Genomic DNA, 57671 nt, shown 5'->3' on the forward strand with positions numbered 1-57671 from the left:
CGAGAAGACCCCTGCCGCTCCCGCCATGCCCGGCGGCGGCGACATGGACTTCTAGGTCGAAGTTCTCGTCCATCCCCTGGATGGACGGCACACTCAAGAGCGACCCGAGCCGGTTCTCCGGCTCGGGTCGCTCTGATTTCGCGACAGTCCGCGACCAGATCATTCTTTGTTACGGCCAGCCTGGTTCAGCCACCCCCCGCACGGATCTCAGAGTCTCTTTTACGGCCAGCCTGGTTCAGCCACCCACCGCACGGGGTTGCGGGCCTCCAGGGAAACGGCCGCTGACCGGACGGTGGCCGGCCGCCGTTACGCGAGCCCATACTTGCCCGTCTGCCAGGTGACGCGTGAGCCCTGCGCTCATCAGGCAACACGTCGCCTCGTCATGGCCGACCCGTGTTCTTCGTCAGCCTCTGGTCGCGTCGCCGCCTGCAGCTGTGAAGGCAGCCTTGCGGATGGCCTCCAGAGCCTCCCGCCTCTCGTCTCGCACCTCGACCACCAGCGCCCCCCGGCCTTCAGAACCTCAAGCCGGCAGAACCTCAAGCCTTCAGGATCTTGGGCCTTTAGGACCTCAAGCCTTCAGCGCCTTGAGTCTCCGGTGCCTTCAGGCTCCGGTGCCTTCAGGCTCCAACGCCTCTGATCTCTAGGCTTCCGGCCATCGTGGACCTCCGGCGTGGCGCGGATTTGGGTCATGCAGCGCCACGAGCTGGGTGGAAGGCGTGTGGGGAGCGTGTGTGAGGAGCGTGCTCGGAGGGGGAGCCGGATGACAATTCGCTTGGCGGATGGGCAAGTATGGGCTCGCGTAACGGCGGCCGGCCACCGTCCGGTCAGCGGCCGTTTCCCTGGAGGCCCGCAACCCCGTGCGGCGGGGGGTTGAACCAGGCTGGCCGTAAAAAAGGAGACTCTGAGATCGGTGCGGCGGGTGGTTGAACCAGGCTGGCCGTAAAAGAGACTCTGATCCGTGCGGTGATTGAAGCGGGCTGGCCGTAAAGGAGATGCGGGTGTTGCTGAGGGGTCAGATTTCTCGGGGGAGGAGCTTCACCCAGCGGGACCACTCCGGCTGGGGGGAGTAGCCGGCGGCGGTCCAGGCCGGGTGGGCGAGGGTGTTGTCGTGGAGGACCATGGCGTCGGCGCGGAAGGCGCCGAAAGTGGTGAAGCGTGCCTCCGCGGCCGACAGCAGGCGCGTGGCGATGCCCTTGCGGCGGTGGGCCGGGTGGACGGCGAGGCGGTAGAGGTGGGCCCGCCAGCCGTCCCAGCCGGCGATGAGGGTGCCGACGAGCTCGCCGGTCAGCTCGGCGATCAGCAGCGCCTCCGGGTCGCGTTCGATCAGCGCGATCACCTTGTCGGCGGAGTCGCGGCGGTCGGTGCCTTCGGCGGCCTGGACCCAGAAGTCCAGGATGGGGTCCACGTCGTCCAGGCCGCCGGCACGGATGTCGATCCCGGGAGCGCTCATGGCCGCTGAACCTAGCAGCTCAAGGATCGGCGCCCTCCCGGGAGGGCGCGACATCGAGTCAGATGCCGTAGTGGGCGACGATGTGGCCTCGGGCCAGGGTGTTGGCGGTGATGTTGAAGCCGACCACCGCCGGGCTGGTGTCGCTGTCCACACCCAGCCTGTCCACCGACAGGGCGTGCACGGTGTAGACGTAGCGGTGCGGGTCGCCGGGCGGGGGCGCGGCGCCGCCGTACTCCTTGGTGCCGTAGTCGTTGCGGGCGTGGGTGGCGCCCTGCGGCAGGCCCTTGAACTCGGGGCCGGTGCCCGCTCTGGTGGGCAGCTCGGTGACGTCGGCGGGGATGTCGAACAGCACCCAGTGCCAGAACCCGCTGCCGGTGGGGGCGTCGGGGTCGAAGCAGGTCACGGCGTAGCCGCGGGTCTCCGCGGGGGCGCCGGACCAGCGGAGGGCGGGGGACAGGTTCTGGCCCGTCATGCCCCAGTCGTTGAAGACGTGGAGGTCGTTCAGCCTCTCGCCGTCCGTCACGTCGTCGCTCTCGACCACGAGCGCGGGAACTGACGGCAGGTATTCGTGTGGCAGCGGTGCCGGCACGGCATCCTCCTCGGTTGAGAGCTTCCTGTCGTCATCTTAGGAGCCGCGGTCGCGGCCGCCTGCGCACCCGGCGCGGCCCGGGAGTGGGCCGCGCCGGGGGCGTCAGGCGGTGAGCTGGGCGGGCAGGGGCTTGTGGTGCAGGACCGTGAGGGAGGTGACGGCCCGGGTCAGCACCACATACAGGCGGGCCAGGCCCCGGGGCTCCGCCTCGACGATGTCCGCCGGCTCCACCACGATCACGTGGTCGTACTCCAGACCCTTGGCCAGCGTCGCGGGGACGATCAGCAGCCGGTGCTCGTCGGTGGAGTCCGGCCCGAGCACGGCGTGGGGAGTGCCCGCCAGCGAGGCGGAGACCTCGGCGGTCATGGCGTCGGGCACGATGACGCCGATCGAGCCCTCTCGGGAGAGTGCGTCGGCGACGGCCTGACCGAGCTCGCCGCCCGGCCGTACGGACAGTGAGCCCGCGCCGGGGCGCAGCGAGCGGGGGGCGGCGAGGTCGGGGGCGATGGAGGGAAGCAGGCGGGCGGCGTAGTCGAGGACCTCGCGCGGCACGCGGAAGCCGAGCGTCAGCTCGGTGACCTCGCCCTCCTGGCCGAGATGCTTGAGCACCGACTGCCAGGAGCTGGTCGACCAGGGGGTGGTGCCCTGGGCGAGGTCGCCGAGCACGGTGGCGGAGCCGTTGCGGCAGCGGCGGCCGAGGGCGCGCAGCTGCATCTCCGACAGGTCCTGCGCCTCGTCGACGACGAGGTGGCCGATCGAGGAGGTGCGCTCGATGAGGTCGCCGAGCTCGTCCAGGAGCGCGGCGTCGGCCGCCGACCACTTCGCGGACTTCCAGCCCCGGTACGGCTTCCGCCATAGAAGCATTTGCTGCTCGTCGGGCGACAAGTCGGATTTGGTGGCTCTGGTGAGGAACTCCTCGTCCGACAGGAGGCGGAAGAGGACCTGTTCGGGGGTCAGTTTCGGCCAGATCGCGTCCACGAGCTGCTTGACCGGCTTGGAGCGGGCCACCGCGTCCTGCACCCGGTCGTCGGGCGACTCGCCGCGCTGCTCCATCCGGACGAGGACCTGGTGCGCCAGGCGCTGCGCCAGGGCCGCGCGGCCGGGGCCGTAGCGGGTGGTGCCGCGCAGGGAGGCCACGATCTCGCGTACCTCGTAATCGGCCACCCGGTGGCGGTAGGCGCCCTTGCTGAAGACCAGGCCCTCCTCCGGCTTCACGATGTGCAGCCAGAGGGCTCGCCGCAGCACCTCGGCCATGCGGGCGTCGCCCTTGACGGCCGAGACCATCGGGTCCTCCGGCGTCGCGTGCTCGCCGAGCAGGCCGGCCACGGTGGTCTGGTCGACCTTGATCTCGCCCAGCGCGGGCAGCACGGAGGAGATGTAGGAGAGGAACGCGCGGTTCGGGCCGACGATCATCACGCCTGACCTGGCGAGCCGCTCGCGGTGGGTGAAGAGCAGGTAGGCGGCCCGGTGGAGGCCGACCGCGGTCTTGCCGGTGCCGGGAGCCCCCTGCACGCACACGGTCTGGGCCAGCGTGGCGCGGACGATCTCGTCCTGGTCGGGCTGGATGGTGGCGACGATGTCGCGCATCGGGCCGGTGCGCGGGCGTTCGATCTCGTCGGTGAGGATCTGGGACGGGCCGACCTCGGCGCCCTCGCCCAGTGGCTCGTCCTCGAACGCGGTCAGCGCGCCGCCGTGATAGCCGAAGCGCCGCCTCAGCGCCACGCCCATCGGGTCGGTGGGGCTGGCCTGGTAGAAGGCGCGAGACACCGGGGCGCGCCAGTCGATCACCAGAGGGCGGCTGGTGCCGTCGTGCACGTGACGGCGGCCCACGTAGATGGTGGGCGGCAGGTCGTCGTCGGCGGAGCGGTCGAGCCGGCCGAAGAACAGCGGCGTGTCCGGGTGGTCCGCCAGCGCGGCGACCCGCTGGTCGAGCAGCGACTGCAGGATCTGCTGCGAGACCCAGTCGCCGGCCGCGTCGGCCGACAGTGACTGCGCGTGCGTGCGCATGGCCTGCAGCGCGGCCCTGGACCGGGCGAGGTGTGCCTGCTCGTCGGCGAGCACGTCGGAGGGTATGTCGGGGGCCAATTGGTGTGCGGGCATGCGAAAGTGCCTCCCGGTCGTGATCGGAGGTGGTCATCAAGGCAGCGAATCCGCCAGTTTAGTGCTCGCGCTGGCGGACCTCCAAAGCATTTAGCCGGGCCCGCCGCAGGGTAGGAATCCGGCGTGGCGCGCGTCCGGATCGGCATCTCGCCGATCATTCCCACCATCGCGAGCTTCCTGCTGGCGGCGCTCTGGGCCCTGTCGGTGTTCGCGGGCTGGGGGTTGGAGGCGTTCTGTGCGGGCGGCGAGTCGTCGCCGGCCTGCTCGCAGCGGCTTGCTACGGTCTCCACGGTGTCGGGGCTGTTCGCGGCCGTCGCCGCGTGCTGCACCGCGGCGGCCTGGCTGATCCCGTCGTCCAGGCGCGATCCGCGGACGTTCAGCAGGTTCATGGGGGTCGCCGTCGTGGCGTGGATCGCCGCCGAAGGGGTGCTGTTCTTCGGCGGCATGCTGGCGAGGTGACCGATCTCGCGAGGGCCACGGCGATGTAACGAACCTTGGAAATACCGAAAAATCCGGGCATACCAGGTGGGATTGTCGGATCATCAGGGTATGTCGCTGCCGGATCCGGCAGCGACGTTGAGAGGACGCAGTGAGGGGGGTGGTTCGATTGTCGACGGCCCGCGGAGTCTCGTGGACGTAAGGCTGTAGTGCCTGGCCGCTCTTGACGGGCGGCCGGGCTCACGGCCCGGCCTCGCGCCCCAGTGTCACACTCTCGGTCTCACACCCCGCCGAGCACGTCGTCGGCGTCGATGATCTGATAGGCGTAACCCTGCTCGGCCAGGAACCGCTGGCGATGCGCCGCGAACTCCTGGTCCACGGTGTCCCTGCTCACCACCGTGTAGAAGCGCGCCCCGCCACCGTCGGCCTTGGGCCGCAGCACCCGGCCGAGCCGCTGTGCCTCCTCCTGCCGGGAGCCGAACGTCCCCGACACCTGGATCGCCACGGCGGCCTCGGGCAGGTCGATGGAGAAGTTCGCCACCTTCGACACCACCAGGACCTGGATCTCCTTGTCGCGGAACGCCTGATAGAGCCGCTCGCGCTCCTTGATCCGGGTCTCGCCCTTGATGACCGGCGCGTTCAGGTGCTCGCCCAGCTCGTCGAGCTGGTCGATGTACTGGCCGATGACCAGCACCTGCTCGCCCAGGTGGCGGCGGACCAGCGCCTCCGTCACGTGCGTCTTGGACGGCGTGGTGGCGCAGAAGCGGTAGCGCTCCTCCGCCTCGGCCATCGCGTACGCCAGCCGCTCCTCGTCGGTCAGCGTGACGCGGACCTCGACGCAGTCGGCCGGTGCGATCCAGCCCTGGTGCTCCATCTCCTTCCAGGGCGCGTCGTAGCGCTTGGGACCGATCAGGGAGAACACGTCACCCTCACGGCCGTCCTCGCGCACCAGCGTCGCCGTCAGCCCGACGCGCCTGCGGGCCTGCAGGTCGGCGGTCATCCGGAAGATCGGCGCGGGCAGCAGGTGCACCTCGTCGTACACGATCAGACCCCAGTCGCGCGCGTCGAACAGCTCCAGATGGCTGTAGACGCCCTTACGCCTGGTGGTCATCACCTGGTAGGTGGCGATGGTGACCGGGCGGATCTCCTTCTTGGAGCCGGAGTATTCGCCGATCTCGTCCTCGGTCAGCGAGGTGCGCTTGAGCAGCTCCTGCTTCCACTGGTGGGCCGAGACCGTGTTGGTGACCATGATGAGCGTGGTCGCCTGGGCGTGCGCCATCGCGGCCGCGCCGACGATCGTCTTGCCGGCGCCGCAGGGCAGCACCACCACGCCGGAGCCGCCGTGCCAGAACGCGTCGGCCGCGTCCTGCTGGTAGGGCCGCAGCGTCCAGCCGTCCTGGAGGAGCTTGATCGAGTGGTGCTCGCCGTCGACGTAACCGGCGAGGTCCTCGGCGGGCCAGCCGAGCTTGAGCAGCGCCTGCTTGACGTTGCCCCGGTCGCTCGGATGCACCGCGACCGAGTCGGGGCCGAGGCGCTCGCCCAGCATCGGCTGGATCTTCTTCGAGCGCAGCACCTCTTCGAGCACGGCCCTGTCGGTGGAGGTCAGCACCAGGCCGTTGGCCGGGTCCTTCTCCAGCCTGAGCCGGCCGTAGCGGGCCATGGTCTCGGCGATGTCGACGAGCAGCGCGTGCGGCACCGGGTAGCGGCTGTGACCGATCAGCGCGTCGATGACCTGCTCGGCGTCGTGCCCGGCGGCACGCGCGTTCCACAGCGCCAGCGGCGTGACGCGGTAGGTGTGCACGTGCTCGGGCGCGCGCTCGAGCTCGGCGAACGGCGCGATCGCCTTGCGGCACTCGGCGGCCTTCTCGTGGTCGACCTCGAGCAGCAGCGTCTTGTCCGATTGGACGATGAGCGGGCCGTCGTTCACGCAGACATCCCTTCTAGGTTGACGCCTATCCAACACGCGCGGCGGCCGAATCAGTCCCCGAACCTGACTAGTCGTCGAGATAGCCGTTGACGCCGAGGAAGATGAAGGTGGAGATGGTCAGCACGAAGCCCAGCCCGAACAGGACCCAGCTCCAGATCACCATGCTGCGGGCCTTGTCGGGGTCGGTGCCGGACCTGAGGGACAGGCCCGCGAGGATCGCGCCCGGGATGGCCAGGATGTTGCAGCAGCTGACGATGGCGATCAGGTTGAGGACGAGCGAGACGATCGCGTTGGCGCTCGGGCCTGTGGGGCGTGGCGGCGGTGGATATCCGTAGCCATACTGCGGGGGTGGCTGCTGGCCGTACGGCGCGCCGTAGGGCTGGTAGGGATATCCGCCTGGGGGCTCTTCCTGGCTCATGCCACCTCCTGTCAGGTCAACATTTATCACGGATTAGACACGCGCCTGACCTGGTTGTGCGGCACCGTCATGGATCCCGGCACGCCCAGGACCACGACCTTCGTCGTGGTGCCCTCGAACAGCCGGCCTATGCGTTCCTGAGCCTGGCCCGTAGAGCCTTGCGGTCGAGCTTGAGCACGCTCGTGACGGGGATCGAGTCGACGAAGACGACCTCGCGCGGGTACTTCACCCGGCCCACCCGGTCACGGGACCAGGTCATCAGCTCCTCCGCGGTGGCGGTGCCGCCCGCTCTGAGCTGGACGAAGGCGACGACCTCCTCGCCGAGACGCGGGTCGGGGCGGCCCACGACGCCCGACATCACCACGTCCGGGTGCTCGTTCAGCGCGTCCTCCACGTCGCGCGGGAACACGTTGAAGCCGCCCCGGATGATCAGATCCTTCTTCCTGTCCACGACATGGAGGTAGCCGTCGTCGTCCAGACAGCCGATGTCGCCGGTGCGCAGCTCGCCTTCCACCAGCGCGGTGCCCTCGGGGTCGGGCTCGTGCTCGCCCCAGTAGCCGCGCATCAGCGACTCGCCCGACACGCAGATCTCGCCGACGTCACCGGTTTCCACGGCTTCTCCCCAGGAGTCGCGGATCGTGATCGTGTAGCCGGGGAGCGGCAGGCCGACGCTGCCCACCTTGCGCCTGCCCGGCGGGTTGAACGTGGTCACGGCGCTGGTCTCGGTCAGGCCGTAGCCTTCGAGGATCTGCGTGCCCGGCATCCGCCGCTCGAACTCCTCCAGCACGTCCCTGCCGAGCGGGGCCGCTCCGCACGTGAGGAAGGCCAGGTCGGGCAGCGGGTGTGACTCCAGCGGCTCGGCCAGGAGCATCTGGAGCATGGCCGGGACCACGGTGCCGTACCGCACGTGCTGCTCGGCCGCCAGGTGGAGGAACGCCTTGGGTTCGAACCAGCGCATGAGCACGGCCTGCGGCGGCTCGGTGGCGTGCAGGCCGGCGACGGTGACGATCAGGCCGTACGCATGGGAGAGGGGGACCGGCACGATCGCGCGGTTGATGCCCTCTTGGTGGGACGTTTCGTAGGAGGCCTTGGCGACCTGCCAGAGGCCCGCGTGGCTGAGCATGACGCCCTTGGCCTTGCCCGTGGTGCCGCCCGTGTACATCAGCGCGGCCAGGTCCGCCGGGTCCCTCGGCACCGGCCCGTGCTCCGGTGCCCGTTCGAGGTCGGCGGTGTCGACGTACACCGGCACGTCCACCCCGGTGGCCTCCACGGTGGCGACGAGCTCCGGCGAGGTGACGACGGCGGAGGCGCCGCTGTCGAGCAGGATGTGCCGCAGCTCCTCGGCCCCCACCAGGAACACCACGGGCGTCACCACCGCGCCGGCCGCCCACAGCGCCTGGTAGATGAGCGGCACCTCCGGCGAGGTGGCCATCATCATCACCACCCGGTCTCCCGGCCGGATCCCCGCCTCGATGAATCCGCCGCAGGTCCGGCGGGCGCGTTCGGCCAGGGTGTGGCTGCGGTGCCAGACCCCCTCGTAGAACACCGAGTCGTAGTCCTCGAACCTGGTCCACGACTCTTCGGCCAACCGGCTCAGCGTTTGCTCGGTCACATGCCCTAACTTGATGCGGTTCGCGGGGTGGCGTCAACCCTCGGTGTCGTGGCTCAGAGGGAGATTCGGGGCCTGACTAGTCATTGTGGAGGGTGGATCACCGCCCATTAAATAGGCATAAATCCGCCTTCGGGGTGATTCCTGTTTCTCCTGAGGCCAGGTCAAGTAACTGTGTGAGTTCTGAGGCCGATGTTGCCATGGAAACTCAACTCCGGCCTTGTCCCTGGATGACAAGAACGAGCAAATGGGGAGCATGATCGCTATGTCCGCTTGTGTACGACCTGCCAGAGACCTCCGGGAAAAGACCTGGTCAGAAGGGTTGAAAGGTGACAGTCGAGAATCCTTACGAAGGAAGAAAGAATCCGTTGGACCGGAATTGTGGTTGAAGAATATTTCCAGCCGTATCCGCGAGTGGACTTACGGTGATATTTCCACCGTCACCCTTTACGGTGACCGTTCCGAGGTGGCCCGTGGACCACGCGACTGAGCCGCAGCGGGAGCGCCCCTGCCACGGCCCGTTCAGCGGCGAGGAAACGCTCGACGGCGGGCCCGTCGCCGGAGAGGTCCCGCCGGCCGTCATCGCGGACCTCGGCCCGTACGACGTCGACCGCCTCCTGCGCACCTACCTGGAGCCGCCCTGCTTCGCCGGAGCGGTGCGCAGGCTGGCCGAGAGCCACCTGCTCGTCCTGACGGGCGCCGAGTCGACAGGCAAGCGGCTGGGCGCCATAGCCCTGCTCTCGCGGATGTCGCTCGCCGACGGCGGCATCGTGGTGCTCTCCCCGGCGGCGACGGTGGCCGAGCCGGCCTCACGTACGGAGTTCGAGCCGGGCCGCGCCTACCTGCTGCATGACTGGATCGGGGGAGGCGACGACCGGTACGACCTCATCAAGCTGGCCGGCGAGCTCGCCGAAGTGGGCTGCTTCCTGGTCATGACCAGGAACGGCGCGCCCACGGCGGCGGTGGAGGTCGAACAGTCCTGGGAGCCGCCCGCCCCCGACGAGCTGTTCGACCTGTGCGTGGCCGCCTTCGGAGGCACGGCGCACCGCAGCCGCCACGAGCTGGCCGAGGCCAGGGCGTACGCGGCCACCCTGCCCTCGCCGGCCAGGGTCGTGGCCCTGGCCGGCCAGGTGGTCCGTCTCGACACGCCGATGGCGAGCCCGGGTGACGCGTGAGAGTGTCCCCGCGCCGGCTCCGGATCAGATCCCTGAGACGCCGGTGATGCGGTGAAGGGCGAAGCGGTGGACGGCGGCCCTGGTCTCGTCGTACGCGGTCAGATAGCCGCCCTCCATCCTGGCGGGCTCCAGGATGCGGGAGGTGGCGTTGCCCTGCGAGTCGAGGTAGCCGATCCACACCCGCACCCCCTGCCTGATCGCGTCCTGCAGGACGGAGATCGTCGCGGTGGCGGGACTGCGCGGGATCTGGCCGCCGGGGGCGTCGACGGGCTCGCGGCGGGCCAGGTGCGCGGCGTCGCCGGCCCGCAGCGCGCGTACGGCGGCTGTCGTCACCTGCGGGTCGAGGCCGTTGGACGAGGTGACCGGCCGGGCCGGCGCCAGCCCCTCGGTCCGCCTGCTTTCGAGCTGGGAGAGGATCACGTCGCCGTCCAGCGACTCGGGGACGGGGGCGTACCCCATGGCGCGCAGCGAGTCGACCAGCGCGGCCCTGGACGATCGTGAGGCGATGACCGTGGGCGCCAGCCTGCGCAGGCGTAGCGAGGCCGCGCGGCGGTCGGCGGTGAGCTGGTCGAGCAGCGCCGGGTCGTCGCAGCGGATGTAGGCGCCGGCGGTGCCCACGCGCATCCGGCCGTGCCGGCGGCCGACGTCGGCGACCAGGTAGGACAGCGCCTGCGGCATGGGCGTGGCCGAGTGGCGCTCCAGCATGGCGAGCAGCTCCTCGACGCCCTGCCCGGCGTCGAGTGCGCGCCGGATGGAGCCCTCGCCGAACCGGTAGACCGTCGCGCCGCCCTTGGACTCGACGTCGGCGGCCAGCGTCATCCAGCGGTTCAGCTCGCTGGTCAGCGGCCCCGGCGCGACGGCTGTGAGGTCGGCCTGCAGCAGCACGTGGTCGACGGGCTCGGGCAGCAGCGGCGCGAGCGCCGAGGCGGCGTCCTCGCCCGCGAGCAGGGCGCGCCCGTGGCCGGACAGCGCGCCGAGCCCGGCGAGGCCGAGTTGCTCGGCCTCGCGCAGCGCGAACTCGGTGAGCTGCTCGCGAAGCGGGCCGCGGCGGCGGGGCTGCTCCCATTCGAGCCGTCGCAGGACGCTGTCGCGCGTGGGCGCGAGGCCGGGCGCGGCGGCGAGCACGCTCAGCGTCGCGGCCCGCACCACGGGCGCGGACGAGCGGCGCAGGTCGGGGTGGAGCGCGTTGAGCGGCCGGTCACGGTCGTCGCGCTCGCCGACCAGGCCGGGCACCCGGTCCATGTGCAGCCAGGTCACGGCCAGCGCGACCCACCGCTCGGCGGTGCCCCTGACCCTCCACAGGTCGTAGCCGCTGGTCGGCAGCCACTCGCCGTCGACGCTGCCACCGGCCGCGACCAGCCCGGCCGCGTGCGTGACCTCCACGACCAGCGCGGTCGCCCATTCGGGCAGGTCCAGCTCACTCGCCGTGCGCTTCATGTCGCGCACCCCGAGCCCGCCGGTGCGCAGCACGCCGGGGGCCTCGATGCTCCACCGCTCGCACAGCTCCTCGACCGCGCGGACGAACATGAACGCCTGCCCGGCAGCGGTCCGGTCGGCGAGCTTCTGGTCGCGGGTGGCGCCTTCCAGGGCGGGTGGCACGGCCAGCAGGTCGCGGTGCACCCGCCCGCCGCGCAGGTGCAGGCCGACCTCGCGCGGCAGCGTCACGCTCTCCTCGCCGGTCGCCGCGATCAGGCCGCGGGCCAGGAGCTGCTCGATGGGCGAGCGGGCGGAGGCCATCCGCACCTCCCGCCGGGCGTTGGGCACCCGGCCGGCCGGCGGCCCCCAGGCGAGCTGTTCGAGCGCGTCCCTGGCTTCGGGCGAGACCTGCTCGATCAGCTCGCCCGGCTCGGCCAGCGCGGCGGCCAGGCGCTCCCTGCCGGAGCCCGCCGTCCCGGGCGCGATCTCGTCGGCCATCTCCTCCAGCTGCTCAGGCGGATGATGCCGGAACACCATGTCGGCGGGCGGGCCCAGCCCCGCCGGGTCCTCCAGCACCTTGCGCACGCCCGGGGCCAGGTCGATCGCGCTGTCGGGACCGAACACGAGGGCCAGGTCGCGCAGCCGGTCCAGCGCGGCGCTCAGCGCGGGCTCGGGCCTGCCCGCGGCCAGCGCGCCGCCGACCAGCTCGCGCAGCGCCGTCTTCCTGATCGGCCCCTGCTGTACGGCCAGCGTCTCGACGACGGCGAGGGTGAAGCGGTCCAGCCGGTCGAGCACGCGCGCGATCGCCGAAGGGCTGCCGGCCCGTGACGCCAGACCCTCTATGTGGGCGGGCACCGGGGTGATCAGCTCGGGACGCGCGGAGACCAGCGTCCGCAGCTCCTCGTCGGTGCGCCCCCTGATCCACTCCGTGAACTCCATCGTTGCCATGGTATGTCCCTGCTGATTGGGGCAGCATTGCTAGGCGTGATAGAGCGAGCGGACCAGCTCATCCTCAACTACGTCAGCAAAGCCGCTGACGCGGCGCACGGGGTGCTGAGGCCGGAGCAGCGGCTCGACTTCACCAGGCGGCTGCGGGCCAGGATCGAGGCGGAGCGGCACGGCAGCCAGAATGCCCGGCAGGTGTCCAAGGTGCTCGCCCGCTTCGGCGACCCGGTCGTCCTGGTCGAGCGGGAGATGCGGAGGCTGGCGGAGTCCGCGCCGGGGGCCGTGCCCGAGCAGGCGACCCCGGCCCTGCCCACGTTCGGGCCCGCGCCGGTCTCCCCGTCCGGTGATACGGCCTCGCCGGCGAGGTCGGGCAGCACGGCCGCGTTCCCGAGGATCGTGGACGACGCGGCGCTGCCGCCCGGTGTGGCGCGCGGCCGCCGGCTCGCCGAGCGGCGGGTGGCCGGGGAGCGCGGCCTGCCGTTCGCCCGGCTTCGCAGCGCGGCCATGTCCAGCGCGAACCCGATGGCGACCGGCGGCAGGGACGCCAGGACCGTCGTCAAGCACCACCCGCGCGAGGTCGCAGCCCTGGTGATCCTCGTGGTGGCCGCGCTGATGGTGCCCTTCGACCTGCCCGCCGTGGCCATCTTCCGGGTGCCGGTGATCGTGTGGGCGTTCGGCGCGGTGCTGGTGATGATGAGCGACCCCTGGGCGCTGCGCGACCGGCTGATCGGGATCGGCGCTCCGCTGCTCGGCTACACCGCGGGCGGCGTGGTCGTGGGCGGCCTGCGGGTGGGCGACGAGCCGGGCCTGCAGGCGTTCGTGCTCGAGTTCTTCAACGCCAGCGGCGTGATGTTCATGATCGGGACAGGTGCGGGCGTCGCCTGGCTGGTCTACCGGCTGATCGACGCGGACGGGGTCAGGTGACGGGGGCGGGGCTCGGCAGCAGGCCGACGGCCAGCCGCACCCAGGCGGTCACGAACTGGTCCTTCTCCGCGTGTCCCGGCGACTCGCCCACCGTCTCCTGGAACAGCCGGTAGTGCACGACCGACCCGCCGAGCACGGCGGCGATGCCCGTCCAGTCGACCTCGGCGTCACGGTATTCGGGCTGGTCGCGGAACCAGGTGATGATCACGTCGAACATGGGTTGCAGCAGCCCCTCCCGCACCACCGCGACCAGCTCGGGAAACTGGCTGAGGTCGCGGAAGAAGACCCGGGTCAGCTCCGACTCCTCGCGAACCTTGGCCAGCCCGGCGCGGCACAGGCGCGACAGCCGCGCCTCCAGGGCGGCCGAGGTCTCCATGCTGCTCAGCTCGGCCAGGCTCTCGGCGACCTGCGAGCGGGTCCTGGCGGCGTGCTCGTTGATCGCCGCGGAGAGGACCTCGTACTTGGACTTGAAGTGCCGGTAGAGCCCCCCGGCGCCGGGGGAGAGCCCGGAGGCGGCCTCGATCTCGGCGACGGACGTGGCGGCGTACCCGCGCTCGGCGAAGAGCCGCAGGGCCTCGTCGACGATCCGGGCACGGGTGCTCGTGGCGCCCGCACCGGTCTTCGCGGGGCCGTTGGCGGCCCTCTCGGACCGGGCCCCCGCGCTTGGCGATCTCGTCATCTCTTTCCTGATACCTCCGGGTAAGGAGCGTAGTCGTCACGGCGCGGCGCGCCGGATCAGGCCCGCACCTCCGAGCCGAGGCCCCCTGACGGGCTGAGGGAGCGCGGGGCAGGTGGTCGTGGGGCGCCGGACATGGTCACTCCCTCCCGATAAGTAATTCCTTTCTTTCATTCCCACGGTCCCACAACAAGCGCCCGTTACGCGTAACGACTCCGTCTTTGGCATCCTTCACCTGTGGTGACTTCGGTGGGATTCGACCTGGACATGACTTTGGCCGATACGCGGACGGGGATCGCGGCGGTTTACGACGAGCTCTCCTCGCGGCTGGGCGTGCCGATCGACAGCAAGGCGATCATCGCGCGGCTCGGCCCGCCGCTGGAGCAGGAGCTGGCCAACTGGCTGCCCGCCGAGGCGATCCTGGACGCGGCCGACCTCTACCGGGAGATCTACCCCGACCTGGGCGTGCCGGCGCACATCGCGATGGACGGCGCTCATGAGGCGATCGAGAGCGTGCGGGCCGGTGGTGGCAGGGTCATCGTGGTGACAGGCAAGAACCCGCGTGACGCCACGAGCACAGTGCGGCGGCTCGGGCTGGACGTGGACGAGGTGGCCGGCTCGGTCTTCGGGGCAGCCAAGGGCACGGCCCTCGCGCGTTTCGGCGCGGCGGCCTATGTCGGTGATCACGTGCTGGACATCGAGGCCGCGCGGGCGGGCGGTACTGTCAGCGTGACGGTCGCGACCGGCCCTTACACGGCGGGAGAGCTGCGCGATCATGGGGCCGATGTGACGCTGAGCGACCTGACCGAATTCGGCGCCTGGTTCGCCGCTTGGCGCTCACGCCACGAAGTCGGATAATTCATCGGCATTTACCCGGTCGCCCTGTCGCGCTGCGGGGCATAACCTACATCCATTCACCTAATCACGACTGTTTGAACGAGGTCCTCCTGTGCCGAGTGGCAAGGTCAAGTGGTACGACGCCGACAAAGGATTCGGCTTCCTCACCCGTGACGACGGCGGTGAGGTCTTCGTGCATTCATCCGCGCTGCCGGCCAATGCCGGGCCACTGAAGCCCGGCCAGAAGGTCGAGTTCGGCGTGGCCGAGGGCCGGCGCGGCCAGCAGGCGCTCTCGGTGCGGATCCTCGAGCAGCCGCCGACGCTGGCCAAGGTCAAGCCCAAGGCCAAGCGTAAGAAGCCGGACGAGTTGGTGGTCATCGTCGAGGACCTGATCAAGCTGCTCGACGACGTCTCCACCTCCTATCAGCGGGGCAAGCATCCCGACGCCGCGCACGCCAAGAAGATCGCGCAGGTGCTCAGGGCCGTCGCCGACGACCTCGACGCCTAACCGTTCGGGTTCGTCAGCGGCTTGGTCGTGTCGATCGGCTCGGCGGGCTGTTCCGGATAGGTCTCCGGATACTTGGCGCGCGCCCTGCGGTTGGCGGCGCGGATGCGCGTGCGCCTGGTCACGACCAGCCAGCCGAGCACGGAGGTCAGCACCACGGCGAGCGTGACCAGCCCGGCCGTGCTGCTCTCCGTCAGCGACAGGACCAGGCCGATCAGCCCGCCGAACACCCAGGCGAGCTGGAGCATCGCCTCGACCACGCCGAACGTCGACGAGCGGACCTCCTCGCCGATCTCCCGCTGCACGATCGCGTCGAGTGCGAGCTTGCCCAGCTCCTGGGCGAACGCGGTGATCAGCGAGATCGCGACCGCGGCCCACAGGCCGAAGAAGATCGCGGCCAGGATCGTGGTCAGCACGGTCGTGGCCAGCGTGAGCAGCACGACGAGGCCGGGCGCGTGGTTGCGCGTCCAGTTGGCGGCGAACGCGCCGATCAGGCCGCCCAGCCCGGCCGCCGCCGCCAGCACCGCGATCGTCTTCGGGGTGTCGAAGAACGGGTCCGGCACGGCCAGCCACGGCACGCCCTTGTCCTGCACCAGGAAGAGCAGGAAGAACAGCAGGAAGCCGGAGAACAGCCGGATGGCCACGTTGGCCCAGACCGCCTCGCCCACCGCGGGGCCCACGTTGAGCAGGGTCCGCCAGCGCGGCGCCCGGCCTTCGGCGGGCGTCTCCTCGTCGAGGTCCGGCGAGTCGACGTGCCGCGGCAACCGGACCGTGAAGACCCCGCCGATCAGGAACACCACCATCGCGACCCGCAGCATCACGGTGCTGCCCAGCCACAGCGTCAGCCCCGCCCCGACCGGCACCATCACCCCGGCGGTCACCAGGGAGAACAGCGCCACCCTCGCGTTGGCCGACACCAGCGTGATGTCGGCGGGCAGCACGCTCGGCATGATCGCGGCCCGCGACACGTTGTAGGCCTTCGACAGCACCAGCACGCCCAGCGCCCCGGCGAACAGCGTCACCAGGTCCTGCGGCCCCACAGCGGCGGCCATCGCGAAGCACAGCAGGCCACGGCCGAACAGCGTGCCGGCCATGACGTAGCGGCGGCCCGACCTGAACCGGTCGAGGATCGGTCCCACGAACGGCGCCAGCAACGCGAACGGCAGCATCGTGATGACCAGGTAGAGGGCGACGGGCCCGCGCGCCTCGCCGACCGGCACCCCGAAGAAGACGGTGCTGGCCAGCGCCACGGTGACCAGCGTGTCGCCCGCGCTGTGCCCGGCGGTGAGCTCGATCAGGCGGCCGAGGCCGGTGCGGTCGGCGCCGTTGGCGTGGGTGAGGCGGCGGGTGGCCCGGCCGACATTCCGCACGCCCCTGCCCGTGGCCTTGCCGGCCCGGGCGGTGCCGCCGGCGGTCGCCTTCCCGGCGCGCACGGTCGCGCGGCCCGCGTCCGCGACGCCGCGTCCCATGCGTCGCGAGATCTCTCTCGCTCGCTCCCAGCCTCCCTCCACGCTTACCAGTCTTACCCGATCGCGAGACGATCTCAGCGCCGGATCCGGACTTGTGGGCCCCGTCCGGTCCGGCTATGGGTGAGAATGAAGTGTGAGCGAACAGCACCTTTCGGCGGAGGCGGGCCGATGAGCCGTGCCAGGACCCGCGTCTCCGCGCCCGACCAGGCCTGTGTCGACGCCGTGGATCTGGCGCGCGCCGCCGCCGGGGAGCTGGCGCGGCCGGGCGAGCCCGGCGAGCACCTCGGCTACGAGGGCGAGGGCGACCGGATCGTCACCCACTACTTCGCCTGTCTCGACCGCGCCTATCGCGGCTGGCGCTGGGCCGTCACGGTCACCCGTGCGTCCAGGGCCAAGAACGTCACGGTGAGCGAGGCCGTCCTGCTGCCGGGGCCGGGGGCGCTGCTCGCGCCCGAGTGGCTGCCGTGGAGCGAGCGGCTGCGACCCGGCGACCTGGGCGTGGGCGACCTGCTGCCGACGGCGGACGACGACGACCGGCTGGAGCCGGGGTTCACCGAGACCGACGACGACGCAGATCGTCAGATGATTTTCGAGTACGGCCTGGGCCGGGCACGTGTGCTCTCGGCCATCGGCAGAGACCAGACTGCCAGACGCTGGCATTCGGGCGAGCACGGGCCGCATACTCCGATCGCACACGCCGCTCCCGCGCAGTGCTCCACCTGCGGCTTCTACTGGCTGCTGGCGGGTGAGCTCCGGCAGATGTTCGGCGTCTGCACCAACGAGTACGCGCCAGACGACGGCCGGGTGGTCGCCGTCGACCACGGCTGTGGCGCGCACTCCGAGGCCGCCGTCATGCCGCCGCCGGTGGACCAGGCCATGCCGATCCTCGACGAGCTGCGCTTCGACATGATGGAGGAGGAGGCCGGTTCGGTCGACGAATCCGCCTCGGAGGAGCTCGGTCACTCCTGATCGTCGCCTGTCGGGGAGTGTCGGTGCGGGCCGCTAACCTACGGTGGCCCCCTACTTCCAGTACAGGATCGTGATCGATGACCGACACCTTCGGCACTGACCGGATGCGAGCCGCGGTGCTCGCCGCCTGGACGGCCTCGCCTGCCAGGTTCCGTGAGGACGCCAACGCCGAGGAGGACTTCGCGCTCGGCGGCTACCGCGACCGGCTGATCGTGGAGCTGGCGCAGAACGCCGCCGACGCGGCGCTGCGCGCGGGCGTGCCAGGGGTGCTCCGGCTGACGCTGCGCGACGGCGTGTTGACGGCCGCCAACACGGGCGCGCCGCTCGACGCCACCGGTGTGGAGGGCCTGTCCACGCTCCGCGTCTCCGGCAAGCGTGACGAGGCGGGGGCGGCCGGCCGTTTCGGTGTGGGGTTCGCGGCGGTGGTCTCGGTCTGCGACGAGCCGTCCATCGGCTCACGCGGCTCGGATGCGGTCCGCTGGTCGCGCGAGGAGACGACCGCGCTGGTGGCCGCGGCGCCCGAGCTCGCGGCCGAGCTCACCTCCCGCTCCGGCCACGTCCCGCTGCTCCGCCTGCCGTTCACGGCCGATCCGCTCGACGTCCCCGAGGGCTTCGACACCCTCGTACGGCTCCCGCTCCGCGACGAGGCGTCGGCCCGGGCTGTGCGGCGGATGCTGCAGGAGGCGAGCCCGGCGCTCCCGCTCGGCATGCCCGCCCTGACCGCGATCGAGATCGACCTCGACGGCACGGTCCGCACGGTGTCGGCCGACGGCTGGCACGTGGTGTCCGACTCCGGCGCGTTCGCCCCCGACGAGGTGGCCGCGCTCTTCGCCGACCGTCCCACGGAGGAGCGCGCCCGCCCCTTCTGGTCGGTGCGCTGGGCCGTCCCGCTCACCGGCACGTCGGAGCCGGGTCCGCTGCCGGCCGCGGTGCCGCCGGTGGTGCACGCGCCGACGCCCAGCGACGAGCCGCTCGACCTGCACGCGCTGCTGATCGCCTCCTTCCCGATGGCCACCGACCGCCGCCACGTGGCCAGGGGCCCGCTGACCGACTTCCTGGTCGGCAAGGCCGCCGACGCCTACGTGAGGCTGCTGCGGGAGCTGCCGCGCACTCCCAAGCTGCTCGACCTGGTCCCCGCCTTCATGGGCAAGGGCGAGCTCGACGCCCGGGTCCGCAGGGCCATCCTGGAGCGGCTCCCCGGCATCCCGCTGCTGCCCGCGCTGTCGGCTCCCGCGCCCGCCGTGCAGACGCCGTCGTTCGCCGACGCCGACGTCTACGAGCCCGACGCCGAGTGGCAGGTCGAGCACCCGGCCAGGGAGCCGGAGGCCGACGGGTGGGTCGTCACGGGCCGGGAGGCCGCCGTGGTGGCCGGATCGTCCGAGCTGCTGGCGGCCGTCGCCGATTTCGTCCCCGGGCTGCTGCCGGCGGGCTGGCCTGCCCGCCACCCCGCCATGGTCTCGCTCGGCGTGCGCCGGGTGGAGCTGGCCGACGTGGTGGACCTGCTGTCGGGGGAGGCGGTGGAGGCGCGCGACCCGTCGTGGTGGCGCTCCCTCTACGAGGTGCTCCCGGCCGACGATCCGGAGTCGCTCGGCGCCCTGCCGGTGCCGCTGGCCGACGGGCGGCTGGTGCGCGGCCCGCGCGGCACGCTCATCCTGGAGCCCGGATCGGTCGCCTCGGGCGGCGGGCCCGAGCAGGTCGGGCTCGATCTCGCGCCGCTCGGGCTGCGCATCGTGCACCCCGACGCCGCCCATCCCGCCCTGCTGCGGCTTGGCGCGGCCGAGGCCACCCCGCGGACCATCCTCGACGACCCGCTCACCAAGGCGGCCGTCTCCCAGTCGCTCGACAGCTCCGACCCCGAGCCGGTGGCCAAGGCGGTGCTGTCCCTCGTCGAGGCGGCGTCGCTGGCCCCCGGCGAGGCGCCGTGGCTGGCCGAGCTGGCGCTGCGCGGCGCCGACGGCGAGCTCTACCCGGCGGGCGAGCTGATGCTGGCCGGCGGGGCGCTGGCGGGGCTGCTGGAGCCCGACACGCACCTCGGTGTGGCCGCCGCCGAGCTGGAGGAGACCTACGGCCCGCGGGTGCTGGCCGCCGCCGGAGTGCTCGACGGCTTCGCCGCGGTGCACGACTCCGATGTGCTGCTCGACCATGACGACTGCGACCACGACCTCGATCGCGAGGACGAGTGGCTCGACCACGTGCACGACCTGCTGCCGGAGCTGGACGTGCCGCCGGTGGTGCCGGAGTTCGTGGCGGTGCGGGATCTGGAGCTCGTCGCCGACTGGCCTGCCGCGCTGGAGCTGCTGACCAGGCCGCCGCTGCGCGCGGCGCTGCACCCGCTGCGCGTCGAGGGCGTCGAGGTGCCCTCCTACACCGCCTGGTGGCTGGCCGGCCGGCCCGTGCTCGGCGGGCGCAAGCCGCGTGAGCTGCGGTTGCCCGGCGCCGACCCGCTGCTGCAGGGCCTCTACGGTGACGCGCCGGTGGGGCTCGACGAGGCGGCGCTGGCGATGCTCGGCGTGCGCACCACGCTGGCCGAGCTGCTCGACTCCCACGGCGGCCCGGAGGAGCTGCTCGACCTGATGGCCGACGAGTCCGTCGAGGTCGACCGCGGCCAGCTGCGCGCGCTGTGGATCGCCCTCGCGGGCGTCGAGCCCTCCCGGGTGGCGCCGCCGCCCCGGGTGCGCTCGGTGCTCGGCGGCGACATCGTGGTGGCCGACGCCGAGGACGTCGTCGTGGTGGAGGCTCCCGACCTGCTGCAGTTGGTCACCCACCATCCCCTGGTGCTCGCGCCGTACGATCTGGCCGAGTCGCTGTCGGAGCTCCTCGACCTGCCGCTCGCCGGCGAGACGACGTCCGGGGAGGTCACCTCGGCGGGGGAGACGCGGCAGGTGCCGCCCCAGGTGCGCTCCCTGCTCCCGACGGCGCCCGAAACCTACGTCGAGCACGAGAAGTTGCTGGTGGACGGGGTGGCGTGCGCGTGGCGCTTCTTCGAGGGCGCCGTGCACTGCACCGGCCTCGACGGGCTGGCGCGCGGCCTGGCCTGGGCCACCGGTCAGTGGAACGACCGGCTGGCGGTCGCCGCGCTGCTGCGCGACCCCGCCGCCGTCCCCCTCCTGCTGGCCGAGGCCGACCTGTCGTAGCCCCGCCCGGCCTGATGGCCGGGCGGGCTCACGGGTCCTGCCCGCCGGTGTGGTCCACCGGGCGGGACTTGCGGCCCGCCTGAGGGTCCGTATGGGGTTGAGATCAGTGGGATCGCCTGCGCTTTGGTTTCCGGCCCTGGTAGGCCATCGCCATGGCGCGGAAGACCTCACCGATGACGAGTGGTCCTTGATCGAGCCTCACCTGCCATGGGTGCGCGAGGCCCATTCCCGACCTGCGGCAGCAGTTCAACGCTGTGATGTGGCTGTTTCGGACCGGCAGCCCGCGGCGAGATGGGCCCGCCGAGTACGGACCTTGATCCACCGTCTACGACAGGTTCCGGTCGTGGGCCACGACGGGCATCTTCGAGCAGTTGATGCAGGCCGTGATCGCTGAGGCCGCGGCTCGTGGTCAGGTCGACCTCGATCCGGCCTGACCTTCGTGCCCAGATCGAACACCTCCGACGGCAGCACGCCCGGCCACCCGTCTCATCCGGCGTGACCAGCCTCAGCCGCGCCAGCACCGAATCGCTCAAACGCCGCCTCACGCTGGCTCACGAGACGCTCACACAGCTTCGGGAGGAGAATCAGCGGCTCCGACAGGACCTCGCCCGCATCCACGGGCAGCTCCGCGAGGCCAAGAATCAAGCAGGGCCGAACGTGATCCACGGCCGTTCTGAAGAGCTCGAACGAGGTCGTCGTGGACAAGTGTCCAGGACACAAGGCCCTCGGCTGTCAGCGCCCCCGCCTTCGAAGCCGCAGCGATCCCGGCGACGCCATACTCGTGCCCGACAGGCGGGCCTGCTCCAATGCCGTTGATCCCGATAGCGCGCCCGGCCTACGCAGCAGGATCTCCAGATAGTCGGTTCAGCTCCAGCCGATCGCTCGCTTTGGCGCTGAGCAGTTGCAGCCCCCTCTCGAACGCATCTCGCGGCAGCCGATCATGCCGTGCGATCAGGAGAGGAAGACCCGTGCAAAACACACGTTCACTCCTGTGCGAAGCCCACCTCGGAGACGTGCCGCAAGCACTGGTGGCGTTTCACCACGACGGATCACACTCAGCAGCACAACCACAAACAGCGCCACACCCGTTCTCCGATCGTCACGGTCGCAGGGCCGGACCCGGGCCGGCTGCTGGTGCAAATCCCAGAGAGGTCGCCATGGGGACCACCCTCACCACTGATCACCTCGATTCACACCGCGGATGGTGCAGCGCCCGTAGCGTCCCCGCCCCGGACAGGCCCCCCTGCACCAGCCCCCTGTATCTGCTCCCCAGGACGGATACAGCACTGTCCCGTTCCTCACGTTAGGAGAACCACAATGGTGATTTCTGCGCCACGTCCCAGCAGGGTCGGCATGGCCGGCCGCTTCGTGGGGCGGTTCCTCGAACTGATGATCGCGATGTTCTTCGGGATGCTGCTGCTCGACCCGGTCTGGGCAGCGCTCTTGCCCCCGGTCGCCCGCTTAGATGTCAGCGCTCTGATCATGGCCGTCCAGATGGCCCTCGCCGTAGCGGTGTGGATGGGTGTCCGCCGCTACAGCTTGCTCGCCATCGCCGAGATGGCGCTGGCAATGATCGGCCCGTTCCTCGTGCTGCTCGTCCCGTTCTGGCTCGGTGCGATGTCCGGCGCTACGGTGATGATGGCTGGGCACATGCTCATGCTCGTCTGTATGCCGCTCGCCATGGCGCGACGGCGCACCGAGTATCTGCGCTCCCGCCCTTCCGGCCGGCGGCGATGGCTGGTGCGCACGGCTGTCGTGCTGGTCGCGCTGCTCGTGGCGGGAGGCGTCTCCGCGGTGAACACCGTCAGCGTGTTCGCCGATCTGTATAAGGCGCGCCCGGATGCGGGCAAGATCAAAGTGGCTGCCAAGACGGCAAATCATGACCGTAACAAGCCCACCATTGCCTTCCTCGGCAGCGACAACGGCACCAACGTGGCAGATCTGCTCGCTCCCTACGAAATCCTGGCGGGCACAGGACGGATGAACACCTACGTCGTCTCCGCCGGCGCCCGACTGCTGCCGATGACGGGCGGGCTTGACATCGTTCCCGATCTGACCTTTGACGAGCTGGCCCAGCTGATGAGCCGGCAGCGCGACAGCGTCGATGCTGTCGTCATTCCTGCGCTGCAGAAGCCCGAGCCCGCGGAACGCACCTCGACCAACGCATGGTTGCAGCGCCAGTCCACCGCCGGCGCGCTCATGCTCAGTGTCTGCACCGGGGCTGACACACTGGCCGCCAGCGGCCTGCTGGACGGCAGACCCGCGACTTCGCATTGGTGGCGCATGTCCAGGCTGCGCGACGACCACCCAGCCGTCCAGTGGAGCAATGGCCAGCGGTACGTCGACGACGGCAACGTGATCACGACTGCCGGTGTGCTGTCCGGAATCGACGGCGCGCTGCGCATCATCGAGCGCCTCATCGACAGCGAGACGGCGAGAGAGGCGGCGGAGCGCATCCACTGGCGGCACTACTCTCCCGGTACCGCCGCCCAGATCCCCGCCCTCGCTCTCGAGCCCGCTGACGCGGTCGTCGCGCTCAACACCTCCTACCGCCCGGGGCCGACCACGATCGGCGTGCAACTCACCGATGGCATCGGCGAGGTGGAACTCGCTTCCGCTTTCGTCTCCTACACCGAGCATGCGATGGTCGGCGACACCGTCGCGCTCGGAGATGGCCCCATCCGCTCCCGGCACGGCCTGACCTTCGTGCCGCGCTCGACCGTCACTGCGGCTGCCGGAGACCTGGAACGCCTGCTCGTTCCCGGGCTGGACGCCGCCCGGCGTCAAGTGATGGGCGCGGCGCAGACGACGATCACGGGCGGTCTTCAGCCCGAGTACCTCCACCCCGACGAGGAGTTCGCGTTCAACCCAGTCATCCGGGACATCGCCCGTACCTACGACCTGCAGACCGCCCGGTGGACGGCAAAGACATTGGAGTTCCCGCTGGCCGACGTCAAGCTGACCGGCAGCGACTGGCCTTGGGAAGCGGTCCTGACCCTCATCAGGCTGATGCTCATAGGAGCTCTGGGGACTCTGGCCGTCACCGCGGTGATCCGCTGGATGATCCAGCGATCGGGTAACCGGCGAGTGCCGGGCCCGACCGACGGTGACGACGCGTCACACCGCGCCGCCACCGCTGACACAGATTCCGTCACCAGGGTCGCCGCAGGAAGGTGACCGCCTGCTCGTCGCTTCGGCTGCCGCGGACATGCGCGTCAGCCGAAGCGACCCCCAAGGCACACCAGGGAGCCTGCGCCGCTCCCTTGGCCACCATCCACGTACGAGACACCGCGTGACCAATCCCGGGCAATCGCTCGCACGCGGGTTCGAACCTCTTGCCCGCATCCGCGGGCAACGTGCCTTGTAAGGACACACACCGAGGAGCGCCATGGCGTCTTCAACGATTCATCTCCACCGGCACAACAACATCACGCTCTGGCTCTCCCTGATCGTGTTGGCCCTGCCGGCCCTGCTGCTGTTCATGATGCTCACCATCTTGTTCCTGGCCATTCCCCAACTGGCCACAGACCTTCAGTCGTCCCATACCGAGACGCTGTGGATCACCGATATCTACGGCTTCCTGATGGCCGGCTTCCTCGTCACGATGGGCACCCTCGGGGATCGTTTCGGGCACCGCCGGTTGCTGATGACAGGCGCTGCCACCTTCGCCGTCGTCTCGCTGATCGCCGCCAACACCACCGACCCCCAGCTCATGATCCTCTGGAGAGCCGTCCTGGGCGTCGCTGCCGCCACCCAGATGCCGGCCACCCTGGGCCTGATCTTCACCACCTTCACCGAGCCGCGACAGCGCGGCATCGCCGTCGGCGTCTGGTCAGGAGCCATTTCGGTCGGCACCGCCCTCGGCCCCGTGGTCGGCGGAACATTGCTGGAGCTGTTCTCCTGGCGGGCGGCCTTCCTGGTCGCCGTTCCGATCATGGTGGTGGTGCTGGTGGGCGCACCGTTGCTGCTGCCCGACAATCGCAACCCCGCGGCCAAGCGCCCGGACCTGATCAGCGTGGCGTTGTCGCTGGCGACGCTCCTGCCGATCGTCTACGGAATCAAGGAAGTGGCCCGAGGCGACTCGCTGGGCCCACCGCTGGCTGCGATCACGGTAGGAGCAGCCTTCGGCGTCTGGTTCTTCAGACGCCAACTTCGCTCCACGGATCCGCTGCTGGACATACGACTGTTCGCCAATCGGACCATCAGCGCGGCGCTCGGCGTCTCCCTGCTCTCCGCCATCGCCCTGGGAGCCATCTATCTCCTGGTCACCCAGCACCTGCAATTGGTCGAAGGACTCTCTCCGCTGCAAGCAGGCCTTTGGGTGTTGCCCGCCGCAGCGCTGCTGGTCGTGGTTTCCACCCTGTCACCCATCCTGGCCCGGCGCGTGCGCCCAGGCCTGCTCATCGCAGTCGGCCTCGCCATACAAGCGGTCGGTTACCTGATGATCAGCCAGGTCGGCAGCATCGACGGGCTGGCGATGCTCCTGACCGGTTTCATCGTGCTCTATCCCGCCGTCGCACCTTCCATGGCCCTCACCACGGACATGGTCGTCGGATCGGCACCTCCGCACAAGGCCGGAGCAGCCTCCGGACTCGCCACGACCTGTAGCGACCTCGGCATCTCGCTCGGTATCGCCGTCATCGGCAGCATCGGCGCGATGGTCTACCGCTCCCAGGCGAGCCAGACGCTACCGGCCGGGCTCTCGCCTGAGGTCGCGGAGGCAAGCCTCGACAGCCTGGGCGGCGCGGTGTCGGCTGCACCAGATCTGCCCGACGCCCTCGGTGCGACGCTGCTGGCCGCAGCCCGGCAGGCCTTCACCAACGGACTCAACGTCGCCGCAGGCGCCGCGACGATCATCGCCGTCGCCGCGGCATGGCTGGCGTTCACCCGACTCCGGCACATTCCCCCGACCCACCCATCGACCGCCGCTTCCGCCGATGACCAAGCTCTCACGTAACGAGACGACTCTTGTCGAAGCGACATGCATGAGGAGATACACCATGACGGTGACAATCCGCCCCGCCATCCCTGCCGACGCGACCACCTTGCGCGCCCTGATGCGGGAACTGGCGACACATCAGGGGCAAGCGAGCGATGTAGTGGTGAGCGCAGATCGTCTGAGGGACCTGCTGAGCAGCCGCAGCGATATCGGTTATCTGATCGCTGAGCGAGCTGACAGGGCGATCGGCTACGTCTCCTGGGTCGAGCGGGTCAGCCTGTGGAGCGGCCAAGACTATCTCGCGCTCGACGACCTGTATGTCAGTACGAGCGAGCGCAGCACCGGAGTCGGCACACAGCTCATGCACGCCCTCGCCGACGCGTCCAGCGGTCGGACGATCCGCTGGGAAGTGGCGGAAGCCAACCAGGCGGCGCAGCGCTTCTACCAGCGCCTTGGGGCGAGCATCTTCACCAAGAAGATCTGCCGCTGGCAAAGGAGTTGACGCCGTACCAGACCGTGCCGAGGGGTCATGAAAGACCCTCGGCGCGGGGAGTCGCTGCGTGCATGGGATCCTCCACATCTCATCGGGGCCGCCAACGGTTGGCACATCATGCCCAGGACGCTCCCCTCACCCAAGGGTCGGCCCGCGTACCCTCACCAAAAGGGCAAAGGATGACGTCTGACGCGCTGGGGGCACGATGCGCCGTTTGCCGTTATTGATCTGTTCGTCATCGGCTACCGAGACCGTCGCGCGAGCCGGCGTGCCTCCCACTCCTCGGGCGTCAGCGTCCCCGCCTCAACCTCATCCGGGGGGTCCACCAGCACAACATCAGACGGCTGTTCCGGCAGCAGCAGTGGGGGCGGAGGCGGCGCAGTGTCTCCGGCTTCCACTTCTGTCTCGTATCAGGCCAACCTCCAATGCCGCAAACGCGACATTCCGCCCTCGTTGACGTCAACGGTGAGCCACGTGCCGGCGGGAAGAGGGGCGATGTGCGGCCCGACCCTGTCGTCGGGATAGTCGAGGCGTCCGAGGGGCCGCAGGTGCTCGGCTCCAAGCAGCAGATGGCACGCACCGGGGCTGAACAGCACATGATCTACGCCGAGCTTGCGCACGTCGTGGGGTTCCTCGTTGAACCCGCCACCCAGATGTAGCACGTCGAGTCGCGCCAGCTCACATTCCTGCGATCCGATGAGCTGGTGGATGCCGACGTCCGCTCGGTCGTCGTCCGTTCCTGCAATGTACTCGGCACGGCGCAAGGACAGCAGGCGTGTCGGGGTGAGCAGATCGGTGATCTCGCGCATGTTGCGAATCCAGCGCGTTCGCAGCGGCTGCTCGGTCAGGTCAACGTACAACGTGACCCAGCTCTCCCAATCGATCCACCGCGAGACGGTGAGATGACGGCTGTCGGAGTGCCAGCGTTGAGTGACCTCGAGTGTCGGAAACCCGAGACGGTGCTCGGCGAGAACATCGCCGGTGACAGTGTCCAGCAGCAGCCAGGTCGACCATACGGTCCTGTCATCTGACCGCGTTGACGCTCCGGCAACCAGCACAGACACCTGGGTTCCGTCGGGGCTGACCGCCGGAGGAGCCCCGAGCGCGGGGGACAGGCCAGGCCCTCGAACCCCCTGCACGGCCCAGCGCGCATGCCGGTGCTCCCACAGGATGCGATCACCGGACATCGCCCGGATCGATTCGGCACCGGCCACGATCAGCGTCGTGCCCGTGGGTGTCAGCGCTGCCATGGCGCCCGGTTCACGCGGCCAGCGGTCGACGGGAGTCGGCTTGCCGGCCAGTAAGGACGCCCGGTCGAAGGCAACGAACTCGCCGTCGAGGGTCGCAAGTACACAAGTCGTTGAACGCGACCACTGCTCGGCAGCCGAGCCCAATACCAACTGAGGATGAGTGTCGATGCTTCCCAGAAGTTCGACCGGAAGTGGCCGATCCAGCTCATCGCGCATGAGCTGATCCTGCCACGTGCGATCCGCTCGACGAGAGTGCGCACCTGCTCGCGTTCCAATTGGTCCACCTGGACGGCGATGCCCTCGCAGCCGGTCTCATTTACGGTCGCCGCGCAACGAATGGCAGCGAGCGACAATGCTTCACGGCTGCGACCCCGGCAAAGTGCATACTCTGCATATCACTCTGCGTGTAATAGACCGAAATGACCTACGGTTGCTGGCGGGGGTGCATGCGTGACCTGGAGGCGTGGATTGAGCAATGCCGGCCGACGGGGGGATTTGGCCCCGCGGACTGCGTGGATGTTCGCTGCGGCCTTCCTGTGCCTGGTTTTTCCGGCGAGATTAGCCGTTGCGTTCGATAACGCGGGGCCGGCCGCTGCGGCGGCGGCCGCGGCGACGTTCGCGCTGCCGTTGCTGTACACCGTCCCTCTCGGCCGGGCGGTCTGGAAGCGCCATCGAAACTGGCTCCTCGCCGCACAGGTCGTTCTGACCTACCTTCCTTTCGCCATCTTCGGTCAGGACTGGGTCGTCGGCCTGCCGGGATTTCTGGCTGGCCTGATCCTGCTCACCGTGAGAGCTCCGGTGTCGTGGGTCCTGTTCGGAGCCGTCCTCATGGTCGAAGCGGCTCTGCGAATCGACATCTCGCTTCCTGTCGGTACGTCCGTCTCGGCGACCATCTGGGCCTTCAGCGTCCCCGTGAACACAGCCGTGGCGTTGTTCGGTCTCGTGCGCCTGGCCGATCTGGTCACTGGCCTGCACGCGACCCAGGCCGAACGTGCGGCCCTGGCCACTACGCGACAACGCCTTCGCTCAGAGGGCCGCCTGCGCGAGGCGATCGGTGACCGGCTCGAGGCTGTCAACGCACACGCCACCGCTGCCCGACTGGTCCTGGCCGACATCCCCGATCAGGCCCGCAGTCAGATCGTGGATGCGGCCGCTGTCGCACGCCAGGCGCTGGCCCAGGTTCGGGTGGCGGTCGCCGATGATGACCCTGACCCCAGTACGTCCGAGGCTGGACAGCCGGGGGATACCATGGCGCCGCGGGTGGCTCGATTCGTGTTGGTCGTGGTCTTGTGTGCCTTTTCCACGCAAATTGTGGCGAACGTTGTGCAATCGGAGCCCCCGACTATGGCCGCGGTCAGTTCCGTGCTCATCGTCATCGCGATCGTGATGCTCCAGCTCCACCACACGCCCTCACGCCGGGAAGGCAGCCGGCCACGCGCCTGGGCCTGGACCCTCGCCGCTCAAACGCTCTTGAGCTTGGTGTCCTTTCGCGTCGAGCTGACTCTTCTCGCGATGGCCACGTGCGCAGCAGGCTCGATGCTTCTGCTGCTGCGCGGCCGGTGGGCGTGGGCAGGATTCGTCGTCATCTCCTTCACTGTGGGCATGATCATGGCGGCCTCCCGGCCGTACACCACTTATAACGTCACCCCCTATTACCCGGTGTACGCGTCAACCACGGTCGCAGCATACGGACTTGTGATCTACGGATTGACTCGTCTGAGCGACCTCGCGCACCAAGTAGAGGCGGCGCGCCAAGACCTGGCCCAGATGGCTGTCCTGCATGAGCGGCTGCGTGTGGCGCGCGATGTCCATGACCTTTTGGGGCTGGGGCTGTCGGCGGTGGCGCTCAAGTGTGACCTGATCATAAGACTGATCGGCCGAGACGACACCCGGGCCCGCGATGAGCTCGAACGCCTGATGACACTGGTGGCCAGGGCGCGGTCCGACATGCTGTCGGTGACCGGCGAGGCGCATAACCTCCTGTCCCTGCGCAGCGAACTCGACGCAGCTCGCGACACACTGGCGACTGCCGACATCGAGGTGCGCGCCCTTGTCCCGTCCTCGCCAGTCCCGCCCTCTATCGATGCAGTGCTCGCCACGGTATTGCGGGAGGCCATCACCAACATCCTGCGCCACTCCACCGCGCAACAGTGCACCATCCAGTTGTCCGTGGCCGATGGGGCCTTTCGGCTGTACGTCGTCAACGACGGCGTTCCCACAGCTGAGGTGTCCACCACCAGCGGCGTCGGTGTGCGAAGCCTGCGCGTACGTGTGCAAGCCCTCGGCGGGCAACTCACCGTCGGGCCGGACGGGAAAGGCCGGTTCGAGGTGATGGTGAAGATCCCGTTCACGGCGTGACCAGCGCCTGTGATGTTAGGTTGAGGGCCGGGGCGGAACCGACGTCGGCTCATGGTGGTTGCTGGGGGAGGGACAGTTGGTCCGGGTTCTGATCGCTGAGGACATGCGCATCCTGCGTGACACCCTGGTCGCCCTCCTGGAGTTGGAGGATGACATCGAAATTGTCGCCGAGCTTGCCTCCGGTGCGGAAGTCTTGCCTGCCGTACTCCGCCATCAGCCGGACGTGGCCGTGCTCGACATCGACCTGCCCGGCACTGACGGGCTGACCGCCGCAGCGGAGATACACCGGCAGTTGCCCCAGTGCCGTACGCTGATCTTGACCGGCCTCGGCAGGCCAGGAACGCTCCGTCGTGCTCTTGCCGCGCACGTCTTCGGCTTCATCGTCAAGGACACGCCGGCACAGGAGCTGATCGATGCCGTACGGCGAGTGGCCAGTGGTGAACGCGTGATCGACGCGAAGTTGGCGCTGGCGGCGCTGGAAACATCTCGCAACCCGCTCTCGCCTCGCGAGCTCGAGGTCCTCAAGCGCCACGCCGCCGGTGCTTCCGCCGCTGAGATCGCTACTGACATGTCTCTGTCGTACGGGACCGTTCGCAACTATCTAGCGGCCGCGGTCACCAAGCTGGGTGCGCGCAATCGAGTCGATGCCGTACGCATCGCCGGCGAAGCCGGCTGGCTTTGACCGCACGGGTGCCGAGATGTGTCTCTCAAGGCCGGGTAGAGAAGCGGCTCGTGATGCTCGGCGACGTCGAAAACCCTGCTGTACATCAGCGCGAGCATCGAGGTCACAAGCATGCCCGTATGCGAATCGGCTCGATAGCGGCACCATCAAATGGCTCGGTGGCAGCTCGACACTCGCCTGTCACCTTCCAGAGGTCTTCTGCCAATGAGTGACAATGGATCCGTGATCCTCCGCTTGGCCCGCGCCGACGACGCAGACATGATTGCCCGTATCTGGCATCAGGGATGGCGTGATGGGCATCTGGGCCACGTCCCCGACGAACTCGTCGCCGCTCGCACAGCAGAAGCGTTTCACGTGCGTTCGTCAGAGCGGATCAGCGACACAACAGTCGCCGTCGCCGAAGGCGCGGTCGTGGGGTTCACCATGGTGGTCATGGACGAGGTCGAGCAAATCTACGTGGCTGAGCAACAGCGCGGCACCGGAGTCGCCGCCGTCCTGCTCAGCGAGGCGACATACCGGGTCGCTGCGAACGGCTACAAGCGGGCGTGGCTCGCCGTGGCCAGTGGCAACACCCGTGCCCGGCGGTTCTATGCACGCAACGGGTGGATCGACGATGGCCCTTACGACTATCCCGCCGCAAGCGCGGCCGGGCCCATCATCGTCCCCTGCCACCGCTACAGTTTTCCGGCCCACCCGGGCGGGCCTACCAGGCCTCTTGCGGGTTGAGCCGGCAGGCACGACACAGGAGATCGCCGAGTGCGGATTCGTACCCGGTAAACACCACAGCGGCATAGGTGGCGCGATCAGGCGTCGCGGAGAGGCTGTTCGCCTACCGCAACGCGACGGATGGCATCGATGAGCAGATCAGCAGGACCGTCCTTGGTCAGGAATCCTGACGCTCCGGCCGCTGCCGCGAGGCCGCTATAGCCCGCACGGGGAAGCCCTGTCAGGATGAGGACGCGGCAGGTGGGCAGCCGCCGGCGCAGTTCGGCGGCCGCGGTCAGACCGTCAACCACAGGAAGGTCGATGTCGATCACCGCTACGTCTGGGTGATGCGCCAGCCCGGCGGGGACGATCCGCTCGCCGGAGGCAAGAGCGGCGACGACCAGGAAATCTTCCTCCAGTTCGAGCAGAGCGACCAGCGTGTCCCGCAGATCATCCATGTCCTCAGCGATCAGAATCCTCGTCACCGGCGGCCGTCGCGGCGCCGTCGCACCGGCGATGATCTGCCTGCCACGGTTGTTACCGTCCACGCCTGTGTTGGCCATACTCCAGTGTCCGTTCACCGCCGGAGCCGATGCCAGTGCGGCTGGCCACGAAGCCGCCATGCACAATGCGGGGCGCGGAGCATGCAGATTGCACATCGGGGATTCCCGGCTTCATTGTGCCCGGCCCACGGGCCATCACATTCGGACATGACGCTGAGACATCCGAGCCAGGTCGCGAGCGTGGGTCTCCTTCGTACGGGACTCGGCGGTTCGGCACGGGTGGCCGCCCTGAACAGTGTGAAGGCTCGGCATCGCGATGAAAGTCCCGGCACTCCCGCGGGGGGCATCAGGTCGTCTGGCGCTGACGCCGCCCCGCGCCATACTGACGGATCAGCTGCGGCCCACCTACCTGCCTGGCGTGCCTTGACGACCTTCAAGCGGCTGTCCAGCTAGGTCAGTTGGCGGGGCAGCTGCTGCCCGCGCCGGGGACCTTGCCGGTCAGCATGTAGGTGTCGACCGCGCGCATGACGCAGCTGCTGCCGCTGAGGTAGGCGCCGTGGCCCTCGCCCTCGTAGGTGACCAGGACGCCGGTCTTGAGCTGCTCGGTGAGCGTGAGCGCCCACTGGTACGGGGTCGCCGGGTCGCCCTTGCCGCCGATGACCACGATGGGCGCGGAGCCGGTGGCGTCGATCTTCTTGGCCTCGTCGGTGCCCTTGGCGGGCCAGTGGGCGCAGACCGCGCCCGAGCCGTCGCTGGCCAGGATCGGGAAGACCTCCTTGACCTTCTCGTTGATCTCGGCGGTCTCCGCGGCGGTGGGCCGCTCGGCGGTGTCCACGCAGTTGATCGCCTGCAGGCTGGTCATCATGGTCGAGTAGGTGCCGTCGGGCTTGCGGCCGGTGTAGGAGTCGGCCAGCGTGAGCAGCGTGCTGCCGTCCCCCTTGAGCGCGGCGGCGGCGCCCTGCTCCAGCATCGGCCAGGTGGCCTTGGCGTACAGCGGGGTGATGACGGAGAGCTGGCCCAGGCCGTAGGTGAGCTCGCGGTCGCCGACCTTGAGCGGCTTGGTCTTGAGTCCGTCCATGAGCTTCTCGACGGTCTGCTCGACCTCGTCGGGGGTCTTGCCCAGCTCACAGCTCTGGGCCACGCAGCTTTCCGCGAAGGCGTCGAAGGCCTTGGCGAAGCCGGTCGCCTGGATCACCGCCCGCTCTTCGAACGTGACCGTCGGGTCGTAGGCGCTGTCCAGTACGAAGCGGCCGACGTTCGCCGGGAACTTGGTGGCGTAGACGGCGCCGAGGTGTGTGCCGTACGACATGCCGAAGTAGTTGAGCTTCTCGTCGCCGACGGCGGCGCGGATGCGGTCGAGGTCCTGGGCGGCGTTCACGGTGCCGACGTGCGGCAGCACCTTGCCGGAGTCCTTCTCGCAGGCGGTGGCGAACTCCTTGGCGAGCTTGTCGCCGTCCTCGTCGGCGGAGACGTCCAGGAGCTTGTCGAGCTCGCCGCCGCACTTGATGCCGGCGCTGCGCTCGACGCCGCGGGGGTCGAAGCTGACCAGGTCGTAGCGGGTGCCCAGGCCGGCGAACATCTGGCGGGCCATGGGCAGCGTGTCGACGCCCGACCCGCCGGGGCCGCCGAAGTTGAACACCAGCGAGCCGAGCCGGTCGCCGGTGGCCTTGATCCGGATCAGCGCGAGGTCGATCGTGTCACCGGTGGGCTTGGCGTAGTCGAGCGGGACCGCGACCTTGCCGCATTCGACGGCCGGGTCGGGCGCGGCGGGCTTGCCGTCGGCGCCGGTGAGGCCGGTGCACGCGCTCCAGGTCACCGTGCCGGTGCTCTGAGCAGCGGGCTTGCCGGAGGGCTTGCCCGCGGGTTCGCCGTCGGTCCCGCACCCGGCGAGAGCCGTCACGCATACGAGGAATGTGAACAAGGTCTTCTTCATGGCATCAAGCATGATGTGAAGACATTTACCCAGGTAGTGCGGTGTAACAGCTCTTTTGGGTGACTTCCTGGACGGGTCAGAGGTGACATCGCGCACAGGCCGGACGTGACAGATGTCAGCCCAGAGATCAACTCGACCGGGTGCGGTGCACGAACCACATGCCCAGCAGGCCGAACCCGACGCCCGCCACGCAGGTCCAGATCCACCAGTAGTTCTCCGGAGCGGGCTGGAAGATCAGCAGCACGACCAGGGCGATCGCCCACAGGCCGGTGCCCACGGCGATCGCCGCGGTGTCGTTGGTCCTGATGGGCTCGGGGTCGGGGTGCCACCGTTGCGTCACAGGATCCAGCCTAGCTTCCAATCGGGTCTCGATCCGATTACCGGCCTTTTTCGCAAAAGACAACGACTGTCACTCTTCGCCCATGAGTGACACGCGTAACGCAATAGACAGATTCTTCGCAATCTCCGCACGAGGCTCGACCGTATCCCGTGAGGTCCGGGGCGGTCTCGCCACCTTCTTCACCATGGCCTACATCGTGGTGCTGAACCCGATCATCATCGCCAACGGCAAGGACATCCAGGGCGAGGTCATCGGCGACGGCACCACCCCGAACGTGGCGCTGGTCGCCGCGGGCACCGCCTTCGTTGCCGGGGTGCTGACCATCCTCATGGGCGTCGTGGCCAGGGTGCCCTTCGCGCTGGCCGCCGGGCTGGGGCTGAACGCCTTCGTCACGTTCAACATCGCGCCGTTGATGACCTGGGAAGAGGCCATGGGCCTGGTCTTCCTGGAGGGTGTCGTGATCGGCATCCTGGTCCTGACGGGGTTGCGGGTGGCGGTGTTCAAGGCCATCCCGGCCCAGCTCAAGACCGCCATCAGCGTCGGCATCGGCCTGTTCATCGCGCTGATCGGCTTCGTGGACGCCGGATTCGTGCGCCGCGTGCCCGCCGGGCCGCCGCTGGAGATGGGCATCGCGGGCAGCCTGACCTCCTGGCCGATCCTCGTGTTCGTCATCGGCCTGCTGCTCACCGCGGCCCTGGTGGCGCGCAAGACCAAGGGCGCGATCCTGATCGGCATCGTCGCCACCACCGTCCTGGCGATCATCGTGGAGGCCCTCGCCAAGTCCGGCCAGTTCTCCGCCGAGAACCCGGGCGGCTTCCAGCTCAACGTCCCGGCCGTGCCCAGTGAGATCTTCGGCTTCCACAACCCGCTCGTGCTGTTCGCCGAGTTCAACCCGTTCGGCGCCTTCAGCTCGGTCTCCGTCCTGCTGGCCGTGCTGTTCGTGTTCACGCTGCTGATCACGGACTTCTTCGACACGATGGGCACGATCGTGGGCGTGGGCCGCCAGGCGGACCTGGTGCAGGAGGACGGGACGCTGCCCCGTACCAAGGAGATCCTGCTCGTCGACTCGCTCGGCGCCGTCGCGGGCGGCGCCGGATCGGTCTCGTCGAACACCACCTACATCGAGTCGGCCGCCGGCGTCGGCGAGGGTGCGCGGACCGGCCTGGCCAGCGTGGTCACCGGCCTGCTCTTCCTGGTGGCCATCTTCTTCGCGCCGCTCGTCACGGTCGTGCCGTACGAGGCCGCCGCGCCGGCGCTGGTCGTGGTGGGCTTCCTGATGATGACGTCGGTCCGCGAGATCGACTGGGCCGACTACGAGATCGCCATCCCGGCGTTCCTGACCATCGTCCTGATGCCGTTCACCTACTCGATCTCCAACGGCATCGGCGCGGGCTTCGTCTCCTACGTGCTGATCAAGGTCGTACGCGGCAAGGCCAAGGAGATCCACCCGCTGATGTGGGGGGTCGCCGTGCTGTTCATCGTGTACTTCGCGCTCGGGCCGATCCGGGTGCTGTTCGGGCTGTGATCCAGGCGGGCCGCCCGTCATGGCGGGCGGCTCCGCGGGGTATCAAGGAGTGAGACGTACTCCGCGATTAGGGAAATATCGTGACTCCCCATATAGTTAGCAAAGGTAATGACTCGTGCTAACCAAACCCCAGCCCAAGATGGACCTGCGCAGCGGCGCCGGCCTCGCTTCAGCCCTGCGCGTTTCACTGGCAAGGCTGAACCGGCGGCTCCGGCGACAGGCGGCGGCGCACTCGCTGACCCCCACGCAGTTCGCGACGCTCGCCGCGGTGGAACGGCATTCCGCGATAACCCCCGGCGAATTGGCCGAGCTCGAGAAGGTGCAACCGCCCTCGATGACGCGCGTGATCGCCGCGCTCGAGGAGCGCGGCCTGCTCCAGCGCACCCCGCATCCGACCGACCGGCGCCAGGTGACCGTGACCGTGACCGAGGCCGCCGAGAAGCTGCTGAAGGAGGAGCGCCGACGCAAGGAGGCGTGGCTGACGCAGCGGCTGAAGGAGCTGACCCCCGAGGAGAGGTCCATCCTCAGGCAGGCGGCTCCGATTCTGGAGAAGCTCAGCAGGATATAGAGCCTGAGGAACCCAAGACCGGGATGTTCCGGTCGCTCAAGATTCGTAACTACCGCATGTTCGCGGCCGGTGGCGCCGTCTCCAACGTCGGCACCTGGCTGCAGCGCACCGCCCAGGACTGGCTGGTGCTGGAGCTGACCAACGGCAGTGCCGCGGCGCTCGGCATGGCGACCGCGCTGCAGTTCCTGCCGATGCTGCTGTTCGGGATGTTCGGCGGCGTGCTGGCCGACCGCTACCCCAAGCGGCCGATCCTCATCACCGCGCAGTCCCTGATGGCCGCCCTGGCCCTCGGCATCGGCGTGCTCACCATGACGGGGACCGCCCAGGTCTGGCACGTCTACGTGATGGCGTTCACGCTCGGCATCATCTCCTGCGTGGAGGTGCCGACCAGGCAGGCGTTCGTGGTCGAGATGGTCGGGCGGGAGGACCTGCCCAACGCCATCGCGCTCAACAGCTCCATCTTCAACCTGGCCCGTGTGGTGGGACCGGCGATCGCCGGTCTGCTCATCTACGTGCTCGGCGGGACCGGCCCGATCTTCCTGATCAACGCGCTCACCTTCGCCGGCGTCATCTCCAGCCTGGTCTTCATGCGCAAGTCCGAGCTGAACCTGGCCGAGCCGGTGCCGAGAGCCAAGGGGCAGCTCCGCGAGGGGCTGAAGTACGTGCTCAGGCGCGAAGAGCTGCTGATGCCGATCCTGCTGATCGCCTTCGTCTCGATGTTCGCGCAGTCGTTCTCGATGTCGATCGCGCTCATGGCCCGCGAGGTCTTCGGCGCGGGGGCGTCCTCGTTCGGCCTGGCCTCCAGCATGTTCGCCGTCGGCGCGCTAGGCGGGGCGCTGCTGGCCGCGCGCAGGGCACGCCTGTCGCGCAAGGTGCTGATCGCCGGCGCGATCGGGTTCGGGCTGTTCCAGATGGCCACCGCGTTCGCGCCCTTCTACCCGGTGTACCTGCTGCTGCTGATCCCCACCGGCGTCGCCCTGATCACCGTCAACACCTCGGCGAACGCCAGCGTCCAGCTCGCCACCTCGCCCGAGATGCGCGGCCGGGTCATGGGCATCTACATGCTGGTCTTCACCGGAGGAGCGCCCATCGGCGCGCCGCTGGTCGGCTGGCTCTCGGAGCTCGGCGGGCCCAGGACGGGCGTCATGCTCTCCGGCGTGCTCGTGCTCGTGGGCACGGGTATGGCGGTCCTGCTGACCAAGCTGATCGCCGCACGGGTCGCCACGCCGGCCCTGGCCGCAGCCTGAGCCACGCCCCTGATGACCACGTACGGGCGCAGCCGCGAGGACAATCGGTGACATGAGGCTCTTCGCGGCTGTGGTGCCGCCCGACGAGGTGCTCGACGAGCTCCAGCAGGTGATCGCGCCGCACGTCGGGCAGGTGCCCGGCCTGCGCTGGCCGGACCGCGCCACCTGGCACATCACGCTGGCGTTCTTCGGTGAGGTGCCCGAGCGGGTGCTGCCCGACCTCAGGGCGCGCCTGGCCCGCGCCGTCCACCGGCACACCGCCCCGACCCTGGCCTTCACCGGGTTCGGGGCGTTCTCTTCGGTACGGCGCGCCAGGGTGTTCTGGGCCGGGCTGTCCGGCGACCCGATGACGCGACTGGCCGACTCGGTCAAGGCCGGAGCCCGCCGGGCGGGCGCCGTACAGACCGACGTCAAGCGCTTCCATCCGCACCTCACGCTCGCCCGCGCCAGGGCGGAGACGGACCTCCGCCCGCTCGTCGAGTCGCTGTCCGGATTCGGCGGCTCGACGTGGCGGGCGGAGAGCGTCCGTCTCGTCAAGAGCGAGCAGGGCGCGCAGGTGAGGTACGAGTCACTCGACGAATGGGCGCTGGCATCCGCGCCGCCCGGCTAGGCTCCAGGGCGTGGATCGTCCTCGCTCCTGGCTGCTGCCCACCGTGCTCGGCCTCCTCCTGCTGATCGTGATCGTCGGCGCCCTGGTGGGCTGACCTACCAGGCGTAGTCCTCCGGAGCGGTGCGGTGCCCCGGGAAGATCTCGTCCAGCCGGGCCAGCGCCTGCTCGTCCAGCTTGATCTCCAGGGTCCGCATGCTGCCCTCGAGCTGGTCCATGGTGCGCGGGCCGATGATCGGCGCCGTGACCGCGGGCTGCGCGAGCAGCCAGGCCAGGCCCACGTGGGCCGGGTCCTCGCCCAGCTCGTCGCAGAACTTCTCGTACTGCTCGATCTTGTCGCGGTGCTTCTCGAGCTCCTTGACCATGCGCTCGGCGCCCGAGCGGCCCTTGTCCATCTTGCGCAGCACGCCGCCGAGCAGGCCGCCGGCCAGCGGGCTCCACGGGATCACGCCGAGGCCGTAGTCCTGGCAGGCGGGCAGCACCTCCAGCTCGACCGCCCTGGTGAGCAGGTTGTAGTGGCTCTGCTCGCTGGTCAGGCCGAAGAAGTTGCGCCTGGCGGCCGTCTCCTGCGCCTTGGCGATGTGCCAGCCGGCGAAGTTGGACGATCCCACGTACAGGATCTTGCCCTGCTGGCGCAGGACCTCCATGGCCTCCCAGAACTCCTCGAACGGGGTGTCCCGGTCGATGTGGTGCGCCTGGTAGATGTCGATGTAGTCGGTCTGCATGCGCTTCAGCGAGGCGTCGCAGGCGCGGCGGATGTTCAGCGCGGACAGCTTGTTGTCGTTGGGCCAGTCGCCCATCGAGCCGTAGAGCTTGGTCGCGATGACCGTCTTCTCCCTGCGGCCGCCCCCCTTCGCGAACCACCGGCCGAGAATGTTCTCGGTGATGCCCTCGCCCTGCTTCCAGCCGTAGACGTTGGCGGTGTCGAAGAAGTTGATGCCCAGCTCATGGGCCCTGTCCATGATCGCGAAGGAGTCTTCCTCCGCGGTGACGGGGCCGAAGTTCATGGTGCCGAGACAGAGTGGACTGACCTGGAGGCCACTGCGTCCGAGGTTCACGTAATCCATGCTTTCCACCCTAAATACCTGGAGTGCGCTCCAGGCCATAGGGTTGTCGCGTGAGTTCGCGAGGGCCGGTGATCAGCCTGATCCGCGCCTCCGTTCCCCTCTTCCTGTCGATGGTGACCGGCCTGGCCGGGACGCTGGTGGTCACCTCGGTGCTGGGCCGCCACGCCACCGTCACGCTGGCCGCGTTCGCGGTCATGACCGCGGTGCTGAACCCGGCCGCCACCGCCATCGCGGGCGCGTTGCGCGGGCTGGCGCCGTTCGTGGCGCCGCATAGGGACGATCCGGACGCGGTGGTGCCGATCCTGCGGGACGCGCGCTGGCTCAGCCTGGCCGTCGGTGCGGCGGGCGCCCTGGCTGTGCTGTGCGTGCCGGGGTTGGCCCGGACCGCCGGGGTGCCGGGCGAGGTGGTGGCCGAGCTCGGCGCGCTGCCCTGGCTGATCGCCCTCTACCTGCTGGTCCTCGCCTCAGGAGGCGGCGCCACCGCGGTGCTCGTCGCGATCGAGCGCACCCGCGGGGTGCTCTGGTCCAGCCTGGCCGGCACGGCGGCGATGATCGGGCTGGCTGTCGCCCTCGTCCCGCCGCTCGGGCTCACCGGTGTGGGCGTGGCCTGGCTGCTGTCCGGGGTGGCGTCCGTCGCCGTCGCGAACCTCAGCCTGCGCCGCGCCCTGGGCCGCGGCGTCGGCCGGGCGCGGCCGCGGATCGGCGAGATCATCCGCCTGGCGAGGGTGAGCGTCCCGCTCGCCAGCACGATCCTGATCAAGTTCGGCGTGCTCGGAGTGGTCACCTTCGCCGCCGGTACGACCAGCGCCCGCGACGCCGCCGCCCACGCCGTGCTGACCACCCTCACCGGCTTCACCATGCTGGCTTCGCTGTCCGTGGCGCAGGCGTCGGTGCCCCGGGTGGCCCGCGCCGGCACGACGGCCGAGGCCCGCCGCGCCAACCGGACCGCCGCCCTGCTCGCCGTCACCGGCACGAGCGCCGCCGCCCTCGCGCTGCTCGCGCTCGGCGACCCGATGCTGACGGTTTTCAGCGACGATCCGGGGGTGCGCGACAGGGTGTCCGGGCTGATGCCGCTGATGCTGCTGGCGTCCACGGCCGACGCCGCCCAGGCCGTGCAGGGCATCGGCCTCACCGCGCTCAAGCGCTCAGGGGCCAGCCTGCTCTACTTCGCCACCGGCTATGGCCTGCTCGTGCTCGCCGCCGTGCCCGTCGCCGCCACCTGGGGGATCACCGGGCTGTGGGTGGCCATGGTGGCCGCGAACGTGCTGCTCGCCGTCCTCCAGGGCGCCGGTTTCCGCCGGCACAGTGCCCGCGTGGGCCGGCCCGGTCCGGTCACGGTTGGGGCATGATGGCGGGCGTGGGGGCGATCCTGATCAGAACATCGACCGTGGCGACCGTGACGCTGGCGCTGTCCGCAGTGTGCCTGGGTACGCCTGCCCACGCCGACGACGACAAGCTGTTCACGTTCAAGGACTCCCGGATCACCGAGTCCAGCGGCCTGGCCGTCTCGCCCACCCACGACGGCGTCTACTACACCCACAACGACAGCTCGGCGCAGCCCGAGTTCTACGCCGTCGGCCAGGACGGCCGGACCAGGGCCACCTTCCGCCTGCGGGGGGCGGAGGCGCGCGACTGGGAGGCCATGGCGGTCTCCAAGGATCCCGCGACGGGCCGGGCGACGCTCTGGCTCGCCGACATCGGCGACAACCTCGACAGCGCCTGGCCGGACATCTCCATCTACAAGGTCAACGAGCCCGCCGACCTCGCCGACGCGACCCTCCCGGCGACCCGCTACCGCTTCCGCTACGCGGGCGGCGGCCGCAATGCGGAGGGCGTCATGGTCAACCCGGTGACCGGCAGGCTGTACGTCGTCTCCAAGGAGCTCTCCGGCGCCGTCTACGCGGCCCCGAAGAAGCTCCGCACCGGCAGGCCGAACGTGCTGCGCAAGATCGCGAGCGCGCCCATCATGGCCACCGACGCCGCCTACGCCCCCGACGGCTCCTCGTACGTGGTCCGCACCTACTTCTCCGCCACCCTCTACCGCCCGTCGGGCGAGCTGATCGGCAGGGTCCCCATGCCCGACCTCCAGCAGGCCGAGTCCATCGCCTACACCCTGGACGGCAAGGCCCTGCTGGCCGGCTCCGAAGGCCCCAGCAGCCCCGTCTACCGGGTCCCGCTGCCCGCCACCGCTCTCTCCTCGGCGCCCCCGGCGACCCCGGCCCGTTCGGAGCCTCCCGCCCGCCCCACCGCCCAGGGGACGCGCGCCGCCGAACCGATCACCGAACCGGCGAGTCTCACAGGTCGTGACATCCTCATCTGGCTGGCCGCCGCGGCGATCGCCATCGGCGCCATCACCTTCCTCGCCCGCCGCACCCGCTGACGACGTCCGGGTCAGCCCATGACCTCAACCCATCGTGCCCGAGCCGTCGATCGCTGATGTGGCTCGTGGCGGGGGCCTGCATCGTCGCGGGCGCCGTCCCGCTGCGCCTGGCGGCTGTCAGGCGGCGCAGGAACGAGAGGTGAAGCCCGGAACCGCAGGCCGCACCTGGCCGGCCACCGCCGCCGTGATGACCGGGCTGGTGGCCGTGGCGAGCGTGCCAGGCACCGTGGCCGCCGGGGTCGCGCTGCGGGCGGGCGTGCGGCCTCGCCGCCTCGTACCGGCGAGCGTGGTCATGGCGATCGCCGCGGCCGGAGTTTTCCTCGCCTGGCCGATCGGGGTGACACTCGCTTGCGCGGCGTTGCTGATGGCGGCGAACGGGCTGGTCGTATCGGCGCTGTTCGCGGCGCTGCCCGCGGTGGCGGGCGAGCGGGCCGGGTGGGCCGCCGGAGCGCTGACGCGGCTCGGCAGCCTGGGCACGCTGCTGGGGCCGCCCCTGCACACAGCGGTCGTCGACCGGGCCGGATGGCAGGCGTCGATACTCGTCACAGCGCTGCTCGCCGGGGCGGGACTCACCTGTGCGACGACGGCTCTGCGGTGGGCCGCGAAGCCAGAAGACGCGGAGCGAGGCTGACCCCCGAGAGCCGGGTCCCCTCAGGAGCCCGGCCGTACAAGACCGGTCTCGTAGGCGAGGATCACCAACTGCACCCGGTCGCGGACGTTCAGCTTCATCAGGGCCCGGGTGATATGGGTCTTGGCGGTCAGCGGGCTGATCACGAGTTTCGCGGCGATGTCGTCGTTGGACAGGCCCTCCGCCACCAGGCGGACGACCTCGCGCTCGCGGGTGGTGAGGACCGCCAGCCCGTCACCGCTCACCGGGGCGGGCCGATGGGCGAACTGCTGCACGACGCGCCGCGTGACGCCCGGCGACAGCAGTGCCTCCCCTGCCGCGACCACGGCGACGGCGCGGCGCAGTTCGGCCGGCTCGACCTCCTTGGTGAGGAAGCCGCTGGCGCCGGCGCGCAGCGCGGCGAAGACGTGCTCGTCGGTGTCGAACGTGGTGAGGATGATGACCTTGGTCGCCGGACGTTCGGCGAGTATCCGGCGGGTGGCCTCGATTCCGTCCATCCCCGGCATGCGGATGTCCATGAGGATCACGTCGGGCTCCGCCGCCCGGGCCTGCCGTACGGCTTCGTCGCCCGTGGCGGCCTCGGCGACCACGGTGAGGTCCCTGGACCGGCCGAGCAGGCTGCGGAAACCCGCCCGGACGAGGGCCTGGTCGTCGGCGAGCAGCACTTTGATCGTCATGTCCTCAGGGGGATGCTCGCCCGTACGGTGAAGCCCCCGCTCCTTTCGATGGTCAGTGTGCCGCCCAGGGTGGTGATGCGCTCGCGCATGCCGGTCAGGCCGTGCCCCTCTGCGGGAGCGGTGCCCCCATGGCCGTCGTCGGCCACCTCGACGGTCACCGCGGTGCCCGTCAGGCACAGCCGTACCGACACGTGGGTGGCGTTCGCGTGTTTGATGGTGTTGGTCAGCGCCTCCTGGACGACCCTGTGGGCCGCGAGGGCCTGGGGGCCGGTGACCGCGGCGGGGTCCCCCTCCTCGTGCAGGGTGACGCTCAGGCCGGTCGCCCTGGCGGCGGTGACGAGGGCGGCGATGCCGCCCAGGTCCGGCTGAGGGGCGGCGTCGCCGTCGATCCGCAGGACGCCGATGAGGGAGCGCAGGTCGGCCATGGCCTTGCCCCGCACCTCCATCGCGGTGCGCAGGGCGTCGCGCGTCTCCTCGGGAGACTCCTCCAGCGTGTCGGCGGCCACGTTGAGGTGGACGCCGACGACGGCCAGCGTGTGGGCGACGATGTCGTGGAGCTCACGGGAGATCTCCAGCCGCTGTTCGGCGAGTCGGCGGCGGGCGTCCGCCTCGCGTGACTCCTCCATCTGCGCCCGCCAGCGCGCCTGGAGGTGCCGGCTGTTTCCGACAGCCAGCACGAGTGCCAGCCAGAGCGTCTCGGCTCCGCCCGCCGCGAGCGCGCGGGCCGGGGAAGCGCCCGCGACGGCCCAGTCCCAGGCCAGCGCGTATGCCAGCAGGAACAGTCCCACGACGACGGCCCAGCGCGTCCGGCCCGCCGCCGCGACGGTGTAACAGGCCACCGTCAGCGGCCACACCCAGCCGCCCTCGAACAGCCCCGCCACCTGGAAGGCGATCAGCACGACCGCCGACACCACCAGGACTTCGACCGGCCGGCGCCGCCGCACCACGAGCAGTCCGCCGAGGACGAGTCCCATCGTGACCGCCGGCCAGCCGATCGGGGCCCCGACCGCCGCCATCCCGGTCAGGACGGCGACGGTCGTGAGAACGGCCGGAGCCAGGGCGGCGATCATCGGCGGGTGCGTGGCAGGCGGACGGCGGCCAGGGCCATCCAGGCGAGGTCGGCGGCGATCGCGACGCGTTCGGTCAGCCCCACCACCGGCGGCAGGGAACGGGCGACCATGACGTCGACGAGGGTGACCACGAACAGCATCATCCCAGCCACCACGACGACGGTGGCACCGGTGAGCAGGGCGTCCCTCGGCCAGGCCCTGGTGAGCAGCACGGCGGCGATCATGAAGGCCAGGAAGGCCGCCCAGGCGGAGAAGCCGTGCACGGTTTCCGAGATCGACGGGTTGTCCCACTGTCCCGGCGGGTCGGCGGGGAAGACCGCGGCCACGAGGACGCCCGCCGCCCAGATGCCGAGCAGCCAGGTCCCCGCACGGCTGGTGCCGGTGCGGGCCACCGCCACCGTGAGGGCAGCCGCGGCGAGCCCGATGGCGACCAGCCCGAGCGGGACCAGCCAGCCCGCGCCCGTGTTGACGAACCTGCTGACCGTCTCGCCGACGGGGCTCATCTCCCTGTTGACCACGTCCGAGATCGCGAAAGCCGCAGCGCCGACAGCGATTCCGGTAAGAACCATCTTCTTCATGGCTGTGACGGTAGGGAGGGAGGAGGGTCCCCGGCGTCGTCCGTTCGCAGACACCTGCGGGTACACCGATCGGTGTACGGGCTGTTCCGTCACGTGCGGGACACGCCGGGCAGGAAGGGGGCAGGCCTGCCTTCGGGGTGGAGGGTCTCCATGGAGGCGTACCACGCCTGGCGACCGTGCACCGCGCGTTCGCCCCCTGAACGCGCCCGGCGCGGTCTCGATAGACAAGTCAGCTTGTACAAGCTGACTTGAAGACTTAGGGTGGCGGCATGGCAGGAACCGACATCTCGGAGTCGGCCGCCCGGGCCGCGCGTGAGCTGCGTGTGGTGTTCGGCCGGCTCTACCGCCGGTTCAAAGGAGCTCTCTGACAACCGCGAGCTCACGCCGTCCCAGGCGTCGATACTCAGCCGGCTGGGCAAGGAGGGCGACGCTTCGGCCAGTGATCTCGCCGCCGCTGAGCGGGTCCGGCCGCAGGCGGTCGCCCCCACGCTCGCGGTGCTGGCCGACCGCGGGCTGATCGAGCGTCGGCCCGATCCCCACGACGGGCGGCGGCAGGTGATCTCACTCACCCGGGCAGGCCGCGCGCTGTTCGAGGACTCCCGGCGCGCGGGCGACGAGTGGCTGGCCCGCGCGATGCAGGAGCACTACACCGAAGCCGAGCGGCAGACCCTGATCGAGGCGATCGCCTTGCTCGAACGGCTGAACCGGCCATGACTCGCCCCGCCGCGGCGGGGGTTCGTCACCATCGTGGCCGTGTTCCTCCCCGACGGCCGAGCGTGGGACACCTCAGGCACCACCACCGCAACGGAAGGACCGGCCATGCCGCTCACCACACTCGACGAACGCACCGCCCTGCTCATCGTCGACCTGCAGCGGGGTGTCCTCGCCCGCCCTGCGGTGCCCCACACCCCCGGCGACGTCATCGCCCGCGCCGTTGACCTCGCCCGCGCCTTCCGCGCCCACGCTCTGCCGGTCGTGCTGACCCGATTCACCACCGCCCCCGACGGGGCTGACGCCACGCCCGGCCGCACCGACATGCCCCGCCCGTCCCAGGCCCCGCCCGAAGGCTGGGACACCCTCGTCGACGACCTGGCCGGACACCCTGAAGACATCGTCGTCACCAAGCGCACGTGGGGATCGTTCTACGGCACCGATCTGGACCTGCACCTGCGCCGCCGCGGCATCACCCAGCTCGTCCTGGCCGGGGTCGCCACCAGCATCGGCGTGGAATCCACCGCCCGTGCCGCGCACGAGCGCGGCTATCACCTCACCCTGGCCACCGACGCCGTCACCGACCTCAACCCCGACACCCACGACAACACCGTCCAGCGCATCTTCCCCCTCCTGGGCGAAACCGGCAGCACCGCGGAGATCATCGAACTCCTGGCCAAGACCCGGTAGCTCTGGTGGTGCGGAGATCGGGCTCCTCGGCGGAGTGGATCCCGACGCCGGGAAGTCCGGTCGCTGTCAGGGGCGGCGCATGGTGGCGGTGAACATGTCGCCGCGCAGGGCGCGCTCGACTACCTCGACGGAGCGGGACAGGCGCACCAGGCGAGGTCCCTCCTGGCGGTAGGTGTCGAGGACCGCCTCGATGGCGTGGGGCGGTAGGTGCCCTTTGAGGTCGACCGCGGCGCCCCGGTAGCCGGCGCGGGCCGCCTCGATGGCCGAGTTGACGTGGTGGCTCGCCATGCGGGCCAGGGCGATGGGATGGCGCCTGAGCACCTCGTAGGCTCGGTAGTCCGGCGGCACCGCGTCGAGCAGCCAGGCCACGGCCGTCGTCTCCCAGTCGGGGACGCTGGGCGGACGGACCTCCGCGGGCCATTCGGGCGGGACGTACATGGATCCATCGTACTCATGTTCGATTCGCCAGCCCAGAGGGCGGTATGGCCAGGCGGGGGCGGGCAACGGCGGTATGGCGGGTACGTCTGCGATGAGGGGCGGGAGGGCTTTAAGGGGGGAAATGGGCCTAGGCGTCGATCGCACCGTTTCGGACACATTGCGATGGTTTGCGGCTGATGGCTGCCCGGATTGCCGCCGAATCGGCACACTGGCCTCGTGACGGAGAAGATCGGAGTCGTGGGAGCCGGCATCGTCGGTCTTGCGGTCGCCCGCGAGCTGGCTCGGGCACGGGGCGCCGAGGTGACCGTGCTGGAGAAGGAGAGTCGCGTCGGCGCGCACCAGACCGGCCACAACAGCGGCGTCGTGCACGCGGGCATCTACTACCCGCCGGGCTCGCTCAAGGCGAGGCTCTGCCGGGAGGGAGTGGCGCTGCTCAAGGCCTACTGCGCCGAGCACGCGCTGCCGTATGAGGAGGTCGGCAAGCTGGTGGTGGCGAGCACGCGGGCCGAGCGCCCGTTGCTGGCCGCGCTGGCCGAGCGGGCCAGGGCCAACGGCGTGCCGGGCATCGTCCAGCTCGACGGGCTGGCGCTGCGCGAGGTGGAGCCGCACGCGGTCGGCGTCGGCGCGATCCACTCGCCGCACACGGCGATCGCCGACTTCCCGGCGGTCGCGCGCAGGCTCGCGCTCGACCTGGGCGAGCTCGGCGGTTCGGTACGGCTCGGGCTCCCGGTCAGGGGCATCAGGGAGACCGCCGGCGGGGTGGAGGTGGTGGCCGGGAAGCGGAGGTTCGGCTTCGACCGGCTGGTGATCTGCGCCGGACTGGGCACCGACGCCGTCGCCAGGATGGCGGGCATGCGGGGGGAGGTGCGGACCGTGCCGTTCAGGGGCGAGTACTACGCGCTCGCGGGGGCTGCCAGGCAGTTGGTGCGGGGGCTGATCTATCCGGTGCCCGATCCGCGCTACCCGTTCCTGGGGGTGCATCTGACCAGGCACATCGACGGCGAGGTGCTGGTGGGACCGAACGCGGTCCTCGCCGGTGCGTACGAAGGATACCGGTGGCGAAATTTCCGGAATTTTCCGGAAATTGTGAGTTGGCCGGGAACGCTCCGCATGGCACGCCGACACTGGCGCACCGGCGTCAAGGAGGTCTACGGCTCGCTGGTGAAGAGCGCGTTCGTCAAGGCGGCCCGGCGCTACGTGCCCGAGCTCACCGCCGACGACCTGCGGCGCGCCGAGGGCGGCGTGCGTGCGCAGGCCGTCGCCAGGGACGGCAGGCTGGTCGACGACTTCGTGGTGGACGTGCACGGAGGCATCGTGCTGGTGCGCAACGCACCCTCGCCGGCGGCCACGTCCAGTCTGGCCATCGCCCGGCACATCGCCGGAATTGTCCCAGCACTCTCCCGATGAGTGCATCCTTGGATGTGATGGAAGCGCGACTGCTGATCGTCGAAGACGACCCGAACATCCTCGAACTCCTCGCCGCGAGCCTGAGGTTCGCGGGTTTCGACGTGTGCACGGCCAAGAGCGGCCAGGACGCCGTGGCCGCCGTCCAGCGGCAGCGACCCGACCTCGTGGTGCTCGACGTCATGCTGCCCGACGTGGACGGCTTCGAGATCGTGCGGCGGATGCGCGGCGGCGGGGTGCACACGCCCGTGGTGTTCCTCACCGCCCGCGACGAGACCGAGGACAAGATCCGCGGCCTGACGATCGGCGGCGACGACTACGTGACCAAGCCGTTCAGCCTGGAGGAGGTCGTCGCCAGGATCCACGCGGTGCTCCGGCGCACCGGCGGGGAGGCGCAGCCGCCACCGCCGAGGCTCACCTTCGCCGACATCGAGCTGGACGAGGAGAGCCACGAGGTGTGGCGCGGCGGCCACGCGGTCGCGCTCTCGCCGACCGAGTTCAAGCTGCTGCGCTACTTCATGACGAACGCGGGCCGGGTGCTGTCCAAGCCGCAGATCCTGGACCACGTCTGGGACTACGACTTCCGCGGTGAGGTCGGCATCGTCGAGTCCTACGTCTCCGTGCTCCGCCGTAAGATCGACAACCGCAGCCCGCGGCTCATCCACACGCTGCGCGGCGTCGGCTACGTCCTGCGCCTACCGCCGGGCGTCTAGTGACCCGGGTGGGCGGCCTGCCGCTCAGGATCAAGCTCATGGCGTCGATGCTGGCGCTGCTCGGGCTCGGGATGAGCTTCATCGGCGTGGTCAGCGTCTCGGTCCTGCACGGCTACCTGCTGGACCGCGTCGACAGCCAGGTCAACCTGGTCTCCGTGCGGGTGCACAAACGGCTGGTCAACGATCAGCTGAGACGCGATCAGGGCCGCAAATCGGCCGAGAAGCCGCTGCTCATCGAGTCCGACACGATCGTGCTGACGAAGGACGCCGCCGGCCGGCTCACGCCGACGCAGAACGAGCGGGACGTCGACATCAAGCCCAAGCCGGTGCTGGAGGAGTCGCCGGGGCCCGGGATCTACACCGCGCCGGCGGTCGACGGCGACGGCGCCTGGCGGGTGAAGGAGACCGCGACGCCGCAGGGCGTCTTCGTGGTCGCCACGGACCTGGAAGAGGTCGACGAGATCACCAGGCGGCTCGTGCTCATCGAGCTGCTGGGCGGCGGCGGCATCGTGCTGATCCTCGCCGTCGTGGGCGTCACGATCGTGCGGCACAGCATGCGGCCGCTGGTCGAGATCGAGCGCACTGCCGGCACCATCGCCGACGGCGAGCTGGGGCGCAGGGTCCCGGACGGCGACCCGCGCACGGAGGTGGGCCGCCTGGCCGGCGCGCTCAACGGGATGCTGGCGCAGATCGAGAGCGCGTTCGCGGCCCGGTCGGCGTCCGAGGCCGCGGCCCGGCGATCCGAGGACCGGATGCGCCAGTTCGTCACCGACGCCTCGCACGAACTGCGCACCCCGCTCACCTCGATCCGCGGCTTCGCCGAGTACGCCAGGCAGAACCCGAACGCCGACGCCGCCGAGCTCATGCTGCGCGTGGAGAGCGCCGCGGGCCGGATGAGCCTGCTCGTCGACGACCTGCTGCTGCTCGCCCAGGTGGACCAGGCCAGGCCGTTGAAGATGCGCCCCGTCGACATGCTGGCGCTGGCGGCCGACGCCGTGCAGGAGGCGCGCATCCTCGCGCCCGGTCGGGAGATCGGGCTGGACGTCGTGGGCGGCGCCGCCCTGATCGTCTCCGGTGACGAGGTACGGCTGCGCCAGGTCGTCGGCAACCTCATGTCCAACGCGCTCATCCACACCGAGGACGGCACGCCCATCACCGTGCGTGTCGGGGCGAAGGGCGACACGGTCTTCCTGGAGGTGGCCGACAAGGGCCGTGGCCTCACCCCCGAGCAGGTCGAGCGGGTCTTCGAACGCTTCTACCGGGCCGACTCGGCCAGGTCACGCCGCCGGTCGGGCGAGGACCGGGGCAGCGGCCTGGGCCTGGCCATCGTGCAGGCGCTGGTGCGGGCGCACGGCGGCACCGTGGTGGTGGAGAGCACGCTGGGCGAGGGGGCGACGTTCAGGATGGAACTCCCACTCGCCTTGGAGTGACCCTTCAGCAATTCCTCAGGTGCCTGGGGAACCCTGGAGAGGTGACTGAATCCGAGGCGCTGATCATGGTGGTGGACGACGAGCCCAGCATCAGGGACCTGCTCTCGGCCAGCCTGCGCTTCTCCGGGTTCGAGGTGGTCACCGCCGCCGACGGGCACGAGGCCGTCGAGGTGGCCCAGCGGGCCTGCCCCGACCTGGTCGTGCTCGACGTCATGCTGCCCGACCTGGACGGGTTCGAGGTGGCCAGGCGCATCAGTGCGCCGGTGCTCTTCCTGACCGCCCGCGACGCCACCGAAGACAAGATCGCCGGGCTGCGGGTGGGCGACGACTACGTCACCAAACCGTTCAGCCTGGAGGAGGTCCAGGCCAGGATCCGCGCGGTGTTGCGCCGTACCAGGGGGGAGGGCGCGCCCGCGAGCCGGCTGAAGGTGGCGGACCTGGAGCTGGACGAGGAGGCGCGCGAGGTGTGGCGCGGCGGGCGCTCGGTGCGGCTGTCGCCGACCGAGTTCAAGCTGCTGCACTACTTCATGGCCAACGCGGGGCGGGTGCTGTCGAAGGCGCAGATCCTCGACCACGTGTGGAACTACGACTTCGGCGGCGACGCCGGCGTGGTCGAATCGTACGTGTCCTACCTGCGTCGCAAGGTCGACGACGTGGAGCCGCGGCTCATTCACACGCTGCGCAGCGTCGGTTACGTGTTAAGGGAGCCTCCCTCCGGCTAGCTTGACCGTATGGACCTGTTGGGCGCGCTCGAAGGATTGCGACGACCGCTGGATCGGGAGCTGTTCCCGCTGGCGGTCGGCGAGGTCGCCGCTGACCGGCGTGCGCTCAAGGAGCTGACCGGGCAGCTCGACGACTATCTGCTGCCCAGGCTGCGCGCCATCGACGCGCCGCTGCTCGCCGTCGTCGGCGGATCCACCGGGGCGGGCAAGTCCACGCTGGTCAACTCGCTGGTCGGGGAGGACGTGGCCGAGCCGGGCGTGCTGCGCCCCACCACGCTGGTGCCCACGCTGGTGGTGAGCCCCGCCGACCGCGACTGGTTCATGGGCCCGAACGTGCTGCCCGGCCTGTCACGCGCGACCGGCACCGGCGTGGGAGCGCTGCGCCTGGTGACGGCCGAGGCGCTCGGCGCCGGGCTGGCGCTGCTCGACGCACCCGACATCGACTCCGTGGTGACCGCCAACCGGGAGCTGGCCGCCCAGCTCCTCGCCGCAGCCGACCTCTGGCTGTTCGTCACCACCGCCGCCCGTTATGCCGACGAGGTGCCGTGGAGCTTCCTGCGCTCGGCCCGCGAGCGCAGCACGGCACTCGCCGTCGTGCTCGACCGGGTGCCGCCGGAGGCAGCCGGGCCGGTCACCCGCGACCTCGAACGCCTTCTGGTCGAGAACGGCCTCGACGGCACCCGCCTGTTCGCCGTGCCCGAGGCCGCGCTGCCCAGCGAGAAGGCCCGGCTGCCCGCCGAGTCCGTGGCGCCGATCGCCGCCTGGCTCACCGGGCTCGCCGCCGACGCCGCCGAACGCTCCCGGGTCGTACGGCAGACGCTGTCGGGCGCGCTCGACAGCCTCGCCGTCCGGGTGCCGTCGCTGGCCGATGCGGTCGAACGGCAGGAGGCCGCCTTCACCGGGCTGCGCGCCATCGTGTCGGCCGCCTACGCGGGCGGGATGGCCGACTTCGACGAGGGCATGCGCGACGGGTCGTTGCTGCGCGGCGAGGTGCTGGCCCGCTGGCAGGACTTCATCGGCACCGGCGATCTGATGCGCTCGCTGGAGAGCCGGGTCGGGTGGCTGCGCGACCGGGTCGTCGGCTTCTTCACCGGGCGGGCGCCCGCCGCGCAGCTCCGCGACGCGCTGGAGAGCGGCGTCGAGGCGCTCATCAGGGGCGCCGCCGACGGCGCCGCCGAGCGCGCCCTCGACGGCTGGTCGGCCGCTCCCGGCGGGCCCGGCCTGCTCGACCGCATCGGCGCGGTGGAGGGCGCCCGGCTCGGCCGCGCCTCTCCCGGCCTCGGCAAGCAGGTGGAGGCCGCCGTGCGCGGCTGGCAGGAGTACGTGCTCGACCTCGTACGTCAGGAAGGCGCGACCAAGCGGACCACCGCGCGGATGGCCTCGTTCGGCGTGAACGGGGCCGGCCTGCTGCTGATGCTGGCCGTCTTCGCCTCCACCGGGGGGCTGACCGGGATCGAGGTCGGCATCGCGGGCGGCACCAGCGTGCTGTCGCAGAAACTGCTCGAAGCGGTCTTCGGCGATCAGGCGGTGCGCACGCTGACCGTGCTGGCCCGCGATGACCTGAGAGAGCGGGTGCGAGGGCTGCTGGACGGGGAGGCGGAGCGGTTCACGGTGCTGCTGGAGGCGATCCAGCCACCCGCGGGCAGCGCGGCCGCCCTGCGCGAGGCGGCCCGATCGGTCCATGACCATCAGGCCGAGCTGCCGGCCGGCAGCTCGGAGCAGGGCGAAGGGCAGGCGGCCGTGGAAGGGCCCGGGCATGACGGGAACACGAGGCCCGGCGGCAGCGCCGGGGATGGCGGCGCCGGACCCGTCGGCGGCGTGGAGGGTGGACGAGAGTGAAGCTGCTGCGCCGTAAGGAGGGACCGTCGCTGGATTCGCGGCTGGCCGCGCTGCTGGAGGCCGCCGAGCTGGGGGACGGGCGGCTGTCCGGCGAGGCCGTGGCCGCGGCGCGGGGTGTGGCCGAGCGCGCGGGCGTGCGGCGCAGCCTGTCGGTGGATCACACCGTGGCGGCGCTCGCCGGGGCCACGGGCAGCGGGAAGTCGTCGCTGTTCAACGCGCTGACCGGGGAGGAGCTCTCGGCTGTCGGCGTCACCCGGCCCACCACCGCGACGGCCCAGGCGGCGCTCTGGGACGGGGAGGGGGCCGGCCCGCTGCTCGACTGGCTGGACATCCCGCGGCGGCACTCGGCGTCCACCGGCGACGACCTGTCCGGGCTCGTCCTGCTGGACCTGCCCGACCACGACTCCATCCGGCTCGCCCACCGGCTGGAGGTGGACCGGCTGGTGGAGCTGGTGGACATGCTGGTGTGGGTGCTGGATCCGCAGAAGTACGCCGACGCCGCCCTGCACGAGCGATACCTGCGCCCGTTGGCCGCGCACCGGGGCGTGATGGTGGTGGTGCTCAACCAGATCGATCGGCTGCCCGAGCCCGCCGTCGCGCGGTGCCTGAGCGATCTGCGCAGGCTGCTCGACGACGACGGGCAGACGGGCGTCCCCGTCATCGGGGTCTCCGCACGCACCGGCGCCGGCCTCGCCGAGTTGCGATCCCTCCTGGCGGACCGGGTGAGCGAGCGCCGGTCGTGGTCGGCCCGCCTGGCCGCCGACGTCACCACCGCCGCGGACCACCTGGCGCTGGCGTCCGCCGCCGCCGCGCAGGACCGGAAGACCACCCCGGAGGCGGACGGGGAGCTGGTCCGCGCCGGGGACGGACGGCACGCCCGAGAGCTGGACCGGCCGCTCACCGCCGCGCTCTCCAGGGCCGCCGGAGTGCCCGTCGTGGTGGAGGCCGTGAGCAAGGGGCACCGGCACCGGGCCGTCGTCGCCACCGGATGGCCCGTCACCCGGTGGATACGGCGGTTCAGGCCGGACCCGCTGCGCAGGCTCCGGATCGGCGTGTCGGCTCCGGCCAGGTCGCCCGACCGGGAGCTGGTGGGGCGCACCTCCGTCCCGGCCGCGTCCGCCGTGCAGCGGGCGCAGGTGGAGACCGCGATCAGGGACGTCGGCGAGGCGGCCGCGGCGGACCTGCCGGGCGCGTGGGCCGCGGCGGTACGGCAGGCGGCGCGCTCGCGGTCGGCGGAGCTGGCCGACGCGGTGGACCGGGCCGTCGGCCGGACCTCGCTCGGCGCCACCAGACGGCCACGCTGGTGGCGGGCCGTGAACGTGCTGCAGTGGCTGGTGTTCGCCGTCATGGTCGCGGGCGCGGGGTGGCTGGGGGCGCTGTTCGGGATGGACTATCTGCGGCTGCCGGAGCCGCCGCTGCCGACCGCCGGGGAGGTGCCCTGGCCGACGACGCTGCTCGGCGGTGGGGCGCTGGCCGGTGTGGTGATCGCCCTGCTGTCCAGGCTGGCCGCCTGGCTCGGCGGGCGGCGCAGGGCGCGCAAGGCCGCCAGGGCCCTGCGCGAGGCGATCGGACAGGTCGGCCAGGAGTACGTCCTCGACCCGGTGGACGAGGAGCTGTCCAGATACGGCCGCTTCACCGAGGCCGTCGAGGCGGCTCGTGGCTGAGGCAAGTCGCCAGGGGTATTTCCGCAGCCGGGAGGCGCTGCTGGTGGCCGCCGCGGAGCGCATCGCCGAGCTGCACCATGCCGACATGGACCAGGCCGCTCAGCGACACAAGGCAGCCGGAGCACGCCCGGCGATCCAAGGCGTCGTCCAGGCCATCGTGCACGGCGCGCTACCCGATCCGCTCTGACGTACGGCCCGCGTCGGTCAGCAGCCCCGGTTACGGGGACGAATCTGGCTATTTCACCCGATCCCCAGAGAGCCGGCGATCTCGTGGAGCGTGTCGAGCAGCGGTCGCAGCAGCGGATGCGACTCCGCGCCGCGGCGGACGGCGGCGAAGACGCGGCGTTCCGGGCCAGGGGTCTGACGGACCGTCACGCCTGACAGCGCCATGTCGCGCAGCGCCAGCCGGGGCACCAGCGCCACCCCGGCCCCCGCGCCGACCAGGGCGGCCACGGCGCGGAAGTCGTCCGAGCAGTGCGCGAAACGCGGTGTGAAGCCCGCTCGTTCACAGGCGAACGCGATCACGTCGTGCACCGGGTTGCCTGGGTAGGGGCCGATCCAGGTCTCCTCGCCGAAAGCCGACAGCGGGGCGGCGGCCAGGGCGTGCCCCTCGGGCAGGACCAGGTCGAAGGGCTCGGCGTAGAGGGGCAGGCGCGACAGGCGGCGGTCGGCGGCGTCGGGGCCGCCCCGGTACTCCACCGCGATCGCGGCGTCCGCCTCGCCGTCGAGCAGCATGGTCAGGCTCTGGTCGCCCTCCGCGTCGCGGACCCGTACCTGAAGGCCGGGAGCGGTGGCGCGCAGCGAGATGATCGCGGGGGAGAGCACGGCGCTGATCGCGGTGGCGAAGCACGCCACGGTCACCTCGCCCGCCGTGCCGGTACTGTAGGCGGCCACCTCGGCCTCGGCGCGTTCGAGCTGGGCCAGCACCTCGTTGGCGTGGCCCAACATGATCTTGCCGACGGCGGTGAGGCGTACGCCGCGCCCGTCGCGTACGAACAGCTTGTGACCCACCTCGTGCTCCAGCGCGACGAGCTGCTGGGACACGGCCGACGGGGTGAGGTGCAGGGCGGCGGCCGCGGCGGTGACCGTGCCGTGGTCGGCCACCGCGCGCAGCGTGCGCAGGCGCCGCGTGTCTATCACGCGGCGAGCCTATCGAGCGCCGTGAGCTCGGCCTTCCCGGCCTCGGGCGCGTTCGTGCTCGGACGTCCCGTGAACCTGTACGGCGCGTGCCTGTACGGCGCGTGCCTGTGCGGCGCGTCAGGCCTTGGCGTCCCGTGCCTGGATGAAGGCCTCAACGGCGCGGTCGACGTCCTCGGTGGAGTGCGCGGCCGAGAGCTGGACCCGGATCCTCGCCCGGCCGTGCGGCACCACCGGATAGGAGAAGCCGATCACGTAGACGCCCAGCTCCAGCAGGCGCTCGGCCATGGCGCCCGCCTCCGCGGCGTCGCCGATCATCACCGGGACGATCGGGTGGTCGCCCGGCAGGATGTCGAACCCGGCCTCGGTCATCTTGCCGCGGAACCGCTCGGTGTTGGCGCGCAACTGCTCGCGGGCCTCGCTGGAGGTCTCCAGCAGGTCGAGGATGCGCAGCGAGGCGGAGGCGATGACGGGGGCGAGGGAGTTGGAGAAGAGGTACGGGCGCGAACGCTGCCTGAGCAGCTCGCAGATCTCCTTGCGGGCGGAGACGTAGCCGCCGGAGGCGCCGCCGAGCGCCTTGCCGAGGGTGCCGGTGATGATGTCGACCCGGTCGGTGACGCCGTGCAGCTCGGGCGTGCCACGGCCGGTCGGGCCGACGAAGCCGACGGCGTGGGAGTCGTCGACCATGACCATGGCGTCGTAGCGGTCGGCCAGGTCGCAGATGTCGGCCAGCGGTGCGAGGTAGCCGTCCATGGAGAAGACGCCGTCGGTGACGATCAGCCGCCGCCGGGCGTCGGACGACTCCTTCAGCCGCGCCTCCAGCTCGGCCATGTCGCGGTTGGCGTAGCGGTAGCGCCGCGCCTTCGACAGGCGGATGCCGTCGATGATGCTGGCGTGGTTGAGCGCGTCGGAGATCACCGCGTCCTCCGCGTCGAGCAGCGTCTCGAAGACGCCGCCGTTGGCGTCGAAGCAGGAGCTGTAGAGGACGGTGTCCTCCATGCCCAGGAAGTCCGATAGGCGGCCTTCGAGCTCCTTGTGTACCTCCTGGGTGCCGCAGATGAACCGCACCGAGGCCATGCCGAACCCCCACCGGTCCAGCGCCTGCTTGGCCGCCTCGACGACCTCCGGATTGTCGGCCAGGCCGAGATAGTTGTTGGCGCAGAAGTTCAGCACTTCCTGCCCGGCGACGCCGACCGACGAGCTCTGCGGAGTGGTGATCACCCGCTCGGGCTTGTGCAACCCGGCCTCGGTGATCTCGTCGAGCGTCGCACGCAGCTGGTCGCGTACGTTCGTGAACATCAGGCGCTCCTGTCAATCGTCGCGGCCGCTTCGGCCTTCGTCGGCTCGTTCCTCGCGCTCTCCGGCCGAGCTCCTCCGCTCCAATCAAGAATGACCTTGCCAGTACGGCCGCTCGCCGCCGTGTCGAAGGCGGCGTCGAACTCGTCGTACGGGAAGCGGTCGGTGATCACGGGGGAGAGGTCGAGGCCCTTCTCCAGCAGGACGGACATGTTGTACCAGGTGTCGTACATCTCGCGCCCGTACACGCCCTTGATGGTGAGCATGGAGGTGACGACCGTGGACCAGTCGACGGCGAAATCCTCGGCCGGGAGACCGAGCATGGCGATCTTCCCGCCGTGGGTCATGTTCGCGATCATGTCGCGCATCGCCGACGGGTTGCCGGACATCTCCAGCCCGACGTCGAAGCCCTCGCGCATGTCGAGGCGGCGCATGCCGTCGGCGAGGGTGTCGCGCGAGACGTTCAGCGCAAGGGAGACGCCCAGCTTGGCGGCCAGGTTGAGCCGCTCGTCGCTGACGTCGGTGATCGCCACGTTGCGCGCGCCCACGTGGGTGGCGACGGCCGCCGCCATCAGCCCGATCGGGCCCGCCCCGGTGATCAGCACGTCCTCGCCGACCAGGGGGAACGACAGCGCGGTGTGCACGGCGTTGCCGAACGGGTCGAAGATGGCCGCCACGTCCGGGTGGACGGGCATCCGGTGCACCCAGACGTTCGTGGCGGGCAGCGTGAGGTATTCGGCGAACGCGCCGTCGCGGTTGACGCCGAGCCCGATGGTGTTGCGGCACAGGTGGCGGCGGCCGGCCATGCAGTTGCGGCACTTGCCGCACACGATGTGGCCCTCGCCGCTGACGAGGTCGCCGACGGCGATGTCCTCGACGCCGGGCGCCACCTCGACCACGTGCCCGGAGAACTCGTGCCCCACGATGAGCGGGAGCTTCAAAGTTTGCCGCGCCCAATCATCAAATTTCCGGATATGCAGGTCTGTGCCACATATGCCGGTCCGCAACACCCTGATCTTCACCTCGCCGGGCCCCGGCTCGGGCTCCGGCACGTCGACCAGCCACAGGCCCGGCTCGGCCCGCTCTTTGACCAGCGCTTTCATCGCTCGCATCCCCCTCTTCAGAACCTTACGCACTGTGCCCGCTCTCGTCGGGGCGTGTCCATCGAGGGATTCTTAAGTGCCCCCACAGCTCAGCTTCACGCCGCAGGCCGCAGTCGGGCCGACAATATGCAAGCCGCTTGGCTAAGTAAGATGGCGGCTCATGAGAGATCCTGCGCGACAGCAGAGCGGCGACGCCTCACTCCTGCGCAGGCTCAACTCGGCGGCCGTCCTGCGCGTCCTGCGCGAGGCCGGGGTGGCGACGCTGTCCGAGCTCGCCAGGGCGACGCGGGTGTCCAGGCCGACGGCCGAGGTGATCGTCGACGACCTGATCGCCGAGGGCTGGGCCGAGGAGTGCGGTGAGCGGGGCGAGCGGCAGCGAGGACGTCCGGCCAA

Annotated in this window: 51 protein-coding genes (1 of these 51 running past the window's edge); 30 read left to right on the forward strand and 21 right to left on the reverse strand. The window is 70.4% G+C overall.

The window, feature by feature from the left end:
- Window positions 1-1012 precede the first annotated feature (1012 nt).
- The 3 genes from V5E28_RS27565 to V5E28_RS27575 form a co-directional block, all read right to left on the reverse strand.
- Complete coding sequence (locus V5E28_RS27565; RefSeq protein ID WP_336210678.1) at window positions 1013-1450, reverse strand: GNAT family N-acetyltransferase; 438 nt, start codon at window positions 1448-1450, stop codon at window positions 1013-1015.
- 58 nt (window positions 1451-1508) lie between these two features.
- Window positions 1509-2039 carry a YbhB/YbcL family Raf kinase inhibitor-like protein gene (locus V5E28_RS27570; protein ID WP_336210681.1) on the reverse strand — a complete coding sequence of 177 codons (531 nt, stop codon included), beginning with the start codon at window positions 2037-2039 and terminating at the stop codon, window positions 1509-1511.
- Window positions 2040-2141: 102 nt separating this feature from the next.
- Window positions 2142-4139, reverse strand: a complete 1998-nt coding sequence (locus V5E28_RS27575; protein WP_336210684.1) for a HelD family protein — start codon at window positions 4137-4139, stop codon at window positions 2142-2144.
- Between the two features lie 123 nt (window positions 4140-4262).
- Here V5E28_RS27575 and V5E28_RS27580 point away from each other — a divergent pair, with 123 nt between their 5' ends.
- A complete protein-coding gene (locus V5E28_RS27580; protein WP_336210686.1) occupies window positions 4263-4598 on the forward strand; it encodes a hypothetical protein in 336 nt (111 codons plus the stop codon).
- Window positions 4599-4857: 259 nt separating this feature from the next.
- Here V5E28_RS27580 and V5E28_RS27585 read toward each other — a convergent pair whose 3' ends face one another.
- The 3 genes from V5E28_RS27585 to V5E28_RS27595 form a co-directional block, all read right to left on the reverse strand.
- Entirely contained in the window at window positions 4858-6504 is a 1647-nt protein-coding gene (locus tag V5E28_RS27585; RefSeq protein WP_336210689.1) for a DNA repair helicase XPB, read from the reverse strand.
- 67 nt (window positions 6505-6571) lie between these two features.
- Window positions 6572-6922 carry a hypothetical protein gene (locus tag V5E28_RS27590; RefSeq protein ID WP_336210690.1) on the reverse strand — a complete coding sequence of 117 codons (351 nt, stop codon included), beginning with the start codon at window positions 6920-6922 and terminating at the stop codon, window positions 6572-6574.
- Between the two features lie 127 nt (window positions 6923-7049).
- Window positions 7050-8534, reverse strand: a complete 1485-nt coding sequence (locus V5E28_RS27595; RefSeq protein ID WP_336210693.1) for an AMP-binding protein — start codon at window positions 8532-8534, stop codon at window positions 7050-7052.
- 470 nt (window positions 8535-9004) lie between these two features.
- Here V5E28_RS27595 and V5E28_RS27600 point away from each other — a divergent pair, with 470 nt between their 5' ends.
- A complete protein-coding gene (locus V5E28_RS27600) occupies window positions 9005-9706 on the forward strand; it encodes a hypothetical protein (RefSeq protein ID WP_336210695.1) in 702 nt (233 codons plus the stop codon).
- Window positions 9707-9730: 24 nt separating this feature from the next.
- On the opposite strand, the gene V5E28_RS27605 is transcribed toward V5E28_RS27600, so the two are convergent.
- Complete coding sequence (locus V5E28_RS27605) at window positions 9731-12061, reverse strand: helicase C-terminal domain-containing protein (protein WP_336210696.1); 2331 nt, start codon at window positions 12059-12061, stop codon at window positions 9731-9733.
- Window positions 12062-12106: 45 nt separating this feature from the next.
- Between V5E28_RS27605 and V5E28_RS27610 the strand changes: the two genes are divergently transcribed.
- Window positions 12107-12991, forward strand: a complete 885-nt coding sequence (locus tag V5E28_RS27610) for a hypothetical protein (protein WP_336210698.1) — start codon at window positions 12107-12109, stop codon at window positions 12989-12991.
- Here the strand turns inward: V5E28_RS27610 and V5E28_RS27615 are convergent.
- Window positions 12984-13670 (reverse strand): TetR/AcrR family transcriptional regulator, encoded by a 687-nt coding sequence (locus V5E28_RS27615; protein ID WP_336210699.1) that lies wholly within the window; start codon window positions 13668-13670, stop codon window positions 12984-12986. The genes V5E28_RS27610 and V5E28_RS27615 overlap by 8 nt on opposite strands.
- Window positions 13671-13904: 234 nt before the next feature.
- Here V5E28_RS27615 and V5E28_RS27620 point away from each other — a divergent pair, with 234 nt between their 5' ends.
- Window positions 13905-14525 carry an HAD family hydrolase gene (locus V5E28_RS27620; RefSeq protein ID WP_336210701.1) on the forward strand — a complete coding sequence of 207 codons (621 nt, stop codon included), beginning with the start codon at window positions 13905-13907 and terminating at the stop codon, window positions 14523-14525.
- A gap of 91 nt (window positions 14526-14616) precedes the next feature.
- Window positions 14617-15012, forward strand: coding sequence for a cold-shock protein (locus V5E28_RS27625; protein WP_336210703.1), 396 nt, complete (start codon window positions 14617-14619; stop codon window positions 15010-15012).
- Here V5E28_RS27625 and V5E28_RS27630 read toward each other — a convergent pair.
- On the reverse strand, window positions 15009-16478 hold the full coding sequence (locus V5E28_RS27630; protein WP_336210707.1) for an MFS transporter: 1470 nt from the start codon (window positions 16476-16478) through the stop codon (window positions 15009-15011). The two genes, V5E28_RS27625 and V5E28_RS27630, sit on opposite strands and share 4 nt — an antisense overlap.
- 168 nt (window positions 16479-16646) lie before the next feature.
- Between V5E28_RS27630 and V5E28_RS27635 the strand changes: the two genes are divergently transcribed.
- The 5 genes from V5E28_RS27635 to V5E28_RS27660 all read left to right on the forward strand — a co-directional run bounded on the left by V5E28_RS27635 (window position 16647) and on the right by V5E28_RS27660 (window position 26022).
- Window positions 16647-17447 carry a DUF3027 domain-containing protein gene (locus V5E28_RS27635; RefSeq protein ID WP_336210709.1) on the forward strand — a complete coding sequence of 267 codons (801 nt, stop codon included), beginning with the start codon at window positions 16647-16649 and terminating at the stop codon, window positions 17445-17447.
- A gap of 77 nt (window positions 17448-17524) precedes the next feature.
- Complete coding sequence (locus tag V5E28_RS27640; RefSeq protein ID WP_336210711.1) at window positions 17525-20581, forward strand: sacsin N-terminal ATP-binding-like domain-containing protein; 3057 nt, start codon at window positions 17525-17527, stop codon at window positions 20579-20581.
- Window positions 20582-21934: 1353 nt separating this feature from the next.
- Window positions 21935-23758, forward strand: a complete 1824-nt coding sequence (locus V5E28_RS27650; protein ID WP_336210714.1) for a DJ-1/PfpI family protein — start codon at window positions 21935-21937, stop codon at window positions 23756-23758.
- A 274-nt stretch (window positions 23759-24032) separates the two neighbouring features.
- Window positions 24033-25538 carry an MFS transporter gene (locus V5E28_RS27655; protein ID WP_336211107.1) on the forward strand — a complete coding sequence of 502 codons (1506 nt, stop codon included), beginning with the start codon at window positions 24033-24035 and terminating at the stop codon, window positions 25536-25538.
- Window positions 25539-25581: 43 nt separating this feature from the next.
- Window positions 25582-26022 carry a GNAT family N-acetyltransferase gene (locus V5E28_RS27660; protein ID WP_336210716.1) on the forward strand — a complete coding sequence of 147 codons (441 nt, stop codon included), beginning with the start codon at window positions 25582-25584 and terminating at the stop codon, window positions 26020-26022.
- Between the two features lie 401 nt (window positions 26023-26423).
- On the opposite strand, the gene V5E28_RS27665 is transcribed toward V5E28_RS27660, so the two are convergent.
- Window positions 26424-27479, reverse strand: coding sequence for a hypothetical protein (locus tag V5E28_RS27665; protein WP_336210718.1), 1056 nt, complete (start codon window positions 27477-27479; stop codon window positions 26424-26426).
- A gap of 300 nt (window positions 27480-27779) precedes the next feature.
- Between V5E28_RS27665 and V5E28_RS27670 the strand changes: the two genes are divergently transcribed.
- From V5E28_RS27670 to V5E28_RS27680, 3 genes are all read left to right on the forward strand, one after another.
- On the forward strand, window positions 27780-29621 hold the full coding sequence (locus V5E28_RS27670) for a sensor histidine kinase (RefSeq protein WP_336210721.1): 1842 nt from the start codon (window positions 27780-27782) through the stop codon (window positions 29619-29621).
- A gap of 76 nt (window positions 29622-29697) precedes the next feature.
- A complete protein-coding gene (locus V5E28_RS27675; RefSeq protein WP_336210723.1) occupies window positions 29698-30303 on the forward strand; it encodes a response regulator transcription factor in 606 nt (201 codons plus the stop codon).
- Window positions 30304-30525: 222 nt separating this feature from the next.
- Window positions 30526-31029, forward strand: a complete 504-nt coding sequence (locus V5E28_RS27680; protein ID WP_336210726.1) for a GNAT family N-acetyltransferase — start codon at window positions 30526-30528, stop codon at window positions 31027-31029.
- Window positions 31030-31106: 77 nt separating this feature from the next.
- Here V5E28_RS27680 and V5E28_RS27685 read toward each other — a convergent pair whose 3' ends face one another.
- The 3 genes from V5E28_RS27685 to V5E28_RS27695 form a co-directional block, all read right to left on the reverse strand.
- A complete protein-coding gene (locus V5E28_RS27685) occupies window positions 31107-31571 on the reverse strand; it encodes a response regulator (protein ID WP_336210729.1) in 465 nt (154 codons plus the stop codon).
- Window positions 31572-31965: 394 nt separating this feature from the next.
- Window positions 31966-33444: an alpha/beta hydrolase gene (locus tag V5E28_RS27690; RefSeq protein WP_336210733.1), complete on the reverse strand. Its 1479-nt coding sequence runs from the start codon at window positions 33442-33444 to the stop codon at window positions 31966-31968.
- 127 nt (window positions 33445-33571) lie between these two features.
- Complete coding sequence (locus V5E28_RS27695; protein ID WP_336210735.1) at window positions 33572-33784, reverse strand: DUF2530 domain-containing protein; 213 nt, start codon at window positions 33782-33784, stop codon at window positions 33572-33574.
- An 82-nt stretch (window positions 33785-33866) separates the two neighbouring features.
- On the opposite strand from V5E28_RS27695, the gene V5E28_RS27700 reads away from it, so the two are divergent.
- The 4 genes from V5E28_RS27700 to thpR all read left to right on the forward strand — a co-directional run bounded on the left by V5E28_RS27700 (window position 33867) and on the right by thpR (window position 37734).
- Window positions 33867-35309, forward strand: a complete 1443-nt coding sequence (locus V5E28_RS27700; RefSeq protein ID WP_336210737.1) for an NCS2 family permease — start codon at window positions 33867-33869, stop codon at window positions 35307-35309.
- A gap of 139 nt (window positions 35310-35448) precedes the next feature.
- Window positions 35449-35877, forward strand: coding sequence for a MarR family winged helix-turn-helix transcriptional regulator (locus tag V5E28_RS27705; RefSeq protein ID WP_336210738.1), 429 nt, complete (start codon window positions 35449-35451; stop codon window positions 35875-35877).
- A gap of 23 nt (window positions 35878-35900) precedes the next feature.
- Complete coding sequence (locus tag V5E28_RS27710) at window positions 35901-37124, forward strand: MFS transporter (RefSeq protein ID WP_336210740.1); 1224 nt, start codon at window positions 35901-35903, stop codon at window positions 37122-37124.
- Between the two features lie 52 nt (window positions 37125-37176).
- Window positions 37177-37734 (forward strand): RNA 2',3'-cyclic phosphodiesterase, encoded by a 558-nt coding sequence (gene thpR / locus V5E28_RS27715; protein ID WP_336210742.1) that lies wholly within the window; start codon window positions 37177-37179, stop codon window positions 37732-37734.
- Between the two features lie 95 nt (window positions 37735-37829).
- Here the strand turns inward: thpR and V5E28_RS27720 are convergent, their stop codons facing one another.
- Window positions 37830-38798 (reverse strand): aldo/keto reductase, encoded by a 969-nt coding sequence (locus tag V5E28_RS27720; protein ID WP_336210745.1) that lies wholly within the window; start codon window positions 38796-38798, stop codon window positions 37830-37832.
- Between the two features lie 50 nt (window positions 38799-38848).
- Between V5E28_RS27720 and V5E28_RS27725 the strand changes: the two genes are divergently transcribed.
- The 3 genes from V5E28_RS27725 (at window position 38849) to V5E28_RS27735 (ending at window position 41809) form a co-directional block, all read left to right on the forward strand.
- A complete protein-coding gene (locus V5E28_RS27725; RefSeq protein WP_336210748.1) occupies window positions 38849-40147 on the forward strand; it encodes an MATE family efflux transporter in 1299 nt (432 codons plus the stop codon).
- An 8-nt stretch (window positions 40148-40155) separates the two neighbouring features.
- Entirely contained in the window at window positions 40156-41178 is a 1023-nt protein-coding gene (locus V5E28_RS27730) for a hypothetical protein (protein WP_336210750.1), read from the forward strand.
- 139 nt (window positions 41179-41317) lie between these two features.
- Entirely contained in the window at window positions 41318-41809 is a 492-nt protein-coding gene (locus V5E28_RS27735) for a hypothetical protein (RefSeq protein WP_336210754.1), read from the forward strand.
- A 20-nt stretch (window positions 41810-41829) separates the two neighbouring features.
- Here V5E28_RS27735 and V5E28_RS27740 read toward each other — a convergent pair whose 3' ends face one another.
- From V5E28_RS27740 to V5E28_RS27750, 3 genes are read right to left on the reverse strand one after another with little or no spacing between them, the layout of a single operon-like run.
- On the reverse strand, window positions 41830-42483 hold the full coding sequence (locus V5E28_RS27740; protein WP_336210757.1) for a response regulator transcription factor: 654 nt from the start codon (window positions 42481-42483) through the stop codon (window positions 41830-41832).
- A complete protein-coding gene (locus V5E28_RS27745) occupies window positions 42480-43553 on the reverse strand; it encodes a sensor histidine kinase (RefSeq protein WP_336210760.1) in 1074 nt (357 codons plus the stop codon). Before V5E28_RS27745 ends, V5E28_RS27740 begins: the two co-directional genes overlap by 4 nt.
- Entirely contained in the window at window positions 43550-44131 is a 582-nt protein-coding gene (locus tag V5E28_RS27750; RefSeq protein WP_336210763.1) for a DUF998 domain-containing protein, read from the reverse strand. Before V5E28_RS27750 ends, V5E28_RS27745 begins: the two co-directional genes overlap by 4 nt.
- 321 nt (window positions 44132-44452) lie before the next feature.
- On the opposite strand from V5E28_RS27750, the gene V5E28_RS27755 reads away from it, so the two are divergent.
- Window positions 44453-44845, forward strand: coding sequence for a MarR family winged helix-turn-helix transcriptional regulator (locus V5E28_RS27755; protein WP_336210766.1), 393 nt, complete (start codon window positions 44453-44455; stop codon window positions 44843-44845).
- 105 nt (window positions 44846-44950) lie between these two features.
- Window positions 44951-45532, forward strand: a complete 582-nt coding sequence (locus tag V5E28_RS27760; protein ID WP_336210769.1) for an isochorismatase family protein — start codon at window positions 44951-44953, stop codon at window positions 45530-45532.
- A gap of 66 nt (window positions 45533-45598) precedes the next feature.
- On the opposite strand, the gene V5E28_RS27765 is transcribed toward V5E28_RS27760, so the two are convergent.
- Window positions 45599-45970, reverse strand: a complete 372-nt coding sequence (locus V5E28_RS27765) for a hypothetical protein (RefSeq protein WP_336210771.1) — start codon at window positions 45968-45970, stop codon at window positions 45599-45601.
- A gap of 216 nt (window positions 45971-46186) precedes the next feature.
- Here V5E28_RS27765 and lhgO point away from each other — a divergent pair, with 216 nt between their 5' ends.
- The 7 genes from lhgO (at window position 46187) to V5E28_RS27800 (ending at window position 53929) form a co-directional block, all read left to right on the forward strand.
- Complete coding sequence (gene lhgO, locus V5E28_RS27770) at window positions 46187-47377, forward strand: L-2-hydroxyglutarate oxidase (protein WP_336210772.1); 1191 nt, start codon at window positions 46187-46189, stop codon at window positions 47375-47377.
- Window positions 47378-47394: 17 nt separating this feature from the next.
- Window positions 47395-48087, forward strand: a complete 693-nt coding sequence (locus V5E28_RS27775; protein ID WP_336210773.1) for a response regulator transcription factor — start codon at window positions 47395-47397, stop codon at window positions 48085-48087.
- 38 nt (window positions 48088-48125) lie between these two features.
- Window positions 48126-49517 (forward strand): sensor histidine kinase, encoded by a 1392-nt coding sequence (locus V5E28_RS27780; RefSeq protein WP_336210776.1) that lies wholly within the window; start codon window positions 48126-48128, stop codon window positions 49515-49517.
- A 65-nt stretch (window positions 49518-49582) separates the two neighbouring features.
- Window positions 49583-50239 (forward strand): response regulator transcription factor, encoded by a 657-nt coding sequence (locus V5E28_RS27785; RefSeq protein WP_336211110.1) that lies wholly within the window; start codon window positions 49583-49585, stop codon window positions 50237-50239.
- A 9-nt stretch (window positions 50240-50248) separates the two neighbouring features.
- Window positions 50249-52078 carry an ABC transporter gene (locus V5E28_RS27790; protein ID WP_336210779.1) on the forward strand — a complete coding sequence of 610 codons (1830 nt, stop codon included), beginning with the start codon at window positions 50249-50251 and terminating at the stop codon, window positions 52076-52078.
- Window positions 52075-53742: a YfjP family GTPase gene (locus tag V5E28_RS27795; RefSeq protein WP_336210782.1), complete on the forward strand. Its 1668-nt coding sequence runs from the start codon at window positions 52075-52077 to the stop codon at window positions 53740-53742. The genes V5E28_RS27790 and V5E28_RS27795 overlap by 4 nt, the downstream gene beginning before the upstream one ends.
- Complete coding sequence (locus V5E28_RS27800; protein ID WP_336210785.1) at window positions 53735-53929, forward strand: hypothetical protein; 195 nt, start codon at window positions 53735-53737, stop codon at window positions 53927-53929. Before V5E28_RS27795 ends, V5E28_RS27800 begins: the two co-directional genes overlap by 8 nt.
- Before the next feature lie 53 nt (window positions 53930-53982).
- On the opposite strand, the gene V5E28_RS27805 is transcribed toward V5E28_RS27800, so the two are convergent.
- The 3 genes from V5E28_RS27805 to tdh all read right to left on the reverse strand — a co-directional run bounded on the left by V5E28_RS27805 (window position 53983) and on the right by tdh (window position 57278).
- Complete coding sequence (locus V5E28_RS27805; protein WP_336210789.1) at window positions 53983-54882, reverse strand: LysR family transcriptional regulator; 900 nt, start codon at window positions 54880-54882, stop codon at window positions 53983-53985.
- Window positions 54883-54999: 117 nt separating this feature from the next.
- Complete coding sequence (locus V5E28_RS27810) at window positions 55000-56178, reverse strand: glycine C-acetyltransferase (protein WP_336210791.1); 1179 nt, start codon at window positions 56176-56178, stop codon at window positions 55000-55002.
- Window positions 56178-57278, reverse strand: coding sequence for an L-threonine 3-dehydrogenase (gene tdh, locus V5E28_RS27815; RefSeq protein WP_336210794.1), 1101 nt, complete (start codon window positions 57276-57278; stop codon window positions 56178-56180). Before tdh ends, V5E28_RS27810 begins: the two co-directional genes overlap by 1 nt.
- Before the next feature lie 160 nt (window positions 57279-57438).
- Here tdh and V5E28_RS27820 point away from each other — a divergent pair, with 160 nt between their 5' ends.
- On the forward strand, window positions 57439-57671 hold the 5' end (the start) of the coding sequence (locus tag V5E28_RS27820) for an ROK family transcriptional regulator (protein WP_336210799.1). The gene runs 910 nt beyond the window's last position; only the first 233 of its 1143 coding nucleotides appear in the window; it begins with the start codon at window positions 57439-57441; the stop codon falls past the right edge of the window.

It is taken from the genome of Nonomuraea sp. LPB2021202275-12-8 (genome assembly GCF_037044575.1).
Lineage (GTDB): Bacteria > Actinomycetota > Actinomycetes > Streptosporangiales > Streptosporangiaceae > Nonomuraea.

Coding starts and splice junctions, on each gene's coding strand:
- V5E28_RS27810 (WP_336210791.1), bottom strand. CDS start 56,178: ATGTTCACGAACGTACGCGACCAGCTGCGTGCGACGCTCGACGAGATC.
- V5E28_RS27785 (WP_336211110.1), top strand. CDS start 49,583: ATGGTGGTGGACGACGAGCCCAGCATCAGGGACCTGCTCTCGGCCAGC.
- V5E28_RS27665 (WP_336210718.1), bottom strand. CDS start 27,479: ATGCGCGATGAGCTGGATCGGCCACTTCCGGTCGAACTTCTGGGAAGC.
- V5E28_RS27775 (WP_336210773.1), top strand. CDS start 47,395: ATGGAAGCGCGACTGCTGATCGTCGAAGACGACCCGAACATCCTCGAA.
- V5E28_RS27700 (WP_336210737.1), top strand. CDS start 33,867: ATGAGTGACACGCGTAACGCAATAGACAGATTCTTCGCAATCTCCGCA.
- V5E28_RS27575 (WP_336210684.1), bottom strand. CDS start 4,139: ATGCCCGCACACCAATTGGCCCCCGACATACCCTCCGACGTGCTCGCC.
- V5E28_RS27650 (WP_336210714.1), top strand. CDS start 21,935: ATGGCCGGCCGCTTCGTGGGGCGGTTCCTCGAACTGATGATCGCGATG.
- V5E28_RS27750 (WP_336210763.1), bottom strand. CDS start 44,131: ATGAAGAAGATGGTTCTTACCGGAATCGCTGTCGGCGCTGCGGCTTTC.
- V5E28_RS27710 (WP_336210740.1), top strand. CDS start 35,901: ATGTTCCGGTCGCTCAAGATTCGTAACTACCGCATGTTCGCGGCCGGT.
- thpR (WP_336210742.1), top strand. CDS start 37,177: ATGAGGCTCTTCGCGGCTGTGGTGCCGCCCGACGAGGTGCTCGACGAG.
- V5E28_RS27685 (WP_336210729.1), bottom strand. CDS start 31,571: ATGGCCAACACAGGCGTGGACGGTAACAACCGTGGCAGGCAGATCATC.
- V5E28_RS27640 (WP_336210711.1), top strand. CDS start 17,525: ATGACCGACACCTTCGGCACTGACCGGATGCGAGCCGCGGTGCTCGCC.
- V5E28_RS27630 (WP_336210707.1), bottom strand. CDS start 16,478: ATGGGACGCGGCGTCGCGGACGCGGGCCGCGCGACCGTGCGCGCCGGG.
- V5E28_RS27720 (WP_336210745.1), bottom strand. CDS start 38,798: ATGGATTACGTGAACCTCGGACGCAGTGGCCTCCAGGTCAGTCCACTC.
- V5E28_RS27765 (WP_336210771.1), bottom strand. CDS start 45,970: ATGTACGTCCCGCCCGAATGGCCCGCGGAGGTCCGTCCGCCCAGCGTC.
- V5E28_RS27790 (WP_336210779.1), top strand. CDS start 50,249: ATGGACCTGTTGGGCGCGCTCGAAGGATTGCGACGACCGCTGGATCGG.
- V5E28_RS27780 (WP_336210776.1), top strand. CDS start 48,126: ATGGCGTCGATGCTGGCGCTGCTCGGGCTCGGGATGAGCTTCATCGGC.
- V5E28_RS27590 (WP_336210690.1), bottom strand. CDS start 6,922: ATGAGCCAGGAAGAGCCCCCAGGCGGATATCCCTACCAGCCCTACGGC.
- V5E28_RS27605 (WP_336210696.1), bottom strand. CDS start 12,061: ATGGAGTTCACGGAGTGGATCAGGGGGCGCACCGACGAGGAGCTGCGG.
- tdh (WP_336210794.1), bottom strand. CDS start 57,278: ATGAAAGCGCTGGTCAAAGAGCGGGCCGAGCCGGGCCTGTGGCTGGTC.
- V5E28_RS27660 (WP_336210716.1), top strand. CDS start 25,582: ATGACGGTGACAATCCGCCCCGCCATCCCTGCCGACGCGACCACCTTG.
- V5E28_RS27705 (WP_336210738.1), top strand. CDS start 35,449: ATGGACCTGCGCAGCGGCGCCGGCCTCGCTTCAGCCCTGCGCGTTTCA.
- V5E28_RS27565 (WP_336210678.1), bottom strand. CDS start 1,450: ATGAGCGCTCCCGGGATCGACATCCGTGCCGGCGGCCTGGACGACGTG.
- V5E28_RS27670 (WP_336210721.1), top strand. CDS start 27,780: ATGTTCGCTGCGGCCTTCCTGTGCCTGGTTTTTCCGGCGAGATTAGCC.
- V5E28_RS27745 (WP_336210760.1), bottom strand. CDS start 43,553: ATGATCGCCGCCCTGGCTCCGGCCGTTCTCACGACCGTCGCCGTCCTG.
- V5E28_RS27635 (WP_336210709.1), top strand. CDS start 16,647: ATGAGCCGTGCCAGGACCCGCGTCTCCGCGCCCGACCAGGCCTGTGTC.
- V5E28_RS27615 (WP_336210699.1), bottom strand. CDS start 13,670: ATGACGAGATCGCCAAGCGCGGGGGCCCGGTCCGAGAGGGCCGCCAAC.
- V5E28_RS27760 (WP_336210769.1), top strand. CDS start 44,951: ATGCCGCTCACCACACTCGACGAACGCACCGCCCTGCTCATCGTCGAC.
- V5E28_RS27690 (WP_336210733.1), bottom strand. CDS start 33,444: ATGAAGAAGACCTTGTTCACATTCCTCGTATGCGTGACGGCTCTCGCC.
- V5E28_RS27740 (WP_336210757.1), bottom strand. CDS start 42,483: ATGACGATCAAAGTGCTGCTCGCCGACGACCAGGCCCTCGTCCGGGCG.